The sequence below is a fragment of the Arthrobacter ipis genome, from assembly GCF_014694315.1.
In the GTDB taxonomy this organism is placed as follows: Bacteria; Actinomycetota; Actinomycetes; order Actinomycetales; family Micrococcaceae; genus Arthrobacter; species Arthrobacter ipis.
In genome coordinates, this window is record NZ_JAAOXD010000001.1 from 451,763 (window position 1) to 502,958 (window position 51,196).

The window sequence follows — 51,196 nt, forward strand, 5'->3', positions numbered from 1 at the left end:
CCGGCAGGTTAAGCGCGAACGTACAGTTGTGGCCCCTCACTCTCCGGAGTCAGGGGCCACAACTGTACGTTCGCGCTTGCTAGAAGCCTGCGCTGCTAGAAGCCCGACGTGCCGGCGAACACTTGGATGAACGCGAAGAAGATAGTCGCAATTACGGCTACGTAGAGCAGCGCCGTGATGATCCAGCCGGAGTCGCCCAGGATCCGGGCCAGGCGTGCCGGTGCCGGAATCACGCCGTGGACCACGTTGCGCACGGTGACCCAGACGAAGAGCGGAATCATCGCGGCCCAGACCACCATGCAGAACGGGCACAGGATGTGGATGGAGTACAGGGCCTGCGACCACAGCCACACCACGAAGATGAAGCCGAGGGTGATGCCGGCCTGCATCCCGAGCCAGTACCAGCGGGCGAACCGGGCGCCGGCAAGCAGCGCCATCCCCACTGTGGTGGTGATGGCGAAGGCGACTATTCCGATGAACATGTTCGGGAAACCGAAGACCGAACTCTGCCACGTCTGCATGACCTGCCCGCAGGAAATCCAGGGGTTCACGTCGCACACGGTGGCATGGTTGGGATCCTTGAGGACCTCAAGCTTTTCCAGCACCAGAATGCCGGATGCCAGCCAGCCCACAACGCCGGTGATGACCAGCAGCCAGCCGAAGGGGCGGTCGCGCGTCATGGCCGGTACGGCGGCACCGGCCGACGCTGCGGCGGGCCGGGCACCGTCCTGCTGGTCCTGTTCGTAGTCCGTGCCGGTGGAAGGCGTAGTGCGTGGCATGGGATGGCTTCCTTTGTCTGGGGTGCTCCTGCCCAGATTGTAGCGCCGCCACCTTCACGGAGGCTGTACCCGTAGCCAATGGCGGCATTGACCGTCTTTGTCACACAATTACAACGTATTTGAACAGCAATATGAGAGAATGAACGTGGCTGGAGCGCGAACCACATTCGAACTCCAGTCCGGTGGCTTGTTCCCAAGACCGCCAATGAGCAGTGGTGCAGGCTTTGGAATGAAGATCCAGCCTCCCACCTTCCATTGGACGGCACCTGGTTGTGGTTGTCAGAAACAACGGGTTCCAGTAACAATCCCGCCGGCCTGTCAGGCCTGCCGCACCCCACTGCCGGTGCGAGCCTGCTGGTATCCAATTGACTTCTGTCAATGCCTGCGGGTTTTGACAATATGTGCCCCAATGGGTGCCGAATGTGGCGGCACGTCAGGGGCAGGAGTGTTGCCACATATGGATAATGACCAGGTTATAGCCGTCAACGAAGAACCGGCTGCCACCGGCGAAGCCGCCGCTGAGGCCCCCAAGAAAGCCACCCGGACCCGCCGCAAGGCGGCGCCCAAGGCCGCAGCAGCTGCCACGGAGACCCCGGCGTCGGAACTGCCCGCTCCGGAAACCCTGATGTCAGAAGGCGCGGCACCTGAAACTGCAGCACCTGAAACGGCAGTGCCGGAGTCGGCTGGCGGAGAGGCCGCAGAAGCCCCTGCCAAGACCCCGGTCCGCCGGACCCGCGCCCGGAAGAAGGTCGCCGAAGAACCGCTGCCCGCGTTTGCGGAAGCTGCCGGGGCCGAAGTTGATGTGCAGGAAGGTGGCGCGCAGATAGCCGCCACGGAGCCGGCAGTCGAGGCTGCGGCCGTACCGGCCGCCACTGAGCAGGCAACTGCAGAGCCGGCCGCCGAATCCAAGCCTGTACGCCGCCGCCGGGCAACAAAGCCCAAGGCCGCGGAGCCGGCCGAAAGCCCCGTTGAGTCAGCGGACTCTGCCGAGGCGCCCGCTCCGGCCGCTACCGGGACAGCCACTGAGGCGCCTTCAGCCGGTCAGGCTGATGAGCCCGCCCCGGCCGTCGGCGCCCCTGATGCCCAGGCAGCGCCAGCCCCTGCTGCACCCGTGACTGCACAGGAGTCCGCTGGCGAGGAAGAGGCCGAGGAAGAGGCCGCCGGGCAGTCGCCCCTGGGTTCGCTTTTCCTGGAACCGTCGTCAGTGACGTCGATCATCTTCCAGGCCCCTGACCTGAACACAGTGGTCCGCCCTGCTGCTTCCGCCGCGAAGGAGGAGGCAGCCGCCGAGGACGGCGAGGACGAGCTGGAGGACGACGACAGCGGGCGGCGCCGGCGGCGCGGCCGCGGCCGCCGCGGCCGCAGCCGGACCGACCGTGAGATCACCGACGGCGATGAAGACACTGAGGTTTCCGACGAGGCCGGCGAAGACGACGGTGCGCCGCTCGAAGACGGCGTGACGTCCCGCCGTCGCCGTCGCCGCCGCCGCGGCGACCAGGATCTGGAACTGACCGGCGGCGGAGAAGACGATCCCCCCAACACGGTCACCCGCGTCCGCGCCCCGCGGACCATCAGCGAGGCCCCGGCGAGCAACCGCGTCACCAGCGTCAAGGGCTCCACCCGCCTGGAAGCCAAGAAGCAGCGCCGCCGCGAATCACGCGACACCGGCCGCCGCCGCACGGTGATCACCGAGGCTGAGTTCCTGGCCCGCCGGGAATCCGTGGACCGCCAGATGATCGTGCGCCAGCGTGACGACAGAATCCAGATCGGTGTCCTGGAAGACGGCGTCCTGGCCGAACATTTCGTCTCCAAGACGCAGCAGGACTCCCTGATCGGCAACGTCTACCTGGGCAAGGTCCAGAACGTTCTGCCGTCCATGGAAGCTGCCTTCGTGGACATCGGGCGCGGCCGCAACGCCGTGCTGTACGCCGGCGAAGTGAACTGGGAAGCCGTCAACCTCGAAGGCAAGCAGCGCCGCATCGAGAACGCGCTGAAGTCCGGCGACTCTGTCCTGGTCCAGGTCACCAAGGATCCGGTGGGCCACAAGGGTGCGCGGCTGACCAGCCAGATCTCCCTGCCCGGCCGTTACCTCGTGTACGTCCCCGGCGGGTCCATGACCGGCATCTCCCGCAAGCTGCCCGACGTCGAACGCAACCGCCTGAAGCGAATCCTCAAGGACCGTCTCCCCGAGGACGCTGGCGTCATTGTGCGCACGGCTGCAGAGGGGGCTTCCGAGGAGGAACTGACCCACGACATCAACCGTCTCCGTGCCCAGTGGGAGGGGATTGAGAGCCAGGCGAAGTCCACCAAGGTCCTCGCCCCGGAACTCCTCTACGGCGAACCGGACCTGACCATCAAGGTTGTGCGCGATGTCTTCAACGAGGACTTCTCCAAGCTGATCGTCTCCGGCGACGAAGCGTGGGACACCATCGAGGCCTACGTCACCTACGTTGCACCGGACCTGGTGGGCCGGCTCGAAAAGTGGACCAAGGACGAGGACATCTTCGCCGCCTGGCGCATCGACGAACAGATCCACAAGGCCCTCGACCGTAAGGTGTTCCTGCCGTCCGGCGGCTCCCTGGTCATTGACCGGACCGAGGCCATGACGGTGGTTGACGTCAACACCGGCAAGTTCACCGGCAGCGGCGGCAACCTCGAAGAGACCGTCACCAAGAACAACCTTGAGGCTGCCGAGGAAGTTGTCCGCCAGCTGCGGCTGCGCGACATCGGCGGCATCATCGTCATCGACTTCATCGACATGGTGCTGGAGTCCAACCGCGACCTGGTCCTGCGCCGTATGGTGGAATGCCTGGGCCGCGACCGGACCAAGCACCAGGTTGCCGAAGTGACCTCCCTGGGACTCGTGCAGATGACGCGCAAGCGCATGGGCACCGGCCTCCTGGAAGTCTTCGGCGAGCAGTGCGAGGCATGTGCGGGCCGGGGCGTCGTCACCCACGACGAGCCTGTGGAGCACCGACGCGCCAACACCGTGGCCGCTGAACACCACGTGCACCGCGCCGAGGTCCAGCCGCCGGCCCGTACGGAGCGGAAGCGCCGCCGCGGCAAGGGCGGACAGCCGTCCTCCGAGACAGCTCCGGCCGCCCCTGCCGTGCCGCACCACCCCGAACCGTCGGACGCGGAGCGCCACGCCAAGGCTGAAGCGACCCGCGCAGCCCTCGCCAACATCGCTGCAGCGGCCCACGCCGCACACCTGCATGAGGAAGAAGCTGCGCACAGTGCCGCAGCGTCGGGTGAGGCCGCCCGGTCCGCCGCACCCGCTGCCGCCGCACCGGAAAGCCCCGTGGTGCACCGCGCTCCGGAAACGGAAAGCGTCTCCGGACGGCCCGGCGCAGTGCTCACTTTCGGCGGCGAGAAAGTGGTTCTTCCGTTTGTCGATCACAGCGAGGAACCGGTCAAGGAAGCGCCGGCCCTGACGCTGGACCGCCTGGAGGAGGCGTTCGCGCACCTCGGCGCTCCGATTGCCTCCGGCGAAGAGGAGGAGGCCAAGGACGAGGCTCCCGCGGCGGTCCGCCCGGAAAGCGGGCAGCCGGAGGGTCAGCAGGCCGAAAGCCAGCCCGCGGTTCAGCGTGCGGAACGGCAGCCGCTGGAAAGCCCCGCGGCACCGTCCCGCAGCCGCCGTCCGCGCCGCAACCGCAGTGCCAGCCGTGCCCAGGGTGCAGCCAACGAGACATCCGTGGAACACCACGAGGTTGCTCCGGCTGCAGCTGCCGGGCACTCGCACGAGGCCAAGGCGCCCGAGGCAGGCAATGCGGAGACGCCGAAGGCGGCTCCGCAGCCGGCCAGCGAACCGATCATTCTGGGGGTCGGCGTACCCGCCTCAGAACTGTAGGACAAGCGGACTCCGAGCTCCCTGGGCTCCCGGGTGACTGACCTCCGGGGCCGCCAGTAATAAGGTCCGGCACCGCGGCTGCGGTGCCGGACCTTTCTGGTTCCGGGCATTCGTCAGAAGGCAGAGGGCAGAGTCCACCAGCGCCCGCGGAAGCCTGTCGCAAACGCCAAATTTGGGGCCGCAGGCTGGACGAACCGCTAGGCTGGAGGACTGACACGGGGTGCCGCGCACGGGCCGGCTGAGATCCAAACCCGTTGAACCTGTCCGGTTAGCACCGGCGAAGGGATGTCTTCCTTGTCATCAGCACTGCCATCAGCATCACTCCTGCCTGCACCCGCGGCCGCCGACAAGTCGCTTCTGGAAACCGTTGAGCCGGCCATCCAGACCTCGCATGACGTTCCCCGGGTCCTGGCCATCGCAGGCTCGGATCCTTCCGGCGGTGCAGGCATCCAGGCCGATCTGAAAAGCATTGCGGCGCACGGCGGCTACGGGATGGCCGCAATAACGGCCCTCACTGCGCAGAACACCACCGGCGTGCGCGGCGTGCACGTTCCGCCGGCTTCCTTCCTGTCAGCGCAACTGGACGCTGTCAGCGAGGACATCCACGTGGACGCCGTGAAGATCGGCATGCTGGGCGATGCACGTGTCATCGCCGCTGTCCGCAGCTGGCTCGAGAAGGTAAGGCCCGGCGTCGTGGTTCTCGATCCGGTGATGGTGGCTACCAGCGGTGACCGCCTCCTCCAGGAGTCGGCAGAGGCAGCCCTCCGGAAACTGCTGCCCCTGGCAGATCTGATCACCCCCAATCTTCCCGAACTGGCCATGCTGCTCGGAGAACCGGAGGCCGCGGACTGGGCCGCCGCCCTTGACCAGGGCAGGCAGCTGGCAGACCAGACAGGTGCCACGGTCCTCGTCAAAGGCGGGCACCTGAACGGCTCAACCTGTCCGGACGCCCTCGTGAACACCGCCGGACTGCTCTCGGCGACGGTGGTGGAGGTTGCGGGCGAACGGATCAGCACGCGGAACAGCCACGGCACCGGATGCTCGCTCTCCTCGGCCATGGCCACGGCCCAGGCGCGGCTCGGTGACTGGGAAGCGTCACTGCGGGCGGTCAAACCGTGGCTGGCCGGGGCCCTCCGCACGTCCGGGTTGCTGGAGGTCGGGGCCGGCAACGGACCGATCAACCATTTCCACCACGTCCGCCAGACCGAAACGACACCCCAGCCCGAGCCCAGGGGCGGCTTCGCGGAACTGCTGCGCGCCGGGACCGTTGCCTACCTGGAAGACATCTATGGCCTGGGATTCATCCGTGGGCTTGGCGACGGCACCCTGGCGGAGAAGGAATTCGCGTACTACCTGGCACAGGACGCCATATACCTGAACGGCTACTCCCGGGTCCTGGCAAGGGCCAGCGCGCTTGCGCCAACCGAGTCCGAGCAGCTGTTCTGGGCGCGCTCCGCCCAGCAATGCCTCGAAGTTGAATCGGAACTGCACCGCAACTGGCTCAGCACGCGAACCGTGCAGCCGGAACTGGGCCCGGTCACTAAGGCTTACGTCGATCATCTGCTGGCGGCTTCGGTGGGCGGCAGTTACGCGGTGCTGGTTGCCGCGGTCCTGCCGTGCTTCTGGCTGTACGCCGAGGTGGGGGAGACCCTTCACGCGCAGTATGTGGCCGCAGGGGCGCAGGCCGGGCACCCGTACGCCGAGTGGCTGCGGACATACGCCGACGAGGACTTCGCTGCCGCCACCCTGCGGGCCATCGACATCGCCGACGACGCCGGCCGCGCCGCGTCAGCGGGGGAGCGCGAAGCGATGATCACTGCTTTCCGGCACTCCTGCCGGTACGAGGTGGAATTTTTCGACGCGCCGGGCCGCCACAGCTGAGCGGAAGCGGGCCCGCTACCCGGTAAGATGGTCGCGCACGGCATCGGATGTTCGGGAAAGCGGCCACTGTGGCGCTTATCACGGACAACCCGCCGCTGCCAGCCTCATTTGCGGCCGACGACGGAATTAGCGTATTCTAGATCTTCGGTGCTTACGCCAACACTTGGGTTATGACCCGGGATCGTCCATTCGGACATGTTCCTGGGATAGCTCACGGGTTCCCCCGGGGAATCCACGGCGTTGAGGCACAGCGAGAACCAGGCCAATTTCCGGACCCGGCTTCCGCACGCAAATTTAGTAATAGACGTCGAGAGAAGTGAGTTCCCAAGTGGTGTACGCGATTGTCCGCGCAGGCGGCCGCCAAGAGAAGGTTTCCGTTGGAGACTTCGTTACCCTGAACCGCGTCGCCGGTGGAGCTGGCAGCACCATTGAGCTGCCCGCGCTGCTTCTGGTGGACGGTGACAAGGTCACCTCCGCAGCTGCGGACCTGGCCAAGGTAACTGTTACGGCTGAGATCCTCCAGGACCTCCGTGGTCCGAAGATCGTCATCCAGAAGTTCAAGAACAAGACCGGTTACAAGAAGCGCCAGGGTCACCGTCAGGAACTGACCAAGGTCAAGATCACCGGTATCAACTAACTACCGGTTACTGTTCAGGTTTCCCGCAGTCTCAAGAATTAAAGGCAGGCATTCCAAATGGCACACAAAAAAGGTGCGAGCTCCACTCGCAACGGTCGTGACTCCAACGCCCAGTACCTCGGCGTCAAGCGCTTCGGCGGCCAGGTAGTTTCCGCTGGCGAGATCATCGTCCGCCAGCGCGGCACCCACTTCCACCCCGGTGCGGGCGTTGGCCGTGGCGGCGACGACACCCTGTTCGCCCTGCAGGCAGGCGCCGTTGAATTCGGCACACGCCGTGGCCGTCGGGTCGTCAACATCGTTGCTGCTGCAGCTGCAGAGTAACAACAAGTTCTGAATCGGTGGAGCGGGCCATGATGGCTCGCTCCACTGTTCTTTTAACCGCATTACAATCGATTTGGACGTCCAGGACGGCCTGATCAGCAACAGAGGAGATTCAACGTGGCGAGCTTTGTAGACCGGGTAGTACTGCACGTATCCGGCGGTACCGGCGGCCACGGCTGTGTCTCCGTTCACCGTGAGAAGTTCAAGCCGCTGGGCGGGCCCGATGGCGGCAACGGCGGCAACGGCGGCGACGTCATCCTGCGCGTCGACTCGCAGACCACCACGCTGCTGGACTACCACCACGCACCCCACCGGCACGCCACCAACGGCGGCCCCGGCATGGGTGACTGGCGCGGCGGCAAGAACGGCGAAACCCTGATCCTGCCTGTCCCCGAGGGGACTGTCGTCAAGACCAAGGACGGAAAGGTACTTGCTGACCTCGTGGGGGAGGGCACCGAGTTTGTCGCAGCGTCCGGCGGCATCGGAGGTCTCGGGAACGCCGCGCTGTCCTCGCAGAAGCGGCGGGCGCCGGGGTTCGCCCTGCTAGGCATCGAGGGTGACGCCGCCGATATCGTCCTGGAGCTGAAGTCGATCGCCGACATTGCCCTGGTAGGTTTCCCCTCCGCCGGCAAGTCCAGCCTGATCGCGGCCATGTCGGCCGCCCGCCCCAAGATTGCCGATTACCCCTTCACCACCCTCATCCCCAACCTTGGCGTGGTCCAGGCCGGCGACGTGCGTTTCACCATTGCCGACGTTCCGGGCCTCATCGAGGGTGCCAGTGAAGGCAAGGGCCTGGGCCACAATTTCCTTCGCCATGTCGAGCGCTGTGCGGCTTTGGTGCACGTTTTGGACTGCGGTACGCTGGAATCTGACCGAGATCCACTCTCCGACCTCGCAATTATCGAAACCGAACTCGAAAAGTATGCGGTGGACATGAGCTACGCCGGCTCGGACGGCGAAGTCGTCCCGCTCAACCACCGCCCCCGGCTGGTGGCACTTAACAAGGTCGACCTGCCGGATGGCAAGGACATGGCCGAGTTCGTTCGGCCTGAGCTTGAATCCCGTGGCTACCGTGTCTTCGAAGTTTCAGCCACAAGCCATGAGGGCCTGCGCCAGCTTGGCTTCGCCATGGCGGAGATCGTCAAGGCCGCCCGCGACAGCGTGGCAGCCACGCCGCCGAAGGTGCACGCACCAGTGCTGCGGCCCCGCGCCGTCAACGAGACCGGTTTCCGGATCCGCCGCGAGGAGAAAAACCTGGAGCCGCTGTTCCGCGTGCTGGGTGAAAAGCCCGTGCGCTGGGTCAAGCAGACGGACTTCACCAATGAGGAAGCCATTGGCTACCTTGCCGACCGCCTGGCCAAGCTCGGCGTCGAAACCGAGCTGTTCAAGCAGGGCGCCAAGCCCGGCGACACCGTAGTGATCGGTGAGGACGACGGCGTGGTGTTCGACTGGGAGCCGACCATGATGGCTGGCGCCGAGCTGCTGGCTTCGCCGCGCGGCACGGACGTCCGTTTCGCAGACATCGGCGACCGTCCCACCCGCGGCCAGAAGCGCGAGGAACAGATCGAACGCCGCGACGCGAAGGCAGCGGCACGGGCCGAGCTGGAAGCCGAGCGTAAGGCCGGCATCTGGACCGAGTCCGTCAGCGCGCGCCGGGCGGCCCGGCCCCTCAAGGAGAGTGGACTGAACACCGAACATGAGGAGTGAACCCGCACACGTGACTGATACTTCCGCAATTGTCATCGAGGAACCCAAGACCGACGACCGCAGCATGCTCGCCAGGGCGCGCCGCATTGTGGTCAAAGTAGGATCGTCGTCCCTTACCAGCATCAAGGGCGGAATATCGGAGGAGGCGCTGACCGAGCTTTCGGACGCGCTGGCCGCCAAGTGCAATGCGGGCACCGAGATCATCCTCGTGTCTTCCGGCGCCATCTCGGCCGGCCTCGCGCCGCTCGGCCTGGCGAAGCGTCCCCGCGACCTCGCCACCCAGCAGGCCGCTGCCAGCGTGGGCCAAGGACTGCTGATGGCCCGGTATACCCATGCGTTCGCCGCCCACGGCGTCACCGTGAGCCAGGTGCTCCTCACCGCCGATGACCTCATGCGCCGCAGCCACCACCAGAATGCATTCCGGGCCCTAAACCGGCTCCTGAACCTCGGTGTCGTGCCCGTCGTCAACGAGAATGACACCGTGGCCACCCACAAGATCCGTTTCGGCGACAACGATCGCCTGTCAGCCCTCGTGGCGCACCTGGTGCGCGCCGATGCACTGGTGCTGCTGTCCGACGTCGACTCCCTGTATGACGGCCCACCCGCCCAGGGCGCAAAACGGATTCCCCAGGTGGACGGTCCTGAGGACCTCGACGGCGTCTCCATCGGCAAGACCGGCAAGGCCGGCGTGGGCACCGGCGGCATGCAGACCAAGGTGGAGGCCGCCCTGATGGCGGCCGATTCGGGCATCCCTGCCCTCGTCACGTCCACCGCCAACGCCGCTTCCGCGCTGGCCGGCGAGGACGTCGGAACCTGGTTTACCGTCAATGGCGGACGCAAGTCCGTCCGGATGATGTGGCTCGCGCACCTCGCCCATGTGCAGGGACGGCTGATCCTGGACGACGGCGCCGTCCGGGCCGTGCGGGACAACCGCACCTCGCTGCTGCCCGCCGGCATCAAGGCTGTTGAAGGCAACTTCGAAAGCGGAGACGCTGTCGAGATGGTTTCGCTGGAGGGCACGGTGATCGCCCGCGGCCTGGTGAACTACTCCGCGGCCGAACTGCCGCAGATGCTCGGACGGTCCACCGTGGAGCTGGGCGAGGCTCTGGGCCGCGGCTTCGACCGTGAAGTTGTTCACGTTGACGACCTGGTTCTGGTCTAGGCGCCGGACTCGCCTAGACTTGAATGATGACTGAGGCACTGATGAACCAAGCAGCCGAGACATCCAACGACGCTACGACGGTCCCCACCCTGCCGGAAGACAGGCAGCCTACACCGGCTGAGACCGAGTCCGCCGTGTACGCGATCGCCGACCGCTCCCGCCAGGCCGCCCGCAGCATGGGCCGCGCCAACCGGGCCTGGAAAGACAAGGCCCTGCGCGCCATCGCGGACGCCCTGCTTGCGAACAAGCAGCAGATCCTGGCCGCGAACACCAAGGACGTGGAAGCGGGCCGCGCCAACGGCACGTCCGCCGCCCTCCTGGACCGGCTGACCCTCAACGAAACCCGCATTGCCGCCCTCGCCGCCGCGTTGGAAAACCTGGCCGGCCTGCCCGATCCCGTGGGCAATGTGGTGCGCGGCCAGACCCTGCCCAACGGCCTGCGCCTGCGCCAGGTCAATGTCCCCATGGGCGTGGTTGCCGCGATTTACGAGGCTCGACCGAACGTGACCGTGGACATCGCCGGCCTGGCGCTCAAGAGCGGCAACGCCGTGATCCTCCGCGGCGGTTCGGCAGCAGGCTTCACCAACGAAGCCCTCATCCGCGTGCTGCGCGACGCTCTGGAGTCCGTGGGCCTGCCGGCGGATGCCGTGCAGACCGTGGACCAGTTCGGCCGCGAGGGTGCCAACGTGCTCATGCGTGCCCGCGGACGCGTCGACGTGCTGATTCCGCGCGGCGGCCGTGACCTGATCCAGACCGTCGTCAACAACTCCTCCGTGCCGGTCATCGAGACCGGCGAGGGAAACGTTCACATCTTCATCGACGAGTCAGCCAGCGAAGACATGGCGGTGGAGATCCTCCTCAACGCCAAGACCCAGCGCCCCAGCGTCTGCAACACGGTGGAAACGCTCTTGGTGCACTCCGGCTCCACGGTTCTGCCCGCTGTCGCCGCAGCCCTGAGCAAGGCGGGTGTCCGTTTGCATGCCGATGACCGCGTGCGGGCAGCGCTTCCCGCCTCGGTGGAATCCGTTCCGGCTACGGACGACGACTGGGCCACCGAGTACATGGACCTGGACCTGGCCGTGGCCATGGTGGACAGCCTGGACGACGCCGTGAAGCACATCCGCACATGGTCGACCGGACACACGGAAGCCATCCTGACGAACGACCTGAGAAACGCTGAGCGTTTCATCGCGGAAATCGATTCCGCTGCGGTCATCGTGAACGCTTCCACGCGCTTCACCGACGGCGGCGAGCTGGGCCTGGGTGCCGAGGTAGGCATCTCCACGCAGAAGCTTCACGCCCGAGGCCCGATGGGGCTGACGGAGCTGACAACCACCAAGTGGATTGTCCAGGGCGAGGGCCAGGTCCGCGGCTAACATCGCGGAAACCGCTCCTGACATAGCGGTAACATAGTAAAGAAGTCCGGACCGGCGGGAATCTCCGCCGTCGTCATCCTTTTTATTCCTAGGGGAGAAAATGCTGCTCCAGCAGATTGCCGCGTCAGTTGCCGAACACGAAGAGAGGGCACCCTTGTGGGCCGAGCCATGGGTCTTCGGCATCTCGATGTTTGCCATCTTCGTGGTGCTGATGTTCGTTACGCTCTCCTACGGCAACCTGGGCAAGCGCCACACGGCGGTTGACGAGCACGCGGACCCGCACCGCCAGCACCCCAACAAGCACGACCACGGCCAGGGCCACTAACATTTCCGCCGCACTGCACCACAAGGATACGCAGCGCCGGCTGCGGCTGGGCGTGATGGGCGGGACCTTCGATCCCATCCATCACGGCCACCTTGTGGCCGCCAGCGAGGTGGCCGCCAAGTTCGGGCTCGATGAAGTCGTGTTCGTCCCCACCGGCCAACCGTGGCAGAAGTCCAGCAAAAAGGTCAGCGAACCCGAGCACCGTTATCTGATGACGGTGATCGCGACGGCGTCAAACCCGAGTTTCACCGTAAGCCGGGTCGACGTGGACCGTCCCGGTCCCACGTACACCATCGACACCCTCCGCGACCTGCGGACGCAGCGGCCCGACGCCGACCTGTTCTTCATCACCGGCGCCGACGCCCTGGCGCAAATCTTGTCGTGGAAGGACATCGACGAGCTCTGGTCCCTGGCCCACTTCGTGGGAGTTACCCGGCCAGGCCATGAGCTCGACGGCATGGGCCGAAAGGACGTCAGCCTGCTCGAGGTCCCCGCCATGGCGATCTCGTCCACAGACTGCCGCGCCCGCGTTGCTGCCCATAACCCCGTCTGGTACCTGGTGCCGGACGGAGTGGTGCAGTACATCGCGAAATACGGGCTCTACGCCGCACCGGCCGGGAACAGCAGCTCCGAAACTACCGAGACAAACGATCCAGCCAGCACTGAATGAGTTTGAGATGAGTCAGGAACAGCAACCGATCCGCAGTCGCCGAGAACTGCGCAAGGCCCGGGATGAAGCCCTGGCCCAGAACCGGAACGCCGCGCCCCCGGGTGCCGGCGAGTCAGCGCCTGCCTCCAAACCGCCTGCTTCAAAGGCTCCCGCCCCAAACACGGCTGCCTCGAAGCGCCCGGCGTCCGCGGGCACGGGCAGGCCAGCTCCCGCCAGCCCGGAAAAGACTGGCTCTTCGCGTGCCGCCGGAGATGCCAAGCAGGAAAATGCCGCCGAACGCGCGCGCCGGGTTGCGCCGGGCCTCGCGGATTCCCCGCCAGCAGGCTCAGCCGCCGAACGCTCGTCCCAGATCCGTGCCCGCGACAGGGCCGCCCTGCGGACCATCAAGGAGCTGTCCGAAAAGGAAGAGCAGCTTTCCGGCGGCGGCCCGCCGACGCGCCGCCAGCTGCGGCTGATGCAGCTCAAGGAGCAGGCGGTTACCTCGGCAATGCCCGTTGTACCGCCGGCCGACGGCGCCCCCACCGGGAAATCGCCCGCTTCCTCCCCTGACTCTTCCTCCGGTCCGGCCGGCAAACCCGCGCCAGCCACCGGGTCCAAGCCTGCAGGCCAGCCCCCCAACGGTCCGGGGCCGCGGCCCGCGACGCCGGCGGGGAACGAACTGCCCGAGGGCATGACGGTGGAGCAGGCCCTTGAAGCGCGTACCCTCCTCGCCGAACAGGCCAAGAACCAGATCGCCAAGATGGAACACATCGCGGCGACGGACCCTGAAGCCGTGGATCCGGACATCCTGGCCCAACAGATTGCTTTGGCCGAACGGGCCGCTGTGCTCAACAAGCGGGCCATGGCCAAGCAGAAGCTTGCCGAACAGACCACGCCCCAGCAGAGCGGACAAAACGGTCCGTCCACCGCCAGCAACCTCGCCATGGTGACGCCGCTGGAATTCGAACAGGTGCCCGGTGTGGACCGTCCCGTCATGAAACGGCCGGCCACCTCGCATGTTCCCGTCGTGACCAACCCTGGTTCCCGGGTGCCGGCGCGCGGCAACCGGACTGCCAAGGCGTCCCGCCCAAGCGCACCGTCTACCGGGCGGTCGCGGGTCATTGCCCGGGCGGAAGCGGCGGCGCGGTCGGCAGCAGCGCCTCCGGCCGGAGCCCGCGAAAGTGAGGCCTGGACCGACGAGTCCGGCGAAGACGTGACGGCGCTGCCGCCAGTATCCGCGAAATCCGCCTACGGGCTGGAACCCCTGGACGCAGCCACGGCCGGGCTCGCCCGCGCCAACCGGTTGAGGCTGATCCAGCTTGGCGTCCTGGCGCTCGGCGCAATCGCCCTCGTAACCGGCATCATCATGATCATCAGCGGCCTTTCACGCTGACTTCAGCCAGTACCACCACTACGCTTTTTCATCACCACAAGGAGTCCCGTGACCGCATCCGAATCGTCCGTCACCACAGCCCGGCACGCAGCCAGGGCCGCGGCGGACAAGATCGCCCAAAACATCGTCGCCCTTGACGTCAGCGAACGCCTGGCTTTGGCGGACGTGTTCCTGATCGCCTCAGCACCCAGCGAACGCCAGGTGAACGCCATAGTCGACGGCATTGAAGAGGAACTCATGAAGCAGGATCTCCGCCCGGTCCGCCGGGAAGGCCGTTCGGCCGGACGGTGGGTCCTGCTTGATTACGCAGACGTCGTCATCCACGTTCAGCACGAGGAAGACCGCGTCTTCTACGCCCTGGAACGTCTCTGGAAGGACTGCCCGGTGGTGGACCTGCAGCTGGGAGACGACGCTTCGGCAAAGGCCACTACTGCTGCCGAGCAGGAGTAGCGCGCGGCGCCGAATATGCCCGATTTGGAATTTTCGGAAACGCTGGTCTAAGATATTTGAGTTGCTTCGGAGAGATCCGGACAGAAGAACGGACGCCGCGTGCTTAGCGCGAGGCCCGAAGCAGCAAGAATAAGGGGCTGTGGCGCAGCTGGTAGCGCACCTGCATGGCATGCAGGGGGTCAGGGGTTCGAGTCCCCTCAGCTCCACCGGATGATCCGCCGGAATCGAAAGATTCCGGCGGATTTTTCTTTGCCGGAAAGTGGCCCCGGCCGGGCTTCTGGTGCCGCAGTGAAGGTGACGGAAGCCACGTGGCGCCAATTCGCATCCTGACGATTTCTCGACTACGCTGGTCGGGTTGCTTCGGGAAAACGCAAAGATTCCGAAGATGCAGCTTGGGGCTGTGGCGCAGCTGGTAGCGCACCTGCATGGCATGCAGGGGGTCAGGGGTTCGAGTCCCCTCAGCTCCACCAAGTAGCCGCCTGATCACGGAACCGACCGTGATCAGGCGGCTTTTCTCGTCAAACCCACTGCCGGTACCGCGATCTTTGACGAATCTTGGATATTCCTTGGGACAGTCTTTTCCGCATTGCCCCTAAAGTGGAGCCATGAAGACGGGAGCGGCCCTGGTGCTGTCCGTTGCAGGCATACTCGCAGCGGGCTCGGCCGCACTTGCCGTTAATACGCAGGTGCTGAACGTCTCGCCCCCGGGCACCGGGAATGCCAACATCGTCCTCCTGCCGAATGGCCCAGTGCCGCCCCTTCATGGCACCAGCGCCGGGCCGAAGGCCAGACCACAGGCAACAGGGACGCCAGCCGGTGCGCAGAAGACGGCCGCCCCCGCGAAATCGGGTGCTGCCGCGTCAGCCACCGCCAAGCCGGCTCCGGCCAAAACAGCTCCCGCCACCGCAGCCGGGAACGCCGGCAGTCGTGGACCGGCACCGTCATCCTCCGGTTCCGGCGGCGGAACAACGGGCGTGACCATTCAGCCCGCTCCCGCCCCGGCTGTGGTAGTTCCCGTTCAGCCGGGAGACGACAAGGGCGGCCTGCGAAAGGCGCCCGAGCCTGGTGACGACAGTGGCGGCAGCGGCGGCCACGGCGCCGACGACTGACCCTGCGCCTATCTGCGTCTCCCTGCCCGCCTTACCTTTCCTGTGCGGGCACATCCTGTGCATGCCGCTTACGTCTGCCGCACGGCCGGGCAGGCCCCGGTGCGGCCCCACAGGCACTTCTCCGCGTCCTCGGGCGGGCGGTCCGGTTTGGGGGAGAACCCCACCGGCAATCTTGGACAAGTCTTGGATTTCCTTTGCACCTATCCTCGACGGCGAGTTCCTAGTGTGGAGCCATGAAAACAAGAGCAGCCCTCGCATTATCCGTCGCCGGCGTTCTCCTCACCGGAGGTGCCGCCTTCGCCACCACCCAGTCAATGAGCAACACAGGCACGGGTACCAGTGACGACGCCAGGAACGTCCTCGTAACGGACGACTCTGCCACCAGAACCCCCGCCGTCAGCTCCGCCAAGGCCACCCCCAAGTCAGCCGCGAAGTCCAGTGATGACACCCAAGCCGACGACAAGAAGGCATCAGCCGCCAAGAAAGCGTCCATGGCTGCTGAACCCGGTGACGACAAGGGCGGGCTCCGGACCACCCCTGAGCCCGGCGACGACAATGGCGGAACCGTGGCAGTGCCTGCAGAAAACTTTGTTGGCAGCGGCTCCCTCTCCGTTGAACCCGGTGACGACAAGGGCGGCCTCCGGACCGCCACCGAGCCCGGCGACGACAACGGCGGTCTCCGTTCAGACAGTGCATCCAGGCTCGCAGAACCCGGCGATGACCACGGTGGACTTAGAACAACACCCGAGGCCGGCGACGACAAGGGCGGCGACCATAAGGCCGCCGAGCCAGGCGACGACAAGGGCGGCGACAGCAAGGGCGTTGAGCCTGGCGACGACAGCGGAGGCAGCGGCGGCCACGGCAGCGACGACTGAACAAGGCGTCTGAATAAGGCACTGAGCAAGACGACCGAACAAGCAAGCAACCGACTAATAGCCCCAAGGGCCCTCCTGAACCTCGGTGTCCAGGAGGGCCCTCCCGTGTAACAAGGATGCGCGGCAGCGGGGCCGGAACGGCGCCTAGGATGAACACATGAGTGGGATGAGCGAGCCGGGCGAGCGGCACCGTTGAGCGGTGGCACTGTAAGCGGTGGATCGAACCGCAATGCCGACGTCGTGGTGGTCGGAGCCGGGCAGGCCGGCCTCTCGGCAGCCTTCCACCTGGCCCGCCGTGGATTTACGCCGGCCCCGGCGGCAGAACAGCCAAATGGTGCAGTCACGGCAGCCGGTCCAGGCCGGACGTACGCGGTGCTGGACGCCGAGGACGGGCCGGGCGGAGCCTGGCGGCACCGCTGGAAAAGCCTGCTCATGGCCACCGTAAACGGCATCAGTGACCTTCCCGGAATACCGCAGCCGGATGTCGACCCGGCGGAACCAAGCTCGGCATTCCTCAGCCGCTACTTCGCCGCCTACGAGCGGCAGGTCGGGCTGGCCGTCGAGCGGCCCGTCAAGGTGCTCGCCGTCGAACGTGCGGACGCTGACCCGGCGGGGCTGCTGAGGATCACCACGTCCGACGGCGGCTGGACGGCCCGGGCAGTCATCAACGCCACCGGAACCTGGACCAGGCCCTTTTGGCCGATCTATCCGGGCCAGTTCACGTTCGGGGGCCGCCAGTTGCATGTCGCCGACTACGTGTCCGCAGAGGAGTTCCGCGGGCTGCACGTCATTGTGGTGGGCGGCGGAATCTCCGCGGTCGGACTGCTGGACGAAATCTCCAAGGTCACCACGACAAGCTGGTTCACCCGCCGCGAGCCCGTGTGGCGGGACGGATTCGACCGGCAGTCCGGCCACGACGCGGTCGCACTGGTGGAAGACCGGGTGCGGCGGGGGCTGCCGCCGCAAAGCGTCGTCGCCGCCACCGGTCTCATCTGGACTCCGGCACTCCGGGCCGCAGCTGCGCGCGGCGTACTGGACCGCCGGCCGATGTTCTCGGCGATAGAGCCCGGCGGCGTCCGGCTCGCGGACGGCGGGTTCGTCGCGGCGGATGTGATCCTGTGGGCCACCGGGTTCCGCGCCGAGCTGGAGCACCTGGCACCGCTGCACCTGCGGGGACCAGGCGGCGGGATTGCCATGGAAGGAACGCAGGTGGCAGCGGAACCCCGCGTGCACTTGGTGGGCTACGGCCCGTCGTCGTCCACCATCGGCGCCAACCGCGCCGGCCGGGCCGCGGTGACCGACATCCTCAAACTCCTGGCCCCCTCCGCAGCCGTGACAGATCCGCGGTAGATTTGCACGGGCGGATTTCTGCCCGGGCGACGAGCAAGGAAGAGGCGGCGGCAACACGTGACGGAAAACGGTCTTGGGCAGGTCCTCGGCTTGCTTCGAAGGCACCCCGATGTCGAGGCCGCCAACCTGCAGGCGTGGGACGCCACTGACTCCCTCCTGCTGGACGCCGCCGCGGATCTGCTCTCCCCGGACAGTACGGTTGCCGTCATCGGGGACAACTACGGGGCGCTCACGCTCGGGCTGCTGGCCGGCGGTCCCCGTCCGGTGCCCGCCGAGGTGAAGGTGCACCAGGACCTGGTCACGGGGGAACGGGCGCTCCGCAACAATGCTGCGGCGCTGGGAGTTTCCGGAAGCTTTGCGCAGCTGCCGCTCGGCGCTGAACTGCTGGCCCGCGCGGACCTGGTGCTGTTGCAGCTACCCAAGACCCTCGCCGAACTCGAGGAAATTTCCGACGCCGTTGCCCGGCACGCGCCTGCCGGCGCTGTGTTGCTTGCCGGCGGCCGTCTTAAACACATGTCCCTGGGCATGAACGCCGTGCTGGGCAAATACTTCGGCACGGTGCAGCCGCAGCTGGCCCGGCAAAAATCACGGTTGCTCCTCGCCACCGGTGCGAAGCCTCCGGAAGGTGAACACAACGCCGAACTCGGCCTGGATATCTGCGCGCACGGGGCCGTTTTCGCGGGCACGCGTTTGGACATTGGAACCCGCTTCCTGCTGTCATTCCTGCCGCAGATCCCGGCCTCCGCCAAGGCCGTGGACCTGGGCTGCGGCACCGGGATCCTGGCGGCAATGTATGCCCGCCGGCACCCCGGAGCCGAGGTTATTGCCACGGACCGGTCCGCGGCCGCGGTGGCGTCGGCAAGGGCAACTGCCCGGGCCAACGGCCTGGCTGCCAGCATCACGGCTGTCCAGGATGACGCAATGAGCACCCTTCCGGCCGGGAGCGCGGACCTTATCCTGCTGAACCCCCCGTTCCACCTCGGTTCCAGCGTCCACGCCGGGGCGGGGCTGAAGCTCTTCGAGGCAGCCGGCCGGGTGCTGGCACCCGGAGGCCAGCTCTGGACGGTGTTCAACAGTCACCTGCGCTATACGACGGCTCTGGAGCGGCTGGTTGGTCCCACCACCGTGAGGGGCCGGAACCCCAAATTCACGGTGGCCGTCAGCGTCAGGCGGGATGCCAACTGAGCCCCGCCGGCCGTCGTCGAACGCGCCTGCAGTGCCCTGAGCGTGGGGCGTACCCGTTCACCGGGGCGTAACGTACGATTCAGACATTGATAGTGGCCAACAGAAGATGTTAGGGGAATCCTTGACCGAGATCCGCCAGCCCTCGCCGAGGCGCGGAACCAACCTGCCGCGGATGGGCGACTTCAACCTGACGGTCATTCTCGATGCCATCCGCCGTGCCGCCGGAGGGCTCAGCCGCGTTGAACTTGCCCAGATCGTTGGTCTTTCCCCGCAAACCATTTCGAACATTTCCCGCCGGCTGCTGGACCAGAACCTTATTGTCGAGGCGGGCAAAGAGGGCAGCGGACCAGGCAAGCCGCGAACTATCCTTCGCCTGAATCCCGCCGGCATGTATGCGGTCGGCGTGCATCTGGACCCTGCCGTAGCAACGTTCGTCGTCCTTGATCTCCTGGGTGCAGTGGTCCTGCATTCGAGCGTGAAAACGCCGGACAGCTCCCGGCCCGAGGCGGTCATTACCGCCATTGCCGCCGAAATCGACAGGCTGATCGAGGCCTCGGGTGTGGATCGCGCCAAGATTGCCGGCCTGGGCGTCGCGGCACCCGGACCTATCGACCACGACAACGGCACGGTGGTGGAGCCGCCGCTCATGGATGGCTGGGACAGCGTTCCGCTCCGGGATGCGCTCGCTGAGGCGACAGGACTGTCTGTGCTGATGGACAAGGACGTCACCAGCGCGGCAGTCGCGGAAACGTGGGCCGGCGGAGCCAGCGGCGCCGGCAGCTTTGTTTTCATGTACATGGGCACCGGGATTGGCTGCGGCATTGTCCTCAATGACGAGGTGGTCCGCGGGACGTCAGGCAACGCCGGCGAAATCGGCCACATCATCGTTGACCCTGACGGAGCGCCCTGCGACTGCGGGTTGCGCGGCTGCGTCAAGTCCACCTGCATACCCCAGGTCCTCGTCGCGCAGGCCCAAGCTGCGGGCATTCTGGATGAGCCCGGAACGGCCACCAGCAACTCTGCCGTCCAGGAAAGGTTTGCCATGCTCTGCGAAGCAGCCGACGCCGGCAACAGCGAAGCGGCTGACATCATCGACAAATCAGCCGAACTGGTGGCCCGGGCGGCGTCAGTGGTGGCCAACACGCTGGACGTGGACCGGGTGGTGTTTGGCGGCCCCTTCTGGCCGCTGCTGTCCGCGCGCTACCTGGCGAAGGTCCCCGGCCTGATCCAGCAGAACAGCGACGCCGGCAACATCCACGCCGTCGAAGTCGTGGGCACGGGCGTGGGGGAGGACGTGGGAGCCGTGGGCGCTGCATGCCTGGTCCTTGAGCACACCCTTGCGCCCCGGGCCCAGCGGCTGCTGCTGGAGGGCTGAGCCCTAGTCGATGTCCTCGACGATTGTCCCGTAGGGAATTGTGTCGTCGAGGTGTGCCTGGTGCCCTCGGGGGATGTACAGCACCCGGACGCCGTGCAGCTGGTCCGCTGCCGACTGGAGGAGGATGGGACGGACCATGTCAACGAAGCTTGGGTCCTTGCCAACGAGATATTCCTCGTAGCTGGCTGGAAGCTGGATCATGGCATCAGAATAGACCGGATTGTGGGCCAAGGGGAGGGTGCCCGGTAACCTGCCGCCGGGCACCCGTTCCGGTGTTGGGCGCTCGTCCTGACTAGTAGCCGGGCTGAACAGTTGGGCTGTCGCCGGTAGCCGGGCTGCTGGCAGGCCCAGACGATTCAGTGGCAACCTCAGCCTTATCCGTCTTGGCATAGACGTTCTTGCTGACCTGGTAGGCATGCTGGTCGAGCTTGAGCGCCTCCTGATTGATTTCCTTCAGCTTGGCGTCGGTGAGCTGTTCGATCTTGGTGAGCTCCAGTGTCTCCTGGTCCGTTCCGCCTACAGCTGTCACCTTCACCAAACCCGTTCCGGCCGAGTAGAACTTCCGCTGGTGGCCTACCGCAGGCTCCAGCGGGTTGCGTTCGTCGATGACCAGAACATCGTCATAGCAGCCCGTGGCGACGCACACATGCTCGTTCTGCTTTAAGACCTGCCCGCAGTCCAGGAAGTCGACGCTCGCTGCGTGGGCCTGGACATAACTGGGCGTGTTTGTCTGGGGGTCCGCCTGCATGGCGATTCCGGCCTGCGCCTCATCCACGCTATGGATGAAGGTGGAGGGGGCGCCCGTGAACTTCCCGCCTTCATATTCCTCCGGGTATTCGCCGAACAGCCAGACGGTGCCGCTCTGCGTCTGCGCGAAGAAAGCCAGTTCGGATTCCACGAGCTCACCGTCGGCGTAGTCCCGGTCCCACATGACCTGGGTCTTCACGCCGTCGATGACCTTGGTCAGTCCCGTTATTGAGTGCACAACTGTCCGTTTGATGTCTCCCTCGGCACTCTTGACGTCGCCCGTGGTGGTGTACTGCATGCCCGGCTTGAGCGGGAACCATTTGTTGTCCACGTTGGGCGATGACTGGAATTGGGAGATGTCAAAGTTGATCGCGGAGCCGGGCCCGCAAAGCTCGTCCGCGCCGGCTGTCCCGGTTGAACCGGGGGTGGCGGATCCCGAAGCCGCAGATCCGGTTGGGGAGGCCGCGGCCGACGTCTCTGTCGGTGCGGCGGAACCGGAAGTGGCCTGCGGGGCGGCATTTTGCTGTGGGGCGCAGGACGTAACTGTGGCCAGCGCGACGAGGAGCACAAGGGCGGAGCCCGGAGTGGACGGTGATTTGGAACGGGGTGGTTTGTGAAGCTGGAACATCTCGGTGGCCTTTCGCCGTAAGGATTTCTGGCTTCCAGCAACTCCACCGCGGCGTCAGTGCCGTGCCCGGCCGCTGCAGAACGCTGGCTAACCGCGCCCTGCCGGCGGGCGAATCATGGGACGGGACGGTGCAGGCTCCGGTGGGCGCGGATAATGCTCTCTCGGGACGATTCACCGAGGAAGAACCAGAAGAAGCATCCAGCCTCCTCAACCTGAGACCTTGCCGAATCCGATACGACGTGACAAAAGAATGGACTAATATCCTGGGTTTGGAAAGAGGTCCGCCCGGGCAGTGCCGGCGGCTCACCTACCCCAGAGTCCCTTTTGGCGAAGATAATTCTGAACGGGCAATCCAATCGGGCGTAAAGCAGCGTCTTAATTCGGCGTCAACTTGAAGGCGTGCCCGGATGGCTTCTAGAGTTCTATACAAGTTACCCAGGTAACGTGTCAGCGATCCTCCGCTGCGGATGTGCCGCCTGCCGGCCGCCAAGGAGGGTGTGGGTGCCCCCATGTGGGCCTGACATTTGCTCACGGTGGACTTCTTTACAGGCGTAACAGTCGCGGCTGCGCCCTGCCGAAGTTCGTCCCGTGTTCCCCAAACTCAATTCATTGACCGCTTGCTGCCTGGGCTTCCCGCCATGGCAGCGCCGCCTTCAATGGCCCAAAGCCAAGGACGCAAATGTCGCCACCAAGCCTTATTGAAACACATCCAAATCTTTCCGACACCGCGCCGGTGGCGCTTTCCTATGAGCTGTTTCCGCCCCGTTCGCCCGCTGCCGCGGAGACCCTGTGGAACACCATCCGGGAACTGGAAGCCACCGATCCCGATTACGTATCGGTTACCTACGGTGCCAGCGGCTCCAACCGGGACACCGCCGTCGAACTCATCAATCGACTGGTGCTGGAGACCACCCTCCGCCCGCTTGCCCACCTGACATGTGTGGGCAACACGCCGGCAGAGCTTGCGGAAATCATCGGTGAACTGCTCGACGCCGGCGTCCGCGGAATCCTTGCCCTCCGCGGCGACCTGCCCAAGGACAGCGGCGAACCGGTCAGCGGTTCGCTGCGCTACGCCCAGGACCTGATTGAGCTCATCCGCCGCGTGGAGCAGCGCCGCTCGGCCCTGCTGTGCGCCGGGAAGGTTGCCGTTGGCGTAGCAGCCTACCCCACGCGGCATCCGGAATCGCCCAGCGAGGCCCATGACGTGGAGGTGCTGCTGGCCAAACAGCGGTCCGGTGCCGACTTCGCGATCACCCAGGTCTTCTTCCGCACGGAGCAATACGCGGATCTCGTGACCAGGGCACGCCGGGCGGGCGTCACCATCCCCATCATCCCCGGCGTCATGCCGCTCACCAGCCTGCGGAGGCTCAAGCGCCTCGGCGAGCTGACCGGCGTCGAACCCGCCCCGGAGCTCATCGAGCGGATGGCTGCCGCGGATACCGACGCCGAGCGGCTCCGGATCGGCGTCAGCGCAACGGTGGACCTGGCCAACGCGGCCCTGGACGCCGGTGCACCCGGACTCCACATCTACACGTTCAATGAGCACCAGAGCGCGCTGCAGGTGCTGGACAAGCTGTCGCTTGCCCGGCCGGCACGCCCGTCGAGCCGCCTGAACGCACTCGCCCGCCGCCAGCTCGCCAGCTGACCGGATTCCCCGCCGCCAGCTCGCCCGCTGACCGGATTTCACCTGCAGTCAGCTCGCCCGCTGATCGCATCCGCCTGCCGTCAGCCTGCCAGCTGACCGCATTCCTCCCCCCGACATTGACAGCATTTCGCAACCATTCAAGGAACTGACATGACTGAACAGAACACCGCGTTCCCGTCCGCCTCCATCCTCGGCTACCCCCGCATCGGCCGCCGCCGCGAGCTGAAGAAGGCCGTTGAAGCCTACTGGGCAGGCAAGATCGACGCCGTTGCCCTGGACGCCGCCGCCAAGGAGATCCAGCTGGGCACCGCCAAGCGCCTGCAGGGCCTCGGGCTTACCGAAGCAGCAGCCGTTCCGGGCACGTTCTCCTTCTACGACCAGGTGCTCGACGCCGCTGCCCACGTCGGTGCCGTTCCCGCCCGTTTCGGCAACCTCCTCAACGCCGAGGGACAGCTGGACATCGACGGCTACTTCACCCTGGCCCGCGGCAACAAGGAACAGCAGCCGCTTGAAATGACCAAGTGGTTCGACACCAACTACCACTACCTCGTGCCGGAAATCGGCCCGGAGACCAACTTCTCGCTGACCTCAAACCGCATCGTTGAGGAGTTCGAATACGCCCTCGCCAACGGCGTGGAGACCCGCCCGTACATCGTCGGCCCCGTCACCTTCCTGCTGCTGAGCAAGGCTTCCGACGACGCCCCCGCTGGCTTCAGCCCGCTGTCCCGCCTCGAGGACATCCTGCCGGTCTACACCGCGCTGCTCGGGAAGCTGGCCGCCGCTGGCGCCAGCTGGATCCAGCTGGACGAGCCCGCCCTGGTTGTGGACCAGGACACCCCTGAGCAGGAGATCCAGGCCGCCGTAGCCCGTGCCTACGAGGTCCTCGCCGCTGCCGCCAGCCGCCCGCAGCTGTTCGTCTCCACTCCGTACGGCGCACTCAACGGCCAGCTCGGCACCCTTGCCGCTACGGACATTGACGCCCTGCACATCGACGTCTTCAAGGGCGAGGTTCCCTCCGCCGCAGCCCTGGCTGCGCTGGGCAGCAAGACCCTCGTTGCTGGCGTCGTGGACGGCCACAACATCTGGCGCAACGATCTTGCCGCCTCGGCTAACAAGATCGCCGAACTGCAGAAGAGCGTCGCCAAGCTGGCCATCAGCACCTCCACCTCCACCCAGCACGTCCCGCACGACGTCACAGAAGAGGCCCAGCTGTCCGAGCAGCTGCGCAGCTGGCTGGCTTTCGCCGACCAGAAGGCCGTTGAGGTTGTGACCCTCGCCGGCCTGCTGACCGACGCCGCCACCGGTGTTCAATCAAGGGATGTCCAGCCGGCCATCGACGAGGCCACCCGCGTCATCGCCTCCCGCGCCGAAGCCGAGGGTGTCCGCCGCGCCGACGTCCGCGCCCGTACCGAGGCCCTGACCCCGGCCGACTTCAACCGCTCCGAGTACGCGGTCCGCGAAGCCGCCCAGGAAGCTGCACTGCACCTGCCGCCGCTGCCCACCACCACCATCGGCTCGTTCCCGCAGACCTCGGAAATCCGTTCGGCCCGCGCCCGCAACAACAAGGGGGACCTGACCAACGAGCAGTACGAACAGCTCATGAAGGACGAGATCAAGCGTGTTGTTGAGCTGCAGGAAGAGCTCGGCTACGACGTCCTGGTACATGGCGAGCCCGAGCGCAACGACATGGTCCAGTACTTCGCCGAGAACCTCGAAGGCTTCGACGTCACGGTCCACGGCTGGGTCCAGTCCTACGGCTCCCGCTGCACCCGCCCGTCCATCCTCTGGGGCGACGTCACCCGCAGCGCCCCCATCACGGTGGCCTGGGCGGAATACGCCCAGTCCCTGACCAACAAGCCGATGAAGGGCATGCTCACCGGTCCGGTCACCATCCTGGCCTGGTCCTTCGTCCGCGACGACCAGCCCTTGGGCGAGACCGCCAACCAGGTGGGCCTGGCCCTGCGCGATGAGATCGCCGACCTCGAAGCTGCCGGCATCAAGATCATCCAGGTTGACGAGCCCGCCCTGCGTGAACTGCTCCCGCTGCGCAAGGCAGACCAGCCCGCCTACCTGGAGTGGTCCGTCAACTCCTTCCGCCTGTCCACCGCCGGTGCGGCCGACGCCACGCAGATCCACACGCACCTGTGCTACTCCGAGTTCGGCGCGATCATCGATGCCATCGACGGCCTGGACGCCGACGTGACCTCGATCGAAGCTGCCCGTTCCCGCATGGAGGTTGTCCACGACCTCGAGTCCCACGGCTTCGGCCGCGGCGTCGGGCCCGGCGTTTACGACATCCACTCGCCGCGCGTCCCGGGCAAGCAGGAAGTCACCGAACTGCTGAGCACCGCCGTGAAGCACGTTCCGTCCCGCCAGCTCTGGGTCAACCCGGACTGCGGCCTGAAGACCCGCGGCTACGCCGAGACCGAAGCGTCTCTGCGCAACCTGGTCGAGGCCACCAAGACGGTCCGCGCCGAGCTGCTCGAAGGCGCCAAGTAGTAAAAAAGCACCACGAACGAACCGGCGCCCGTCACCGAAAAGGTGACGGGCGCCGTCGTTATTAACCATCGACTGCTCCCCACCGGCTCCCTCGCCTCACAAGTTCGGCCAGGGAACCCTGCCGGCGTGGGCCCAGCGCCGTTTTCAGCGCGCAAAAGGGCAGTTATGGAGCAATCGATGGGAGGTTCAGGACTCCCAGACGATTTCGTCGTCGACGACGCCGTCCTCGTCCGCGGACGCCACCAGGACCTCGTCGGTGAAGTGCTCGCCCAGGGTGAAGTCCAGGACGAAGTAGCGTTCGGGCTGGCCGGGGTAGATTCCCACGTGGCCGAGCTTCAGGGCCTTGAGGAACACCGCATTGGTGAGCTGGCTCTTCTCCTTCACGCCGAAGACCTTCTGCAGGTGCTCGTCCTTGATGGCGTTGCAGTGGAAGCGGAGGTATTCCTGCGGGCTGGTGCCATCCTGCTCGAGTTCCTCGGCGATCATCTCCCTCACCTCGTCCACGAGCTCGGGGAGGTACCGCAGCCGGTAGTCCACCTTGTGCATGGCCGCTTCGTCGAAGTGGTCATGGGCGTTGATGTTCAGGTCCAGCTCAAGGCGTTGTCCGGCCAGTTCGTGCTCCGCGGCAACGTTATGGTCCCTGCCGTGGTTCAGCTCGATTACTCCGAAGTGCTGGCTCGCTACCTTGGTGGTCATATCTTCAACATAGACCCGAAAAGCAGAGCATTCCAGCATCGGGGATCATTTAACTGACTGCCCCAGGCCGCCCATCGTTTCGGCCAGCAGGTCAACGAACAGCTGTACCCGGGCCGTCTTCTTGTCGTTGATGAGCAGCGCGAAGACGTTGCGGGCCAGCCGGATTTCAGGAACGTCCAGCACCACGACGCCGGCCGGCCGGTGCAGCAGCGCAAGTTCCGGCACCAGCGCCGCCCCCAGCCCGGCGGCGGCCATTTCGAGGCTGGCATGGAAGTCGTCGCTGTACGCCACCACGCGCGGGTGGAGGTTGCAGCCGGCGAAGAGCCGCTCAATGACGGTGGCATCGCTCGTGCCGGGGTGGTGCATGATCCACGGCATGTCCGACAGATGGTCCGCGGCCACTTTCGCCTCGCTGCGGAATCCCCAGCCGGCGGGAAGGACCACGCGGAAGTTGTCGTCACCGATCCACTGCCGGTTGATGGTGTGGGGCCAGGCCAGCCCGGACTGTCCCACCTGGTACACCAGCGCCACATCTGTGTCGCCGCCGGTGCGCAGCCCCTGGATGGTCTGGGCGGGTTCGGCGACGGATACCCGCAGGTCGATCCCCAGGTCCTTCCACGCGGGACTGCGCAGGATCCGCGGCAGCACATAGGTGGCGAGGCTCGGGAAGATACCCAGCCGCAGCTCCTGGCTCGTGGCGTCCTGCGTTTTGGAGGCCGCGGCCATCAGCGCCTCGATGTCCGTCAGGACCTTGGCTGCGTGGCGCGCCATAACCATCGCGGCGTCCGTAGGAACCACGCTCCGGGCGGAGCGCTGGAACAGGCGGACGCCCGTGTCACGCTCCAGGGCGGACATCTGCTGGGACACGGCTGAGGCGGTGTAGCCAAGCCTGCTCGCCGCGGCCGCGAAGGAACCAAGCCGCGTCACCTCAAGGAGCGTCCTCAAATGCACGGGGTTGACCACCAGCCAACCTTACTCCGGCCGCTCAGTGGCAGGAAAAGCGGCGAAAAAAGGCCACCCATCCGGCACGCAGTACTGCTCCGAATAGCCCGTAACTACCAATTCCCCGGCAACTGTTCAGCAGAGGAGCGAAGATTGTCACCGAGCCCAGCATGGAGTGCAGACGAGAGGCGGCGGGTCGCCGTCGTCGGAAGCGGAGTGGCGGGCCTGACGGCCGCGCATATCCTCAGCCGCCGGGACCACGTGACCCTCTTCGAGGCGGATTCCCGGCCGGGCGGACATGCCCACACGCACGACGTCCCGCAGGACTCGGGGAGCCTCGCCGTGGACACCGGCTTCATTGTGCACAACAACCGCACCTACCCGAACCTCATCCGGCTGTTCGCTGAGCTCGGCGTCGAGACGCAGAATTCGGACATGACCATGAGCATCCGCTGCGACGGCTGCGGCCTGGAGTACGCCGGGGCCAAGGGCGCTTCCGGTGTCTTTGCCAGGCCTGCCAACCTCGCACGGCCCCGGTTCCTGCTGATGCTTGCCGAGATCCTGCGGTTCTGGCGGAAGGCGCGGGCGCTGCTGGCCGCCGGCGCGTCACGTCCCGGGGGACAGGAGGAAACGCTGGGCGAGTTCCTTGCACGCGAACGCTTCAGCGACTACTTCACCTCGCACTTCATGGCGCCGGTGGTCAGCGCGGTCTGGTCCTGCGACCCCACCACCGCCCTCGCCTATCCCGCCCGGTACCTCTTCACCTTTCTCGAACACCACGGCATGCTCGGCGTCAAAGGCTCGCCGCAGTGGAAGACGGTGAAGGGAGGATCCCGGCGCTATGTTGACCGTGTGGTCGACGGTCTCCAGGATGTCCGCCTCTCCAGTGCTGTCCTCGCCGTGCACCGGATCCCAACCGGAGTGGAGATTACGACGGCGGCCGGAACCGAGCACTTCGACGCCGCGGTCATCGCGGCGCACCCCCGCGAAGCACTTGCCATGATGGCGGAGCCGAGCCCGGCAGAGGTCCAGATTCTGGGGCACATCCCGTATTCCGTCAACCACATCAAGTTCCACCGCGATCCGGCGGTCCTGCCGCGCAGCGGCGCTGCCCGCGCGTCGTGGAACTACCGGCTGCCGTCCTGTACTGCCCGTCCCGGGCACGTCCTGGTCAGCTACGACCTCACGCGGCTGCAGCGGCTCACCCCCGGCGACGGCGGCAGCTACATCGTGAGCCTCGGCGAATCGGAACTGATCGAACCGGAGTCCGTGCTGCAGGACCTCGTGTATGAGCACCCCCAGTACACGCCTGAATCCATGGCCGCCCAGGGGAGACTCGGGGAGTTGGGCGATCACCGGCTGGCTTTCGCGGGGGCCTACCACGGCTGGGGATTCCACGAGGACGGCGCCGCCTCCGGTGTGCGCGCGGCCGCCCAGCTTGGCCGCGAGTGGGAGGACCCTTTCGCTTTTGTTTCGGACCCTGCGGCTACGGATGCCGGGCAGGCCGCGGAGCTAGTGCCATGACCGCGGCGATCTACCGGACCAGCATCCGCCATGTGCGGCGCGATCCGCTGAAGAACGCCTTCACCTACCGCAGCTACAGCTGGTATGTCGACGTCGACAACCTGCCAAGACTGCCCTGGTGGCTGCGGCCCCTCGCCGGATTCCATGCGAAGGACCATCTGGGGGATCCCGCGGCAAGCATCCGCGAGAACGTGGACCGCTTCCTCGCCGTGAACGGCGTAGAGCCCGACGGCGGCACGGTCACCATGCTGGCCAACGCCAGGGTGCTGGGACACGTCTTCAACCCGATCAGCATCTTCTGGTGCCACCGTGCCGACGGCGCGCTGCGCGCTGTCATCGCCGAGGTCCACAACACCTACGGCGAACGGCACTGCTACCTTCTGCATCCCGACGGCGCCGGCCGTGCGCGCACCAACAAGGAATTCTTCGTGTCCCCGTTCAACGAGGTGGACGGCAGCTACCGGATGAGCCTGCCCGAACCGGCGGGAGGGCTCGCCGTGGCAGTGGTGCTGGAGCGCCCCGGGCGGAAGCCTTTCACCGCCACCATGACCGGCGTCCGGCGGCCCGCCACAGCCGGCAGCATCCTGGCGGCGGCGGCCGCGGTTCCGCTTGCGCCGCTCCGCCTGGTGCTGCAGATCCGCTGGCAGGGAATCAAACTCTGGGCCCGCGGGTTGCCCACCACCCACCGTCCCGACCACCGAGCACAGGAGGCCGTCTCGTGACTCTCACAGATCCGTCCTACACAGATCCGTCTTATGGGGACGCTCCGCACCAGGACAACACGCCAGGTGAGGGCTTCCGGGTACCGCCGGCGCCGGAGACCGTCGACGCGGCGGTGTGGCCCGGCGTCGCCCATCCGCCCTCGGGGGTAAAGGCGCAGGTGGCCGGCAAGGCCGCGGATTCCCTGTTCCGGGCGGCGGTCCGCCGCCTGCCGCTGCGGGTGGAATACCCCGACGGGACGGTGCTGGGCACCGGCGGTGCAGGCGCGCCGGCGATGACCGTGGTGCGTCCGGTGGACTTCGCGGTCCGGATTGGCGACAACGGGCTGATCGGACTGGGGGAGTCCTTCATGGCGGGGGACTGGGAGGCGTTCGACCTCGCCGCCGTCCTGGAGGTGTTTGCCTCCTCGGTGGACACGCTCATTCCCGCGCCGCTGCAGAGACTCCGGAGCCTGTACCTGCCGCGGGCGCCCCGGCAGGAGCGCAACACCGAGCAGAATACCCGCGGCAACATCTCCCGGCACTACGACCTCTCCAACGAGCTGTTCGGCAGCTTCCTGGACCGGACCATGAGCTACTCCTCGGCGCTCTTTCCAGCCTCGGCGGGCCAGCTGGCTGAGGTGGGCTGGGACGCCCTGGCGGCAGCACAGCACGCCAAGATCGACAGGCTGCTGGACAAGGCCGGGGTAGGGGAAGGTACGCGGCTGCTGGAGATCGGCACCGGCTGGGGAGAACTGGCCCTGCGGGCCGCAGCCCGGGGGGCCAGCGTGTACACGGTGACTCTCTCCAGTGAGCAGCAGACGCTCGCACAGCAGCGGATCGAGGAAGCCGGCTTCTCCGGGCAGGTCACGGTGGGTCTGCAGGACTACCGCGCCGTGGAAGGCGAGTACGACGCCGTCGTATCCGTGGAGATGATCGAGGCGGTGGGATACGACTACTGGCCCGTCTACTTCCAGACCATCGACCGGGTACTGGCGCCCGGCGGCAAGGTGGCCATTCAGGCCATCACCATGCCGCACGGCCGGATGCTCGCCACCCGCAACGCCTACACCTGGGTGCACAAGTACATCTTCCCCGGCGGGTTCCTGCCCTCGGTGCGGGCGATCGAGAGCGTCACGGAGCAGCACACCACCCTGCGGGTCCGTGAGCGCCGGGGGATGGGCGACCACTACGCCGCCACCCTGAGGCTGTGGGAGGAGCGGTTCCTGCAGCGTGCGCAGGAGGTGCGCGGGCTCGGATTCGACGAGGTCTTCCAGCGGATGTGGCTGTTCTACCTTTGCTACTCCCGGGCCGGCTTCCAGTCCGGATACCTGGATGTGCAGCAGATCGTCCTCGACCGCCGCGAGGCACAGCTCTAGCCGCCGGGAGGCTCAGCTCTAGCCGCCGGGAGGCTCAGCTCTAGCCTGGCGTTCGCTTAATCACAGCGGGGGTCCCGAAGCATGCTTCGGGACCCCCGCTGTTGTGTTCCGGCCCACTCAAAAGGTGCCGTCGGGGGTGCCGCGACACGCCGTCTTCGGGGCGACACGCTGGGGTTTAAATGTGGCTAAGTACTCCACAGGGTGTGGATTCCGTCCATCAAAAACCCGGAAATCCGGACATTTTGAGGGCACCGGCCTGTGGATTAAAAGTGCATTAAATGACATACTTGTAATACATCATCTTGGGGTCCCCTCCGGGGCCGCGCACTACATGTAGTATCGACATACAGATTGAGCGAGTGACCGGCGCAGGCCAGTACTGGACGGTAAGGTCCGGGCAGAGTCCACCGTTAGATGCCAGAGATTTCAATACCGAGACACCAGCAAGGTCTCAGAAGAGTGCAGCAGCAGTGACTTCAACAAAGGGGACAGGAACCATGACCGTTACGGTTTACACCAAGCCGGCCTGCGTACAGTGCAACGCCACCTACCGTGCACTGGACAAGAAGGGTATCGCCTACCAGAGCGTGGACATCTCCCAGGACGCGGACGCCCTTGAGCGCCTGAAGTCGCTCGGCTACATGCAGGCGCCGGTCGTCGTCACGGACCAGGACCACTGGTCCGGTTTCCGCCCGGACAAGATCGAAGAGCTGGCGCTGAGCGCCTCCGCTTCTGTGGCCTAAGGCTACGCCAACGCCGTTTCCGGCAGAGAATTCGCACGTAGATGAGGTGACTCCCATGGCCGCACCGGCACTTGCCGATGCGCCGGCCGCAGCCCGTGCTGCGGACACGACGCCCGTCAACCAGACACCGCCTGTGAACCAGACTCACAGCCGCCTCATCTACTTTTCCTCGGCCTCGGAGAACACCAGCCGCTTTATCGCGAAGCTTGGTGCGGACGCGGCCAGGATCCCCCTGCACGCCAAGGATGAACGCCTTGTTGCCTGTGAACCGTTCGTGCTCGTGGTCCCCACCTACGGCGGGACGGGCGGCGAGGGCTCAGTGCCCAAGCAGGTCATCAGGTTCCTGAACAACCCGGACAACCGGCGCCTGCTCCGCGGCGTCATAGGTGCCGGAAACACGAATTTCGGGGACAACTACTGCATGGCGGGCGACATCATCGCCGCCAAATGCAAGGTCCCCCATCTATACAGGTTTGAACTCATGGGTACGCCGGAAGACGTCTCCCGCGTACGAAAAGGATTGGAAGAGTTTTGGACACGACTGTCGCAGACACAGAAGTAACCAGGCCCGAAGGAAAGGACGCGTCCATGGACACGGCTCTTGAAAAGCTGGAGAAGCCGGCGCTCCCCGCTGCCTACAAGGGCCTGGGCTACCACGAGCTGAACGCGATGCTGAACCTGTACGGTCCGAACGGCGAGATCCAGTTCGAGGCCGACCGCGAGGCGGCGCACCAGTACTTCCTGCAGCACGTGAACAACAACACGGTCTTCTTCCACGACCTGGAGGAAAAGCTCGAGTACCTCGTCAAGAACGAGTACTACGAGCGCGAAACCCTCGACCAGTACACGATGAACTTCATCCGGGAGCTCTTCAACCGCGCGTACAAGAAGAAGTTCCGGTTTGAGACGTTTCTGGGCGCCTTCAAGTTCTACACGTCCTACACGCTGAAGACGTTCGACGGCAAGCGCTTCCTGGAGCGCTACGAGGACCGCGTGTGCATGGTTGCCCTGCACCTGGCCCGCGGCAACGAGCAGCTGGCCACCCAGATGGTCGACGAGATCATCGAGGGCCGCTTCCAGCCTGCTACCCCGACGTTCCTGAACGCCGGCAAGAAGCAGCGCGGCGAGCTGGTCTCCTGCTTCCTGCTCCGCATCGAAGACAACATGGAATCGATCGGCCGCTCAATCAACTCTGCCCTGCAGCTGTCCAAGCGCGGCGGCGGCGTAGCGTTCGCGCTGACCAACATCCGCGAGGTCGGTGCGCCGATCAAGCAGATCGAGAACCAGTCCTCGGGCGTCATCCCCGTGATGAAGCTCCTCGAAGACAGCTTCTCCTACGCCAACCAGCTCGGTGCCCGCCAGGGCGCCGGTGCCGTGTACCTGCACGCCCACCACCCGGACATCTACCGGTTCCTGGATACCAAGCGGGAGAACGCGGACGAGAAGGTCCGCATCAAGACCCTCTCGCTCGGCGTCGTGATCCCGGACATCACCTTCGAGCTGGCCAAGAAGGACGAGGACATGTACCTGTTCTCGCCGTACGACGTCGAACGCGTCTACGGGATGCCGTTCTCCGACGTCTCGGTCACCGAGAAGTACTACGAGATGGTGGACGATTCCCGGATCAAGAAGACCAAGATCAAGGCGCGCGAGTTCTTCCAGACCCTCGCTGAGATCCAGTTCGAGTCCGGCTACCCCTACATCATGTTCGAGGACACTGTTAACCGGGAGAACCCGATTGACGGCAAGATCATCATGTCCAACCTGTGCTCGGAGATCCTCCAGGTCTCGCAGCCCACGACGTACCACGATGACCTGTCCTACGACGAGACCGGCAAGGACATCTCCTGCAACCTGGGCTCGCTGAACATCGCGAAGACCATGGACTCGCCGGACTTCGGCCGGACCATCGAAACAGCCATCCGCTCTCTTTCGGCTGTTTCGGACATGTCGAACATCACCTCGGTGCCGTCCATCGCCCGCGGCAACGACCAGAGTCACGCGATCGGCCTGGGCCAGATGAACCTGCACGGCTACTTAGCGCGTGAGCGGGTCCACTACGGCTCCGAAGAGGGCCTGGACTTCACCAACATTTACTTCTACTCCGTGGTGTACCACGCGGTGCGCGCGTCGAACCTGCTCTCCATCGAAACCGGCCAGACGTTCGGAGGCTTCGAGAAGTCCAAGTACGCCTCGGGCGAGTTCTTCGACAAGTACACCGAGCAGGAGTGGGTGCCGCAGACCGAGAAGGTCAGGGAGCTCTTCAAGGACGTGCACATCCCCACCCAGGATGACTGGCGCGCGCTGAAGGCTTCCGTCATGGCGCACGGCATCTACAACCAGAACCTGCAGGCCGTCCCGCCCACCGGCTCGATCTCCTACATCAACAACTCCACCTCCTCGATCCACCCGGTGGCGTCCAAGATTGAGATCCGCAAGGAAGGCAAGCTGGGCCGCGTGTACTACCCGGCGCCGTATCTCACCAACGACAACCTGGAGTTTTACGAGGACGCGTACGAGATCGGCTACGAGAAAGTCATCGACACGTACGCCGCCGCCACGCAGCACGTGGACCAGGGCCTGTCGCTGACCCTGTTCTTCAAGGACACCGCCACCACCCGCGACATCAACAAGGCCCAGATCTATGCCTGGAAGAAGGGCATCAAGACCATCTACTACATCCGTCTCCGCCAGCTCGCGCTGGAAGGGACGGAGGTTGAGGGCTGCGTCTCATGCATGTTGTGATCAACTGATTTCGGTTGATTTTTGCCGAGTACGACGGCGGGTGCCCGCCCGCCGGCGTACGCCCAAGACTTAAAAGCTTGAGGGGCCGTGCTCGAACACAGCCCCTCAACAAAGTCCCGGAAACGAGACAGTTCCAAGTTCTACCCTGGACTGTTGAGTTTACAGGAGTTGCTGGCCTTCTGTCGAAGGCCCTCCGTCCGGGCATAGTTCCGGAAAGGAGTTGGTAGCTATGGCTTATGTGCGACGCACTATTCGCCGGACTATCCGGGTCACGATTCGGCCCATGTAGGGCTGTGCGTGATCCACTCACTAGCTCAACAGAGAGGAGGAAACCTCCAATGGCTAACGGTTCATATCGCAGCGCCAAGACCGGACGTTATGTAACGCCGAAGTACGGAAAGTCGCACCCGTCGACGACCGTAAAAGAGTCCAAGTAGCCAGTGAACGACCGTTAGTGGAGCACATCCGTGTCTCCACTAACGGTCGTTAAGACGATCGTTCGGTCGACGAAAACTGCTCCCGCGCCAGGCAGGTGAATAAGCTCATAGCAACGAGAATCTGGCGATTTTCAGAGCCCCTAGGGACTAGAATTGATCGCTGGACGTTGGAATGATCCGGCGCTCGAAGCATCTGGCGGAAGGATAAATATGACGGAGAAGGTCAAGCTGCTTGCGCACGTCGAAGCCATCAACTGGAACCGTATCCAGGACGACAAGGACGTGGATGTCTGGAACCGCCTGGTCAACAACTTCTGGTTGCCGGAGAAGGTGCCGCTGTCCAATGACGTCCAATCGTGGAACACCCTGACGCCGGCGGAGCAGCAGCTCACCATGCGCGTGTTCACCGGCCTGACCCTACTGGACACCATCCAGGGCACCGTTGGCGCCGTATCCTTGATTCCGGATGCGCTCACCCCGCACGAAGAGGCTGTTTACACGAACATCGCCTTCATGGAGTCCGTGCACGCGAAGAGCTACTCCTCCATCTTCTCCACGCTGTCTTCCACTAAGGAGATCGACGAGGCGTTCCGCTGGTCCACCGAGAACGAGAACCTTCAGAAGAAGGCCCAGATCGTCATGGACTACTACCAGGGCGACGACCCCCTGAAGCGCAAGGTGGCCTCCACGCTGCTGGAGAGCTTCCTCTTCTACTCCGGCTTTTACCTGCCGATGTACTGGTCCTCGCGCGCCAAGCTGACGAACACGGCTGACCTGATCCGCCTGATCATCCGCGACGAGGCTGTGCACGGCTACTACATCGGCTACAAGTTCCAGAAGGGCCTGGAGAAGGTTTCTGAGGCACGCCGGCAGGAGATCAAGGACTACACGTTCGAGCTGCTCTTCGAGCTGTACGAGAATGAAGTCCAGTACACTCACGACCTGTATGACGGCGTCGGCCTCGCCGAGGACGTCAAGAAGTTCCTGCACTACAACGCCAACAAGGCGCTGATGAACCTGGGCTACGAGGCCATGTTCCCGGCTTCGGTCACGGACGTGAACCCGGCCATCCTGTCAGCCCTGTCGCCGAACGCCGACGAGAACCACGACTTCTTCTCGGGCTCGGGCTCGTCCTACGTCATTGGTAAGGCAGTCAACACCGAGGATGAGGACTGGGACTTCTAGGCTCGGAGAACCTCAAAAATCTGCGTATTTGAGTACGGCCCCGCACCCATTTGGGTGCGGGGCCGTACTTAGTTTTCTTCTCGGCAACCGGTGAGCTGGATCGAGATTATAGGCTTCGTCACAGGTGCGACATGCGTCTACCGCGTTGCCCGCCAAAACGTCCTCCGGGTTTCCGCTGGTTCGTAAGGCTCCCCGCACAGTTCATAAGTTGGGACGAGTTCTCGGCCGCCGCCACCCGGTCTGTCTACGCCCGGGCGCCCCAGCCGGTCCACCCGTCCGAGATCGCACCCATCATTAAGCAGGCCATTCAGCGGCTGTACGCCGGTCAAAAGGATGCGCACCGCCGGCTGGGCTGAGATCGTCCGCCGGGTCCGGATGCAAGCTGGGGGAATGCTTTCCGGACCCGGCGATCTGAAGCTGCGGTTCGCGGCTACCTCTGCTTCAGTGACAAGACCCAGTGTGTATCCGGCACATTGTGAAATGCGTGGTCCACCTGAGAGCCTGCGCCCACTTTGACCCCCAATCTGAGGGGGCTGGGGGCAGCATCCAAGGTTTTCCCAAGCACGGGTATAGTCGCTTCCATGCCACCACAGCCTGCCAGCAGGTCAGCCAGGGGATTCTTCGTGCCCTGCCCGCCGCTGGCGTCAACCTGCTCAGCGCTTGCGGGCACGGCAGCGACCAGTCAGTTGATCAGCGGCACATGCATCCCGTTCCTCGTCGAGCGGGGGACGGGATTGATACGTGGCCCGAAAGTGGATCGACGGCCAGGAGCGACGCTCTAGGCCGCCACGCCAGCGATCATGCTGTGTACTTGCAGGCCTCAGGCCCCGGGGAACCGTGACCTAACGTCACCACCGGGGCAACGGTCGGCCTCCGTACCGTCAACGGTCACCTTCGCTGACCACTCAAACTTGTCCCCGAGACCCTCCAGCTTGGCTAGCGGGTACCGGACGCTGACCTGCTTGTCTGCGGCCACAGCTCCGGTGGTGATGTTTTCCTGCTTGCCACTCCCAGCCTCGGTCACGAAGTTAGCGGTCTCTTTGCCGTCTTGAAACTTCACTCCGAACTGGTATTCCTTGCTGCCGTCCGAGCTCCACGCCCTCACGGCGTACAAGACGGTCCCGGTGGTCGGAACGTTCGCCACCGTGTTGAACGAGGCCAACATCTCTGTGCCGTCGCTGAGCAACCGAGCTTGAGTGAGGTCAACAACCTTCGACGCTGAGTCGCCCGCCTTGTCCTTGCAGATCGACTCGCCGCCCACGGCCTTGCTCGCGGTGCTAGGTTCCATGGCCGGCGTCGTTGCGGCCGACGGTTCCGGACTGGGCTGCGTGCTGGAACTGGATGCGCAACCCGTGAGCGCGAGCACTGCGACGGCAAAAATCCCGCAAGATTTCCTCATGCGCCTATCTAACCATGCGATAGAGCGACGACGTATAGCTTCGGGGACAGCGGGTCAAGTTGCCTTTGGAACGTGTTCTGCGCCTGCGCAAACGCGTAGCCGCACAGGCCGAAAAACAGGTAACTACCACTACTGCTCTAACTTCCGAGGGGGTGTTAACTATGAGTCGGGCGGATAACAGTGTTGAAGCCCTCCGGACGGTCTGCCGGCGTCCGTCCGGGTCAGGCTAGCCGGGCTCGGCGCACTCCCCCAGCAGGTGCCGAGCCCGGCTACCCGTCGGCGTTCCGGGATGGTGTCGCCTGCCAAGGGCCGAAGCCTCCTCGCGACAAGACCTTCGCCTATCTTGCCTGAAACTTTCGCCGATCTTGCCCTAGCGGAGTGAGCATTAATTCGAGCCTAAGGGGGTGAACATCAATGGCTGACGACAAAGAGCTGCTGGACTGGCTGTCTCCCCGCAAGCAGCGGGAAATCGACAACCAGGCCGCGTTCCTGCGCTACCTGCTGGAGCGCGAAGACGCTGCCGCTGCAGGGGGTGACAAGTCTTAGGGCATTTGCGGGACGGTGCGAGGACCGAAGCGGCATCCTCAGCGCGTGTTGGTGGTAAGGAAGGCGTTGATCTTGCTGGCCATGGCCGGCGCATGGTCCAGTGCAGGTAGTGCCCGCCGGGGAGTGTCACTGTTTCGTGCTTTCGGACGTTTTGTAGCCGGCTTTCGTGCAGGGCAACGTCCGCCGGGGTCTCCTTCGCCGAGGCGAGCAAAGTGAGCACGGGGAGGTCGTCCGGGTAACGCATTGCTTGCACCTTTCGGGCGTTCTCGGCCATCCGGTTGGTCTCGTCGACGACGGAAGGGTTGCCGAAGTTCCAGATGGCCATCTTGCGGATCTGGTCCCGCTCGCGGGACGTGTAGGCGGTGCCGTCCGGTTCCACGAGGCCGGGTGCGATTGTGGCCGCCCAGCGGGGCAGGTCGCTTGCTGCGATGAGGCCTTCCCAGTTGATGCCGCCGCCGGCGACGCCGGTCTCTTCGGCGTGGATTGTTCGGGCGGCGGGCACTGTGGGATCGATGCCGATGACGGCCGCGACGTCGTTCCGGTACCGGTTGGCGTAAGCGAGCGTGTAGAAACCGGCGATGGAATGGCCAGCCAGAACATAGGGTCCGGGCACGTCCGCGTTTGCCAGGGCCTCATGCAGCTCGGAGGTGATGTTCTCGACAGTGCGTTCCACCGCGGACTGGTCGCTGTACCCGTAGCCGAAGCCTTCCACGACCACGACGTCGTAGTCCCCGAGTTCCCGGACGAGCGGTGCAAAGTCCAGCGCCGATGCCGGCGTGCCGAGGCCACTTAGCAGCACGATGGACTGTCCTGTCCTGCCGTTCCCTGGGGTGCGGACGACGTTGAGCGCACCGTGGCTTGTCTTCACTTTTTGCCCATAGGGCGCGGTGGCGGACCGCGGTTCATGGCGAGGTTGGCGAAAGTCGAGACGAGAAGGAGGCCAGCCACGATGGCGGCGGTGTAGCCGAGTGCGCGAAGCCGCCGGTGCGGTTTCCTGTTCCGGGGTGATGCAGTGGCAGTCATGACGGATCCTTTCCGGCCATGTGTTCGAGCTCTGGTTTGCGGGTCTTCCGGTCCCTGAAGTACTGGGCACGGCGAGGAAGGCTGGGCAGTGCACCGGCGCCGGCAGCCAGGACAGCTGTAAGGAAAAGCAGCCAAGTGGAGCGGGTGTCGGCGGCATTGGCGTCCAAATGCAGCTGCCCCGTGGGGTAGTCGATGAATTTGGCAGTTGTTATTGCTGTTGCGTTCCCGGCGTGTCCGGCCAGCTCTTCGATAGCGACGTCGAAGGCTCCGCGCTCCGGTGATTGAGTCAGGGCCGTGGGCGTAAGCTGCTGACTCCCGGCCCAGGACAGGAGTCCGGAGTCGTGGGCGGCGGGCCCGGGAAGGATCAGCCTGTCCAGATGAGGCTCTCGTGATGCAAGGGGAGTGGTGAGCAGCACAAGGCCGTGTTTGGTCCTCACAGTGGGCGCCGCGCGAGGGCAACTGTGCGCGCGGCGCCTGAGACGGTGTACACCTCGAATGCGGCCACGGCGTCGAGTTCGCTGATGCCGTCCGTCAGCCCGATCCCTACTGTCGGCCGGAACCAGGGCAGGACGGCGTTGAGGACCACGGGAGCGTCACCGGTGTTGAAAGCCTGTTCGGCGATCGCCGTACCCTGGGGCCCTTGACCAGCCGGGATAGCCGATCTCGGCGCCCACTCTTGCAGCCTCAGATTCACCGGCAAGATCGTGCACCAGCTGGAGGGCCGCGGGGATCCGGTGCCGGCGCCCTGCCGGCATCGATGTCACCGAACGTCACCGCCGGGACCACCGCCGGAGCCCCCGCGAGTCGGACCGGTGACCGGTCGGCCGCGACGGTTGTGACCGTGAACCTCGAGGACGTGGCGAAGACTTCATAGGGTGCCGGCACGTCGGCTGCCTCGGTCCCACTGCTGCCCAGCACGAACGCGACCCGGATCCTTCCCGTGCCGTCAGCCGCCCCGGAGCCGCCAGACCGCGTCCCCTCGGGAAGGGCGGGTGGAAGGGCGGGTCTGCTTTCCAGGCCGTTGTCGCGCCCGACTGCGGCGATCCCGGCAACCAGGACTGAGGCAACGACCGCGGCGGCGAGCGCAGCAGCCAGCGCAGCGTGCACCAGTCGCCGAGCCACCGCCCTGGCCCTGCGCCGGGCGGGCGGGGAAGAAGCCGGGAGTGAATGTCGAAAGTTGATCATGGGCTAAGACTGCCAATCGGGAGCAGCGCGGGGGAGTGGTAAAAATTGCCACCATGAAAAGGATCCTGCAGGCAGGGATCGGCACAGTGGCCCCGTGGGTACAGTGGCCCCATGCACCGTGTCGTTGCGCTCGCCTTGCCGGACGTCGTCGCCTTTGACCTCGCCATTCCAGGACAGGTTTTCGGCCATGAGGACGAGCGGCAGCTGTACTCGTTTGCGGTCTGCGCAGCCGAACCCGGCCTGGTCCCGACCACCACCGGGTATGCCATTCACGCCGCGACGGGGCTCGAAGCCCTTCTGTCAGCCGACACCATCGTTGTGCCCGGCTTCAGCCCGCTCACGGAACCTCCTGCCAATGTCTGCGACGCGCTTCGCGCGGCTGCCGGGAACGGGGCCCGGGTGGTGTCCGTCTGCACAGGGGCTTTCGCGCTGGCGGCTGCCGGACTCCTTGACGGGAAACGGGGCACGACGCACTGGAGGAACGCCCAGCGCCTGCAAACCCTGCACCCGGCGGATGGTCGTGGCCCCGCACCGCGAAGGCGGCCAGGCCAGTTCACGGAGCGCCCGGTGGCCGGGCCGCTGACCCATTTCGCTGAAACTTGCGCCTGGGCCCGGCAGCATCTGGCAGAGCCGCTGACAGTCGTCGACATGGCTGCTCACGCCGGCTGGGCACCCAGCAGTTTCGCGCGCAAGTTCCTGGCAGACGCGGGGACAACGCCATTGCGCTGACTGACCAGCCAGCGCATTGCCGAGGCCTGCCGCCTGCTCGAAACGACCGACCTGACGTGCAGGCGGCTGCGGCCAGGACAGGCCTGGGAACGGCAGCCAACTTCCGGCTCCACTTCATGCGCGAACTCAGCACCACACCCTCCAGCTACCGCCGCCTTTACCAGGGGCGGAACCGCAGCCTGACGCGGGAGGCGTAGTGGCCAGGAGCACGCCCCTGGCTGCAGCGCGCCGGGTGGCACGGTGCGCGGATGGTAAGTACCGTCGTCGTAAGAACCAACGCGCAATCAGTCAGGGGCAGCATGAGCAAGAGCAGCAGGAACCGGAACAAGCGCAAGGGTCCCGCTGGCACTGGAAGTTCCGCCGCACGCGGCTCGTCGCCCGCTTCCCTGAGCTCGTTCCGGGCCGGGCGGGCCGTGGACTCGCTCGCGCCGGCGTTTGTCCGGTGGTTCGACGACGGTGCTCCCGGCGCTGCTGCCACCGCCCTCGATTGCCTGGCAGCCATAGAAAGCGTCATGGGCCGGTACATGGACCGAGTGGCCGCTGCGGACCTGACACGCCTTGATCCTGTGATCCTGGCCGACGCCCTCGCCGCCGATCTCGCCGCCACAGCGCCAAACGACGACGACGACCGTGGTGAGTTTGTCATCGCCGCCGTGCACGGGTTCGTCGACTTTCTCGCGGATACCGACCGGTGGTCAGGCCCAGCGGAACAGCTCGCCGACGTCGTTGACCTGCTCAACGCCCTTCTGGGGGAGACGGAAGATTGGCGGCTCGTCGAAGTGCCCGTTATTTCCGACGACGACGCCCTGAAGGTCTTCTCGGAGCTCCCGCTGATCCAGCGGACCGCCGCACTGCTTCAGTGGATCGGCGATGCGAAGCCGGTGACCGGAACCGGCGCGCTCCGGACGAAGGACATCGAAGCAGCGGCCGCGTGCGTCGGACTGAAAGCCAGGGGAGGCCCCAAACAGGCTGGGGTCCCGCATGCCGGGAACGGCGGTTCGGAAAAGCCCGTGCCAACAGTCCGCAGCATGTATGAGGTGCCGTTGCTGGCGCAGGTGTGGGAAGCGCTGGCCCGCACTGAACTGATCAAGATCGGCTCAACGAAGGCGGCACCGACGCCGGCCACCGCCGTTTTCCTGGGCGGCGAAACCCCGGACCGGCTGGAGGAGTTGGTGTTCTTCGTCGACCAGTTCCTCGCGGCCTCCGTACTCGGCTACGACCCTGAACAGCCATGGGAAGTTCTCGTTGCCGCAACGGTGGCCTCGATCCTGCTGGCGGCGGCCTCGGCGGATCCTCCGCGGAGGGACACTGTGCTGGACCCCCGGACCGGTGCGTCACCGGAGGAAAGGGCGACCGTCGAGGCTCTGAAGGCCGCGGCCGTGAGCCAACTGGAAGCACTTGCCGAGCAGGGCATCCTCACGATCGACACGCATTTCCGGGTACCGCCTGCCCTGGTCCGGTGCATAGCGAACACCTATGAGGACGCAACGGTGCTGGAGGACCTGGGCCTGCTGGACATCCCGGACCTCGATCTGGATTCCGAGGATGCCTAGGACGGCTCAAGCATAAGTGCCAAGCTGGTTTCATCCGCAGAATCGGCAGTTGATGAAGGAGCGTTGGTGGCATGCCCAAGACCGGCAAGAACGATCACGCCCGCAAGGACGAGCTTCCGTCGACCCTGCAGCGTTCTGAGCAGAAAGCCCAGGACACTTTCGCCAAGACCTACGATTCAGCCCTTGAGTCCTATGACAACGACGAGCGCCGGGCTGCCCGGACAGCCTTCGCATCCCTGAAGCACAGCTATGAGAAGGTGGGCGACCACTGGGAGCCTAAGGAGAAGCCCGGCCCCTCTGACCAGCACGCGGCGGAGGGCTTGGATTCATCGGCTCCCACCGCCGGAGGGGTGGATGCGAACGCCTCCAAGGAGCACCTTTACAAGCGCGCCCGGGAGCTGAACATCGAGGGACGTTCGAAAATGGACAAGGACGAACTTGTCGAGGCCATCCAGAAAGCCAACGATGCTGCCACCCGTAAGGCGCGCGGGGACTGAACCTATCCTTCCCTGGGGCGGCTGTATGAAGACCCCGACGGCGTGCGCTCCAGCACGCCGAAATCGATCATGTAGCGGCGCAGCAGCACCACATCGTCGGTGTAGCCCAGGAGCCGTTCGTTGACCTTTCGTTCAGAGAGTTCCTCGCCAGGTTCGAACGTCTCACTGGCGATCCAGGCCAAGAGCTCCCGCCGCTCCGTCTGGTTGGCCGGATATCTGTCGATCCGGCCGAGACGCATGAAGCGCGCCACTCCAGTCTGTGCCTGGCGCTTGGGCTGCTGTGTGAGGAGGTCGTGAAAGATGGACTCGGACGCCTCCAGATCATCGCCGGCACTCCGTTCGATCAGGCCAGCGTCGAGCAGAGCGGCGATGGCCCGGTCCCGCCGTTGGCCGGCCGGGCCGGAAGACACGTCATCGTGCCTGGTTCCGAGGACAATTTGCGCATAAGCGGTCCGCGCGTCGCGGTTGGCGAGGGCTGCCATGACCCGCCGCCAGTGCGGCCCGCTCTGCCTGGTCTCTCTGCTCACGGAACTTTCCCCTTTTGCTCTGGTGATTGCAGATTTTGCTCTGGTGCTGCCGGACCCGTGCCCGTTAGCGTTGGCGGGTACCACAGGAAAAATCGTAGTCCCGGGCCGGGCGGGCCGAAAGGCGCCGCACCTGGTGATGCGACTGCTCTGGCGCCGGGCCGTCGTCGTGATGTGAAATGGTGCTGGGACAAACACCGTGAGGATAAAAATCGCAGTGAGCGGGCCTGAAACGGCAGAGAACAACCTGGGCTATTGCGCTGGCCGTGTTGGGCGCATGGCTTTGCAGGAAGTCATACCAATGGTCCAGGTGGCCCGCTCACCCTTAGGGGTGCTCCGCCGCCCGGTGGGAGGCATACTTGGGATTGCCTGCCCCAGCAACGGAAGATTCTGATGACGACCCACCCAGCCGAACCGAACGTCACCCTGAACAACGGGGTCCAGGTCCCGCAACTCGGTTTCGGCGTCTTCCAGGTTCCGCCGGAAGAGACCCAGCGCATTGTCGAGGACGCCCTGGAAGCCGGCTACCGCCACATCGACACGGCCGCGGCGTACCGGAACGAGGCCGCCGTTGGCGCCGCCATCGCTGGCTCGGGGATTCCGCGTGAGGATATCTTCCTCACCACCAAACTGCGCAACGGGGAGCAGGGTGTGGCCCAGGAAGCCTTCCAGAACAGCCGCCGTGCATTGGGCGTCGATTACGTTGACCTGTACCTGATCCACTGGCCGGTGCCGTCCCGGAACCTTTTTACCGAGGCATGGAAGGCGATGGAGAAACTGCACACCAACGGCGAGATCCGCGCGATCGGTGTGTCCAACTTCCTGGCGGACCACCTGGATACACTCCTCCAAAGCGCGGACGTCATTCCGGCGGTCAACCAGTTTGAGCTGCACCCGACGTTCCAGCAGTCCGAACTGGCGGCGAAGAGCCGCTCCCTGGGCATTGCCGTGGAGGCTTACAGCCCGCTGGGCCAGGGCGCTGATCTGGACGCCGCGGCTGTGACATCCGTTGCCGGCAAGTACGGCGTCACCCCTGCCCAGGTGGTGCTGGCATGGCACCTCGCCCAGGGCACCATCGTCATTCCCAAGTCAGCCAACAGCGGCCGCATGCGGGACAACCTGGCCGCCGTCGGCCTCGTTCTGGCGCCTGAAGAGTTGGCCGACATCACCGCCCTCGAAGCCGGTGCACGCATCGGTTCTGATCCCGCCGTCGCCGCCCACAGCCAAATGTAAGCCGCCCACAGCCAGATGTAAGGGGACCCGATGAAATCCAATGAACTATTGCTGGACGCCTTTGGCCGTGTACGGGAGATCGTGGACGCCACGCTCGACGGGCTCGACGACGAAACCCTGGTCCGCCGGGCCGCCGGCAACGGGAACTCCATCGCGTGGCTGATCTGGCACCTCAGCCGGATAGAGGATACGCAGGTTGCTTCCGCTGCCGGCTTGCCCCAGATCTGGACCTCGCAGGGCTTTGCCGGCCGTTTTGGCCTCCCGCTTCCCGAACACGACACCGGCTACGGCCATTCGTCGGACAGCGTCGACGCCGTTCGGGCCCCGCGGGAGCTGCTCGCCGACTACTACGAGGCGGTCCACCGGCAGACCGTGGAGGTGCTTAGCAGCCTTGGCGACGATGACCTTGACCGGGTCGTTGATACCCGCTGGGACCCGCCGGTCACTTTCGGCGTCCGGCTGGTCAGCACGGTTGCCGACTGCCTTCAGCACGTGGGGCAGGCCGCATACGCCAGGGGCCTGAAAGACGGCGGCCGGGCCTGACAGTCCGGGCGTCCACGCGGTCCCCTTGCCTGGCGGTGGGGTCCAGAGGAGGATAAGCGGCAAAAACTCCAGGAGGCCGTGATGACCCAGCTTGGCAAGTTTGAGAAGTACCTGATTGAGGAATTTTTCGACGACTACCGGGCCGGGGCCATGAGCCAGCACACCTTCACCCGCCGGGTGGCGTTTATCACCGGCAGCATGGCCGCCGCTTCCGCCGCGATGCTCCTGGTCGGCTGCACGCCGCAGGAAGTTCCGCGCAGCACCGACCCCATGCCCACTCCCACCCCGGCGTCCGGCTCCGCCACAGGCACTGCCTCCGGGGGCGCCGTTCCCGGGGCGAAGAGCCCGCTGTCCGTTCCCGAGGGGGCAGCCGGAATTACGACGTCGACAGTCAAGTTCCCGTCCGGCGGCACCGAGATCAGTGGTTACCTCGCCCGGCCCGCAGCCGGGAAGCCCGGCCCCGCCGTCCTGGTCTGCCATGAGAACCGGGGGCTGACTCCCCACATCCAGGACGTGGCCCGTCGATTTGCCAAGGAAGGGTATGCGGCGCTGGCGATTGACCTGCTGAGCAGGGAAGGCGGCACGGCGAGCCTGGACCGGGATGCCGTCCCGGGGGCCTTGACGCAGGCGGGCGCGAAGCGTCACGTGGCGGACTTTTCGGCGGGGTTCGATTACCTGCAGAAGCAGGCCTTCGTGGAGCAGGGCCGGATCGCCATGACCGGCTACTGCTTTGGCGGCGGCATCACCTGGCAGTCGGCGGTAGAGATTACGGGGCTCAAGGCGACGTCGGCCTTCTACGGTCCGGCGCCCGACCTGGACAAGGTGCCATCCATTAAGCCCGCGGTGTTCGGTGTCTACGCTGAGCAGGACGACAGGATCACCGGACCCATGCCGCAACTCCGGGATGCCCTCGCGGCCACGAGTGTGCGCAACCAGCTCAAGGTTTATCCCGGCGTCGACCACGCCTTCCACAACGACACCGGCGACCGCTACAACGAGCAGCAGGCTACGGCCGCCTGGAACGACACGCTGGCGTGGTTCAAGAAGTACGTCTAGCGGTGGCCTAACGCGCGGTGGCCTAGCTCGCGCTGTCCTGGTCCGCGCTGTCCTGGCCCGCGGCGTTTCCGGCGTCCGGGCCGGAGGCGTCGTGGGCCAGGGCCTTTTGGCGCCGGTAGACCTGGATTGCGATGGCCGTCGGGATGACGGCCAGGGCGACGGCCCGCATCCAGGGGCGGTCCAGGACGTGGCCGGTGACGGAGTCGAGGGAGAAGCTGCCCGGCCCGCCAATCGTGAAGGATGCTGCCGCAAGTCCCAGGACGGCTGGGTATTCCAGCCCGCCCTCGGTGGCGAAGAAGCCGTTGGGGGCGTGCACGCTGGCCGCAACGCCCATGGTGGTGGCAGCAGCCGCGCCGGCGGCCGGAGTGCCGAAGCCCAGCGCGAGTGCCAGACCGGCACCCGCTTCGCCCAGACCGGCCATGACCGCGCTTGGCTTCGCCGGCCGAAACCCCATGGCGTGCATACCCTTGCTGGTGCCCTCGATCCCGCCGCCGCCGAACCAGCCGAAGAGCTTCTGGGTGCCGTGGGCAACAAGGACGCTGCCCAGGCCCACGCGGAAAATGGTCTGTGCGGCAGTGGCGGCGGCCGGGGCGACTGGACTGATGCTCGTGCGGCTCATGTGAATCCTCCTGTAAACGGTTCAGCCGTTCGGCTGCTCTTCAGGCGATCTTGTCCGACGATTCTACGTCCGCGGGAGGTGCCCCTGGCGTCCGGCTTCACGCACCAGCAGCCGGATGTTCGCGTACAGCACTGCCCTCACCGCATCGGGCTCCAGCCGCTGCCCGCGCCGGATACGTGACTCCAGTTCCTTGCAGCAGCGCTCGAGCCGCAGGGCTCCGGCCATGGCGGACGTCGCCCTCAGGCTGACGACAGCGTCAGCCGCCATCCGCGCGTCGCCGCCGGCCAGGGCGCGGAGGATCTTCGACGCCCGGTCCGGCAACATCTGGAGGTAGTCATCAATGAAGGCTTCGGCGAAAGCCGGACCCACCTCGGTGGCAAGGACCTGCAGCGGACCGGCGTCCAGGACGGGAACATCGTCTGTGCCGGTCACTTCGCACCGCCTGCTGTCCGTCGCATGTTGTGCCCATCGGTTCATGCCGCGACCTTGCTGCGCGGCTTACCGGATACTTTTCCGCGAGGACCTCAAGACAGGAGAAACTTTTGCCGATGTTCGGATCAAGAATGTAGGCCGGCTAGGCCCGTTCGAGGAGCACCATCACTTCGTAATGCGTGGTTTGCGGGAACATGTCCAGCACCCTGGCCCGTCGTGCGGTGAACGAGGGGAGTGCCGCCAGGTCGCGGGTCAGTGACTGCGCATTGCAGCTGGAGTAGACCACGTGCTTCACGGAGGACGATTCCAGCCAGCCGCACAGTTCCTTGCCGATGCCGCGCCGCGGCGGATTGACGATAACCAGTTCGGGCGCCTGGGCCGCGGAGACGGCAAAGGCCGTGGCATCGCCCGCCCGGAAGTTCATGCGCTCCAGCCCTGCCTCGTCGCTGCTGAGCTTGGCCGAAACAATGGCTTCGCGGCTGGTCTCAATCCCGGTGACCTCACGGGAGGGATCTGCGCAGTGCAGGGCAAAGCCGCCCACGCCGCAGTACAGGTCCCAGACTGACGCCGGCGCCAGTTCGTTGACCCACTCGCGCCCCTGCCGGTACAGGGCTGCCGCCATGTCGCTGTTCGTCTGGAAGAAGCTCTGCGGCCGGAGGTGGAGGTCGAGGTCGTTGACGCGCATCCGCAGCGTGGACTGCTCGGTGAGCAGGATCTCGCGGTCGCCTTCCAGGACCGCCTTATGCTCCGGGTGCAGGTTGATGGAGACAACCTTTACCTGCGGCAGGGAGGCCAGGAGGTTGGGGAGGTGCTCCCGGACGCGCGGCACCAGCTTTTCCGAACGCAGGACCAGGCGCAGCATGATCTCGCCGTCCGGGGACTCCGTGATAATCAGGTGCTTGAGCTCGCCGCTGCGCCGTGGGACATCGTAGGGCGTCAGGCGGGCCCGGCTGATGAAGTCCGCCAGGACACGGAAACAGGCCAGAAGGCCGGGCGAGCAGACGCCGCACTCGCGCAGGTCAACGCCGCGGCCTTCGGCGTCCAGGATCCCGATGGTGGGGTTCTTGGCGGTTCCGCCCACCACCATCTTGGCCTTATTGCGGAAGCCGGACTCGCGGCTCGCGACAGGCGGCAGCCACTCTGCGGACGCGTGGTCGGAGAGAAGTGTCTGGCAGTGCAGTTGCTTGCCGGCCAGCTGCTCGTCGTAGGGCTTGCCCATATGGGTGCAGGAAAGGCAGCGGGCGGCATCAAAGTAGGAACATTGCATGTCTGGTTAATTCTACTTTTTCTGCAGGCTTCTTCTGGCCGCGGGTCAGGACGGCGGCCGCTGCCGCTTGGGAAGGCTGATCCGGTCCAGATCATTGGCAGGCACGACCGCGGTCCCTCCAGACCGTGCCCGGGCCTGCTCGGCCAGGACATCCACGTCGCCGTACCGGGAGGAAAAGTGGGTGAGCACGAGGGTTCCGGCGCCGCCGTTGGCGGCCAGGGCCCCGGCCTGCCCGGCCGTGAGGTGAGCGTACTGCGCTGCCAACGCGGCGTCGTCGTCGCTGAACGTTGATTCCGTGACGAGGAGGTCGACGCCGTCGGCCAAGCCCTCGGCTCCCTCGCACGGGGCGGTGTCCATGATGAAGGCGAAGCCCTGGCCGGCGCGCGGAATGCTGACGTCCGCAAGCCGCACACCCCGCAGGACCCCCTCCCGCTGCAGACGGCCCGCGTCCGGGCCCGTGATGCCCGCGGCCGCCAGCCGTTCCGGCAGCATGGTCCTGCCATCCGGTTCGGTCAGACGGTAGCCGTAAGTCTCAATGCGGTGGCGCAAGGGCCGCACCTCGAGCCCCGGGGCGATTTCCCCGGCAGCCGAGTGCGGTTGCAGGCGGAGGTCGATGCCGGGAGAGGCCACAGAGACGAGCGCCCGGACCACGTCCTCTCCGGACGCAGGATAGTGCAGGTGCACCGGGTGCTTTACGCCGTCCAAAGCCATGCGGGACAGCACGCCGGGAAGCCCGTAACAATGGTCACCGTGAACATGGGTCAGGCAGATGCGGGTGATCTGGTTGGCGGAAACACCTGCATGGATCATCTGCCGCTGCGTGCCCTCGCCGGGGTCGAAAAGGAGGCCCTCGCCGTCCCACCGCAGCAGGTATCCGTTGTGGTTGCGCGTCCGCGTCGGGACCTGCGATGCGGTTCCAAGGACGACGAGTTCGCGCATGACACCGAGTGTCTCACAGGCATGGCGGTCAGCAGGCGGTCGCCGGGAGCGGCTGCGCTCCCAGGCGTCAGCGCTCGCAGTCCTCAATATTTGTCGGCCCTCCACCCATCCACCTGGGAGGCGGCAACGAACAGATTGAACCAACCGTTTCGGTGCCCCGTGCTGGCCTCGGAATGTAGCCGCTGTAGCCGAACGGCGGTGCCATGCACTCGTGCGAAAAGAGCTACCTATGGCTGATAGACAGTTTGACCAGTTCCTCATGGAGGCCACTACCTCCGACGACGGTTCCGGATTCACTCTCGGGCCGGACCCCCTGTACGGCTTGTACACCAGCTGGTGTCATGTCACCGGCGCCGTGCCATCCGTGGAGGAGGCCTTCTGGGAGGGCATGCAAGGGCGCCTTAACCCCGAACCGAACGGCCTTCGCATGAAGGGGCCGGCAGCTGCGGATTACATCCTCGCCAGCTATCCGTCGTCGGTCTGAACACGGTTTCGTGTCCCTTGCATCCCTAGCCCTGAACGGCAGCAAGGCCAAGTGAGCACCGAGGGTGCCCGCTCAACGCGGACACCCTCGGTGCTCAATATCGACTTCTGCGGTTTGTCTACTTGCGGTTTGTCTACTTATAGACGCGCACCCAGTCGACCTGCATCCAGGAAGGCGTGGTGCTGGAACCGTCAGGGAACCAGTCGAGCTGCAGCGTCTGGTGCACGCTGCCGGAGGGCTGGTGCGCCGGGTTCGTATCGGTGAACGTCTTCACGCCGTCGATGTAGCCTGTGATGCCGGCCGGAGTCCACTCCACCGCGTAGTTGTGCCACTGGGTGGTGTCAACAGCCTTGCTGGCGTAAGTCTGCTTGGTGCCACTGCATGCGTAGTGCAGGAAGAACTTCACCAGGGTTGTATCGGAGGTGCTCTCGGCGTAGTCGACCTCATCACAGGTCGACGACGTGGTGACCGGGTTGAGAATGAGGACGGGGTGGTATTCCGAATCCCGCCGGTTCGTCTTCATGCGGGTTTCCCAGCGGCCGTACTTCTGGTTGGCAAACTTTGCCGACATGCCGCCGGTGGTACCGGCCGAGTCACCGCTGACGGTTGCCGCGCCGTTGGCCACCGACCACGCCTTGGGGCTGCGGATACCGTTGCCCGCATGGCCGGGGCTGTTGTAGACGCTCCACTTGGTGCGGTCCGGGGTGCCCGTGTAATTGAATTCGTCGCCGGCCACAACCGAACCCCAACCGAGCGCGCTGGCGGCCTGCGTGCCGCTTCCCGGCGTGGTGGCTGCCGGAGCGACAGCGGCCGGAGCAGGCTGGGCGGGAGCCGCCGCTGCCGTCGGCGCGGCGGCTACGGCGGGCGCGGTTGTG

General features: G+C 65.5%; 50 protein-coding genes, 2 tRNA genes and 1 riboswitch. Of the genes, 35 read left to right on the forward strand and 17 right to left on the reverse strand.

Translation table 11 applies throughout. The features are described 5' to 3' along the window. Nucleotides 1–95: 95 nt before the first annotated feature. Nucleotides 96–779, reverse strand: a complete 684-nt coding sequence (locus G9E11_RS02145; protein ID WP_190602528.1) for a vitamin K epoxide reductase family protein — start codon at nucleotides 777–779, stop codon at nucleotides 96–98. A gap of 457 nt (nucleotides 780–1,236) precedes the next feature. Between G9E11_RS02145 and G9E11_RS02150 the strand changes: the two genes are divergently transcribed. The 18 genes from G9E11_RS02150 (at nucleotide 1,237) to G9E11_RS02235 (ending at nucleotide 20,424) form a co-directional block, all read left to right on the forward strand. Next, complete coding sequence (locus G9E11_RS02150; protein WP_190602530.1) at nucleotides 1,237–4,629, forward strand: Rne/Rng family ribonuclease; 3,393 nt, start codon at nucleotides 1,237–1,239, stop codon at nucleotides 4,627–4,629. Nucleotides 4,630–4,835: 206 nt separating this feature from the next. Beyond that, a riboswitch (TPP riboswitch) is annotated at nucleotides 4,836–4,932 on the forward strand. After that, on the forward strand, nucleotides 4,915–6,510 hold the full coding sequence (locus tag G9E11_RS02155; RefSeq protein ID WP_246468640.1) for a bifunctional hydroxymethylpyrimidine kinase/phosphomethylpyrimidine kinase: 1,596 nt from the start codon (nucleotides 4,915–4,917) through the stop codon (nucleotides 6,508–6,510). (Overlaps the previous riboswitch by 18 nt.) Nucleotides 6,511–6,838: 328 nt before the next feature. After that, nucleotides 6,839–7,147, forward strand: a complete 309-nt coding sequence (gene rplU, locus G9E11_RS02160) for a 50S ribosomal protein L21 (RefSeq protein ID WP_111905608.1) — start codon at nucleotides 6,839–6,841, stop codon at nucleotides 7,145–7,147. A gap of 57 nt (nucleotides 7,148–7,204) precedes the next feature. After that, entirely contained in the window at nucleotides 7,205–7,468 is a 264-nt protein-coding gene (gene rpmA, locus G9E11_RS02165) for a 50S ribosomal protein L27 (RefSeq protein WP_003803426.1), read from the forward strand. Between the two features lie 117 nt (nucleotides 7,469–7,585). Further along, entirely contained in the window at nucleotides 7,586–9,175 is a 1,590-nt protein-coding gene (gene obgE / locus G9E11_RS02170) for a GTPase ObgE (RefSeq protein ID WP_190602533.1), read from the forward strand. A gap of 64 nt (nucleotides 9,176–9,239) precedes the next feature. Then, nucleotides 9,240–10,337: a glutamate 5-kinase gene (proB, locus tag G9E11_RS02175; protein ID WP_190603581.1), complete on the forward strand. Its 1,098-nt coding sequence runs from the start codon at nucleotides 9,240–9,242 to the stop codon at nucleotides 10,335–10,337. Nucleotides 10,338–10,363: 26 nt separating this feature from the next. After that, nucleotides 10,364–11,713 carry a glutamate-5-semialdehyde dehydrogenase gene (locus G9E11_RS02180; protein WP_190602535.1) on the forward strand — a complete coding sequence of 450 codons (1,350 nt, stop codon included), beginning with the start codon at nucleotides 10,364–10,366 and terminating at the stop codon, nucleotides 11,711–11,713. Nucleotides 11,714–11,813: 100 nt separating this feature from the next. Then, nucleotides 11,814–12,038, forward strand: coding sequence for a hypothetical protein (locus G9E11_RS02185; RefSeq protein ID WP_190602538.1), 225 nt, complete (start codon nucleotides 11,814–11,816; stop codon nucleotides 12,036–12,038). Nucleotides 12,039–12,051: 13 nt separating this feature from the next. Beyond that, nucleotides 12,052–12,708, forward strand: coding sequence for a nicotinate-nucleotide adenylyltransferase (gene nadD / locus G9E11_RS02190; protein WP_194717840.1), 657 nt, complete (start codon nucleotides 12,052–12,054; stop codon nucleotides 12,706–12,708). A 7-nt stretch (nucleotides 12,709–12,715) separates the two neighbouring features. Continuing rightward, on the forward strand, nucleotides 12,716–14,080 hold the full coding sequence (locus G9E11_RS02195) for a hypothetical protein (protein ID WP_190602540.1): 1,365 nt from the start codon (nucleotides 12,716–12,718) through the stop codon (nucleotides 14,078–14,080). Between the two features lie 48 nt (nucleotides 14,081–14,128). Next, nucleotides 14,129–14,530 carry a ribosome silencing factor gene (gene rsfS, locus G9E11_RS02200; RefSeq protein WP_190602542.1) on the forward strand — a complete coding sequence of 134 codons (402 nt, stop codon included), beginning with the start codon at nucleotides 14,129–14,131 and terminating at the stop codon, nucleotides 14,528–14,530. Between the two features lie 133 nt (nucleotides 14,531–14,663). Beyond that, nucleotides 14,664–14,736: transfer RNA gene (locus G9E11_RS02205), tRNA-Ala, on the forward strand. A 188-nt stretch (nucleotides 14,737–14,924) separates the two neighbouring features. After that, nucleotides 14,925–15,000, forward strand: a tRNA-Ala gene (locus G9E11_RS02210). Between the two features lie 135 nt (nucleotides 15,001–15,135). Continuing rightward, the gene (locus G9E11_RS02215; protein WP_190602544.1) at nucleotides 15,136–15,639 is read left to right on the forward strand and encodes a hypothetical protein; all 504 of its coding nucleotides are present in this window, start codon (nucleotides 15,136–15,138) and stop codon (nucleotides 15,637–15,639) included. Between the two features lie 233 nt (nucleotides 15,640–15,872). Beyond that, nucleotides 15,873–16,514 (forward strand): hypothetical protein, encoded by a 642-nt coding sequence (locus G9E11_RS02220; protein ID WP_190602546.1) that lies wholly within the window; start codon nucleotides 15,873–15,875, stop codon nucleotides 16,512–16,514. Between the two features lie 192 nt (nucleotides 16,515–16,706). Beyond that, nucleotides 16,707–17,864, forward strand: coding sequence for an NAD(P)-binding domain-containing protein (locus G9E11_RS02225; protein ID WP_194717746.1), 1,158 nt, complete (start codon nucleotides 16,707–16,709; stop codon nucleotides 17,862–17,864). Between the two features lie 57 nt (nucleotides 17,865–17,921). Then, nucleotides 17,922–19,049, forward strand: coding sequence for a class I SAM-dependent methyltransferase (locus tag G9E11_RS02230; RefSeq protein ID WP_190602548.1), 1,128 nt, complete (start codon nucleotides 17,922–17,924; stop codon nucleotides 19,047–19,049). A gap of 121 nt (nucleotides 19,050–19,170) precedes the next feature. Beyond that, the gene (locus G9E11_RS02235) at nucleotides 19,171–20,424 is read left to right on the forward strand and encodes an ROK family protein (RefSeq protein ID WP_246468642.1); all 1,254 of its coding nucleotides are present in this window, start codon (nucleotides 19,171–19,173) and stop codon (nucleotides 20,422–20,424) included. A 3-nt stretch (nucleotides 20,425–20,427) separates the two neighbouring features. Here G9E11_RS02235 and G9E11_RS02240 read toward each other — a convergent pair whose 3' ends face one another. Then, entirely contained in the window at nucleotides 20,428–20,625 is a 198-nt protein-coding gene (locus G9E11_RS02240) for a hypothetical protein (protein WP_102972413.1), read from the reverse strand. A 91-nt stretch (nucleotides 20,626–20,716) separates the two neighbouring features. Next, nucleotides 20,717–21,799, reverse strand: coding sequence for a hypothetical protein (locus tag G9E11_RS02245; protein ID WP_194717747.1), 1,083 nt, complete (start codon nucleotides 21,797–21,799; stop codon nucleotides 20,717–20,719). A 679-nt stretch (nucleotides 21,800–22,478) separates the two neighbouring features. Here G9E11_RS02245 and G9E11_RS02250 point away from each other — a divergent pair. Continuing rightward, on the forward strand, nucleotides 22,479–23,444 hold the full coding sequence (locus G9E11_RS02250) for a methylenetetrahydrofolate reductase (protein ID WP_190602550.1): 966 nt from the start codon (nucleotides 22,479–22,481) through the stop codon (nucleotides 23,442–23,444). A 150-nt stretch (nucleotides 23,445–23,594) separates the two neighbouring features. Further along, a complete protein-coding gene (gene metE, locus G9E11_RS02255; protein WP_190602552.1) occupies nucleotides 23,595–25,943 on the forward strand; it encodes a 5-methyltetrahydropteroyltriglutamate--homocysteine S-methyltransferase in 2,349 nt (782 codons plus the stop codon). A 186-nt stretch (nucleotides 25,944–26,129) separates the two neighbouring features. Here the strand turns inward: metE and G9E11_RS02260 are convergent, their stop codons facing one another. Further along, nucleotides 26,130–26,639 (reverse strand): DUF2004 domain-containing protein, encoded by a 510-nt coding sequence (locus tag G9E11_RS02260; RefSeq protein WP_190602553.1) that lies wholly within the window; start codon nucleotides 26,637–26,639, stop codon nucleotides 26,130–26,132. 45 nt (nucleotides 26,640–26,684) lie between these two features. Continuing rightward, nucleotides 26,685–27,602, reverse strand: a complete 918-nt coding sequence (locus G9E11_RS02265) for a LysR family transcriptional regulator (RefSeq protein WP_190602555.1) — start codon at nucleotides 27,600–27,602, stop codon at nucleotides 26,685–26,687. A 132-nt stretch (nucleotides 27,603–27,734) separates the two neighbouring features. Between G9E11_RS02265 and G9E11_RS02270 the strand changes: the two genes are divergently transcribed. The 8 genes from G9E11_RS02270 (at nucleotide 27,735) to G9E11_RS21710 (ending at nucleotide 36,648) form a co-directional block, all read left to right on the forward strand. Beyond that, nucleotides 27,735–29,105, forward strand: a complete 1,371-nt coding sequence (locus tag G9E11_RS02270) for an NAD(P)/FAD-dependent oxidoreductase (protein WP_246468643.1) — start codon at nucleotides 27,735–27,737, stop codon at nucleotides 29,103–29,105. Then, the gene (locus G9E11_RS02275; RefSeq protein WP_190602559.1) at nucleotides 29,102–29,827 is read left to right on the forward strand and encodes a DUF1365 domain-containing protein; all 726 of its coding nucleotides are present in this window, start codon (nucleotides 29,102–29,104) and stop codon (nucleotides 29,825–29,827) included. Before G9E11_RS02270 ends, G9E11_RS02275 begins: the two co-directional genes overlap by 4 nt. Continuing rightward, complete coding sequence (locus tag G9E11_RS02280) at nucleotides 29,824–31,182, forward strand: class I SAM-dependent methyltransferase (RefSeq protein ID WP_414635167.1); 1,359 nt, start codon at nucleotides 29,824–29,826, stop codon at nucleotides 31,180–31,182. The genes G9E11_RS02275 and G9E11_RS02280 overlap by 4 nt, the downstream gene beginning before the upstream one ends. 497 nt (nucleotides 31,183–31,679) lie before the next feature. Further along, nucleotides 31,680–31,925 carry a glutaredoxin-like protein NrdH gene (nrdH, locus tag G9E11_RS02285; protein ID WP_076802586.1) on the forward strand — a complete coding sequence of 82 codons (246 nt, stop codon included), beginning with the start codon at nucleotides 31,680–31,682 and terminating at the stop codon, nucleotides 31,923–31,925. 55 nt (nucleotides 31,926–31,980) lie between these two features. Beyond that, nucleotides 31,981–32,487, forward strand: coding sequence for a class Ib ribonucleoside-diphosphate reductase assembly flavoprotein NrdI (nrdI, locus tag G9E11_RS02290; RefSeq protein ID WP_194717748.1), 507 nt, complete (start codon nucleotides 31,981–31,983; stop codon nucleotides 32,485–32,487). A gap of 26 nt (nucleotides 32,488–32,513) precedes the next feature. Then, nucleotides 32,514–34,670: a class 1b ribonucleoside-diphosphate reductase subunit alpha gene (gene nrdE, locus G9E11_RS02295; RefSeq protein WP_190602561.1), complete on the forward strand. Its 2,157-nt coding sequence runs from the start codon at nucleotides 32,514–32,516 to the stop codon at nucleotides 34,668–34,670. Nucleotides 34,671–35,317: 647 nt separating this feature from the next. Further along, nucleotides 35,318–36,292 (forward strand): class 1b ribonucleoside-diphosphate reductase subunit beta, encoded by a 975-nt coding sequence (gene nrdF / locus G9E11_RS02300; RefSeq protein ID WP_190602563.1) that lies wholly within the window; start codon nucleotides 35,318–35,320, stop codon nucleotides 36,290–36,292. A 131-nt stretch (nucleotides 36,293–36,423) separates the two neighbouring features. Then, complete coding sequence (locus tag G9E11_RS21710) at nucleotides 36,424–36,648, forward strand: DUF5956 family protein (RefSeq protein ID WP_479686148.1); 225 nt, start codon at nucleotides 36,424–36,426, stop codon at nucleotides 36,646–36,648. Between the two features lie 464 nt (nucleotides 36,649–37,112). Here the strand turns inward: G9E11_RS21710 and G9E11_RS02305 are convergent, their stop codons facing one another. The 6 genes from G9E11_RS02305 to G9E11_RS02325 all read right to left on the reverse strand — a co-directional run bounded on the left by G9E11_RS02305 (nucleotide 37,113) and on the right by G9E11_RS02325 (nucleotide 40,445). Continuing rightward, nucleotides 37,113–37,580: a hypothetical protein gene (locus G9E11_RS02305; RefSeq protein WP_190602565.1), complete on the reverse strand. Its 468-nt coding sequence runs from the start codon at nucleotides 37,578–37,580 to the stop codon at nucleotides 37,113–37,115. Between the two features lie 496 nt (nucleotides 37,581–38,076). After that, entirely contained in the window at nucleotides 38,077–39,105 is a 1,029-nt protein-coding gene (locus G9E11_RS02310) for an alpha/beta fold hydrolase (RefSeq protein WP_311764277.1), read from the reverse strand. After that, complete coding sequence (locus G9E11_RS20905) at nucleotides 39,102–39,260, reverse strand: hypothetical protein (RefSeq protein ID WP_246468644.1); 159 nt, start codon at nucleotides 39,258–39,260, stop codon at nucleotides 39,102–39,104. The genes G9E11_RS02310 and G9E11_RS20905 overlap by 4 nt, the downstream gene beginning before the upstream one ends. Continuing rightward, on the reverse strand, nucleotides 39,257–39,697 hold the full coding sequence (locus G9E11_RS02315) for a hypothetical protein (protein ID WP_190602567.1): 441 nt from the start codon (nucleotides 39,695–39,697) through the stop codon (nucleotides 39,257–39,259). The genes G9E11_RS20905 and G9E11_RS02315 overlap by 4 nt, the downstream gene beginning before the upstream one ends. Continuing rightward, entirely contained in the window at nucleotides 39,694–39,954 is a 261-nt protein-coding gene (locus G9E11_RS02320; RefSeq protein ID WP_190602569.1) for a hypothetical protein, read from the reverse strand. The genes G9E11_RS02315 and G9E11_RS02320 overlap by 4 nt, the downstream gene beginning before the upstream one ends. Then, nucleotides 39,951–40,445, reverse strand: a complete 495-nt coding sequence (locus G9E11_RS02325) for a type 1 glutamine amidotransferase family protein (protein ID WP_218625935.1) — start codon at nucleotides 40,443–40,445, stop codon at nucleotides 39,951–39,953. The genes G9E11_RS02320 and G9E11_RS02325 overlap by 4 nt, the downstream gene beginning before the upstream one ends. Nucleotides 40,446–40,556: 111 nt before the next feature. Between G9E11_RS02325 and G9E11_RS02330 the strand changes: the two genes are divergently transcribed. The 3 genes from G9E11_RS02330 (at nucleotide 40,557) to G9E11_RS02340 (ending at nucleotide 43,224) form a co-directional block, all read left to right on the forward strand. Next, nucleotides 40,557–41,174, forward strand: a complete 618-nt coding sequence (locus G9E11_RS02330; protein ID WP_203219236.1) for a DJ-1/PfpI family protein — start codon at nucleotides 40,557–40,559, stop codon at nucleotides 41,172–41,174. Nucleotides 41,175–41,473: 299 nt separating this feature from the next. Next, the gene (locus tag G9E11_RS02335; RefSeq protein WP_190602571.1) at nucleotides 41,474–42,727 is read left to right on the forward strand and encodes a hypothetical protein; all 1,254 of its coding nucleotides are present in this window, start codon (nucleotides 41,474–41,476) and stop codon (nucleotides 42,725–42,727) included. 71 nt (nucleotides 42,728–42,798) lie between these two features. Further along, a complete protein-coding gene (locus G9E11_RS02340) occupies nucleotides 42,799–43,224 on the forward strand; it encodes a ChaB family protein (RefSeq protein WP_190602573.1) in 426 nt (141 codons plus the stop codon). Nucleotides 43,225–43,226: 2 nt separating this feature from the next. Here the strand turns inward: G9E11_RS02340 and G9E11_RS02345 are convergent, their stop codons facing one another. After that, the gene (locus G9E11_RS02345; RefSeq protein ID WP_311764278.1) at nucleotides 43,227–43,751 is read right to left on the reverse strand and encodes a DUF2087 domain-containing protein; all 525 of its coding nucleotides are present in this window, start codon (nucleotides 43,749–43,751) and stop codon (nucleotides 43,227–43,229) included. A 390-nt stretch (nucleotides 43,752–44,141) separates the two neighbouring features. Here G9E11_RS02345 and G9E11_RS02350 point away from each other — a divergent pair, with 390 nt between their 5' ends. The 3 genes from G9E11_RS02350 to G9E11_RS02360 all read left to right on the forward strand — a co-directional run bounded on the left by G9E11_RS02350 (nucleotide 44,142) and on the right by G9E11_RS02360 (nucleotide 46,580). Further along, on the forward strand, nucleotides 44,142–44,981 hold the full coding sequence (locus G9E11_RS02350; protein ID WP_190602575.1) for an aldo/keto reductase: 840 nt from the start codon (nucleotides 44,142–44,144) through the stop codon (nucleotides 44,979–44,981). A gap of 30 nt (nucleotides 44,982–45,011) precedes the next feature. Further along, a complete protein-coding gene (locus G9E11_RS02355; RefSeq protein ID WP_190602577.1) occupies nucleotides 45,012–45,524 on the forward strand; it encodes a mycothiol transferase in 513 nt (170 codons plus the stop codon). Nucleotides 45,525–45,605: 81 nt separating this feature from the next. Further along, complete coding sequence (locus tag G9E11_RS02360; protein WP_190602579.1) at nucleotides 45,606–46,580, forward strand: dienelactone hydrolase family protein; 975 nt, start codon at nucleotides 45,606–45,608, stop codon at nucleotides 46,578–46,580. 22 nt (nucleotides 46,581–46,602) lie between these two features. Here the strand turns inward: G9E11_RS02360 and G9E11_RS02365 are convergent, their stop codons facing one another. The 4 genes from G9E11_RS02365 to G9E11_RS02380 all read right to left on the reverse strand — a co-directional run bounded on the left by G9E11_RS02365 (nucleotide 46,603) and on the right by G9E11_RS02380 (nucleotide 49,837). Continuing rightward, the gene (locus G9E11_RS02365) at nucleotides 46,603–47,199 is read right to left on the reverse strand and encodes a DoxX family protein (protein ID WP_190602581.1); all 597 of its coding nucleotides are present in this window, start codon (nucleotides 47,197–47,199) and stop codon (nucleotides 46,603–46,605) included. A gap of 63 nt (nucleotides 47,200–47,262) precedes the next feature. After that, a complete protein-coding gene (locus G9E11_RS21360; RefSeq protein WP_190602583.1) occupies nucleotides 47,263–47,631 on the reverse strand; it encodes an Hpt domain-containing protein in 369 nt (122 codons plus the stop codon). 142 nt (nucleotides 47,632–47,773) lie between these two features. Continuing rightward, the gene (gene rlmC / locus G9E11_RS02375; RefSeq protein WP_190602585.1) at nucleotides 47,774–48,898 is read right to left on the reverse strand and encodes a 23S rRNA (uracil(747)-C(5))-methyltransferase RlmC; all 1,125 of its coding nucleotides are present in this window, start codon (nucleotides 48,896–48,898) and stop codon (nucleotides 47,774–47,776) included. 45 nt (nucleotides 48,899–48,943) lie between these two features. Further along, on the reverse strand, nucleotides 48,944–49,837 hold the full coding sequence (locus G9E11_RS02380) for a ribonuclease Z (protein WP_190602587.1): 894 nt from the start codon (nucleotides 49,835–49,837) through the stop codon (nucleotides 48,944–48,946). A gap of 229 nt (nucleotides 49,838–50,066) precedes the next feature. Here G9E11_RS02380 and G9E11_RS02385 point away from each other — a divergent pair, with 229 nt between their 5' ends. Then, nucleotides 50,067–50,321: a hypothetical protein gene (locus G9E11_RS02385; RefSeq protein ID WP_190602589.1), complete on the forward strand. Its 255-nt coding sequence runs from the start codon at nucleotides 50,067–50,069 to the stop codon at nucleotides 50,319–50,321. A 133-nt stretch (nucleotides 50,322–50,454) separates the two neighbouring features. Here the strand turns inward: G9E11_RS02385 and G9E11_RS02390 are convergent. Next, the coding region (locus G9E11_RS02390) for a glycoside hydrolase family 16 protein (protein ID WP_194717749.1) at nucleotides 50,455–51,196 on the reverse strand (742 nt) is incomplete at its 5' end.

Bases quoted from the DNA above. Each gene is read 5' to 3' on its own strand.
- G9E11_RS02145 (WP_190602528.1), bottom strand. From the start codon at position 779: ATGCCACGCACTACGCCTTCCACCGGCACGGACTACGAACAGGACCAG.
- G9E11_RS02150 (WP_190602530.1), top strand. From the start codon at position 1,237: ATGGATAATGACCAGGTTATAGCCGTCAACGAAGAACCGGCTGCCACC.
- G9E11_RS02155 (WP_246468640.1), top strand. From the start codon at position 4,915: ATGTCTTCCTTGTCATCAGCACTGCCATCAGCATCACTCCTGCCTGCA.
- rpmA (WP_003803426.1), top strand. From the start codon at position 7,205: ATGGCACACAAAAAAGGTGCGAGCTCCACTCGCAACGGTCGTGACTCC.
- proB (WP_190603581.1), top strand. From the start codon at position 9,240: ATGCTCGCCAGGGCGCGCCGCATTGTGGTCAAAGTAGGATCGTCGTCC.
- G9E11_RS02180 (WP_190602535.1), top strand. From the start codon at position 10,364: ATGACTGAGGCACTGATGAACCAAGCAGCCGAGACATCCAACGACGCT.
- G9E11_RS02185 (WP_190602538.1), top strand. From the start codon at position 11,814: ATGCTGCTCCAGCAGATTGCCGCGTCAGTTGCCGAACACGAAGAGAGG.
- G9E11_RS02195 (WP_190602540.1), top strand. From the start codon at position 12,716: ATGAGTCAGGAACAGCAACCGATCCGCAGTCGCCGAGAACTGCGCAAG.
- G9E11_RS02215 (WP_190602544.1), top strand. From the start codon at position 15,136: ATGAAGACGGGAGCGGCCCTGGTGCTGTCCGTTGCAGGCATACTCGCA.
- G9E11_RS02220 (WP_190602546.1), top strand. From the start codon at position 15,873: ATGAAAACAAGAGCAGCCCTCGCATTATCCGTCGCCGGCGTTCTCCTC.
- G9E11_RS02240 (WP_102972413.1), bottom strand. From the start codon at position 20,625: ATGATCCAGCTTCCAGCCAGCTACGAGGAATATCTCGTTGGCAAGGAC.
- G9E11_RS02245 (WP_194717747.1), bottom strand. From the start codon at position 21,799: ATGTTCCAGCTTCACAAACCACCCCGTTCCAAATCACCGTCCACTCCG.
- G9E11_RS02250 (WP_190602550.1), top strand. From the start codon at position 22,479: ATGTCGCCACCAAGCCTTATTGAAACACATCCAAATCTTTCCGACACC.
- metE (WP_190602552.1), top strand. From the start codon at position 23,595: ATGACTGAACAGAACACCGCGTTCCCGTCCGCCTCCATCCTCGGCTAC.
- G9E11_RS02260 (WP_190602553.1), bottom strand. From the start codon at position 26,639: ATGACCACCAAGGTAGCGAGCCAGCACTTCGGAGTAATCGAGCTGAAC.
- G9E11_RS02275 (WP_190602559.1), top strand. From the start codon at position 29,102: ATGACCGCGGCGATCTACCGGACCAGCATCCGCCATGTGCGGCGCGAT.
- nrdH (WP_076802586.1), top strand. From the start codon at position 31,680: ATGACCGTTACGGTTTACACCAAGCCGGCCTGCGTACAGTGCAACGCC.
- nrdI (WP_194717748.1), top strand. From the start codon at position 31,981: ATGGCCGCACCGGCACTTGCCGATGCGCCGGCCGCAGCCCGTGCTGCG.
- nrdE (WP_190602561.1), top strand. From the start codon at position 32,514: ATGGACACGGCTCTTGAAAAGCTGGAGAAGCCGGCGCTCCCCGCTGCC.
- nrdF (WP_190602563.1), top strand. From the start codon at position 35,318: ATGACGGAGAAGGTCAAGCTGCTTGCGCACGTCGAAGCCATCAACTGG.
- G9E11_RS21710 (WP_479686148.1), top strand. From the start codon at position 36,424: ATGCGTCTACCGCGTTGCCCGCCAAAACGTCCTCCGGGTTTCCGCTGG.
- G9E11_RS02305 (WP_190602565.1), bottom strand. From the start codon at position 37,580: ATGGAACCTAGCACCGCGAGCAAGGCCGTGGGCGGCGAGTCGATCTGC.
- G9E11_RS20905 (WP_246468644.1), bottom strand. From the start codon at position 39,260: ATGACTGCCACTGCATCACCCCGGAACAGGAAACCGCACCGGCGGCTT.
- G9E11_RS02325 (WP_218625935.1), bottom strand. From the start codon at position 40,445: ATGATCAACTTTCGACATTCACTCCCGGCTTCTTCCCCGCCCGCCCGG.
- G9E11_RS02330 (WP_203219236.1), top strand. From the start codon at position 40,557: ATGCACCGTGTCGTTGCGCTCGCCTTGCCGGACGTCGTCGCCTTTGAC.
- G9E11_RS02335 (WP_190602571.1), top strand. From the start codon at position 41,474: ATGAGCAAGAGCAGCAGGAACCGGAACAAGCGCAAGGGTCCCGCTGGC.
- G9E11_RS02340 (WP_190602573.1), top strand. From the start codon at position 42,799: ATGCCCAAGACCGGCAAGAACGATCACGCCCGCAAGGACGAGCTTCCG.
- G9E11_RS02350 (WP_190602575.1), top strand. From the start codon at position 44,142: ATGACGACCCACCCAGCCGAACCGAACGTCACCCTGAACAACGGGGTC.
- G9E11_RS02355 (WP_190602577.1), top strand. From the start codon at position 45,012: ATGAAATCCAATGAACTATTGCTGGACGCCTTTGGCCGTGTACGGGAG.
- G9E11_RS02360 (WP_190602579.1), top strand. From the start codon at position 45,606: ATGACCCAGCTTGGCAAGTTTGAGAAGTACCTGATTGAGGAATTTTTC.
- G9E11_RS02365 (WP_190602581.1), bottom strand. From the start codon at position 47,199: ATGAGCCGCACGAGCATCAGTCCAGTCGCCCCGGCCGCCGCCACTGCC.
- rlmC (WP_190602585.1), bottom strand. From the start codon at position 48,898: ATGCAATGTTCCTACTTTGATGCCGCCCGCTGCCTTTCCTGCACCCAT.
- G9E11_RS02380 (WP_190602587.1), bottom strand. From the start codon at position 49,837: ATGCGCGAACTCGTCGTCCTTGGAACCGCATCGCAGGTCCCGACGCGG.
- G9E11_RS02385 (WP_190602589.1), top strand. From the start codon at position 50,067: ATGGCTGATAGACAGTTTGACCAGTTCCTCATGGAGGCCACTACCTCC.